The sequence below is a fragment of the Streptomyces sp. AC555_RSS877 genome (assembly GCF_019049245.1).
In the GTDB taxonomy this organism is placed as follows: domain Bacteria; phylum Actinomycetota; class Actinomycetes; order Streptomycetales; family Streptomycetaceae; genus Streptomyces.
Map to the genome: position 1 here is coordinate 57063 of NZ_JAGMUK010000074.1, position 56512 is coordinate 113574.

At 70.5% G+C, this 56512-nt stretch carries 47 protein-coding genes and 7 pseudogenes (2 of these 54 only partly in view); 23 read left to right on the forward strand and 31 right to left on the reverse strand.

The window, feature by feature from the left end; genetic code table 11:
- Positions 1 to 829 carry the beginning of a PQQ-binding-like beta-propeller repeat protein gene (locus KUM49_RS30360; RefSeq protein WP_217240167.1) on the reverse strand. 1559 nt of this gene lie to the left of the window's left edge, so the window shows 829 of its 2388 coding nt (coding positions 1–829); it begins with the start codon at positions 827 to 829; its stop codon lies off the left edge, out of view.
- Positions 830 to 1497: 668 nt separating this feature from the next.
- On the reverse strand, positions 1498 to 1905 hold the full coding sequence (locus KUM49_RS30365; protein WP_217240168.1) for a hypothetical protein: 408 nt from the start codon (positions 1903 to 1905) through the stop codon (positions 1498 to 1500).
- A 242-nt stretch (positions 1906 to 2147) separates the two neighbouring features.
- On the opposite strand from KUM49_RS30365, the gene KUM49_RS30370 reads away from it, so the two are divergent.
- Positions 2148 to 3299 carry a sensor histidine kinase gene (locus KUM49_RS30370; protein ID WP_217240169.1) on the forward strand — a complete coding sequence of 384 codons (1152 nt, stop codon included), beginning with the start codon at positions 2148 to 2150 and terminating at the stop codon, positions 3297 to 3299.
- On the forward strand, positions 3296 to 3952 hold the full coding sequence (locus KUM49_RS30375; RefSeq protein ID WP_217240170.1) for a response regulator transcription factor: 657 nt from the start codon (positions 3296 to 3298) through the stop codon (positions 3950 to 3952). Before KUM49_RS30370 ends, KUM49_RS30375 begins: the two co-directional genes overlap by 4 nt.
- A 68-nt stretch (positions 3953 to 4020) precedes the next feature.
- Here KUM49_RS30375 and KUM49_RS30380 read toward each other — a convergent pair whose 3' ends face one another.
- The gene (locus KUM49_RS30380) at positions 4021 to 5562 is read right to left on the reverse strand and encodes a TIGR03086 family metal-binding protein (protein ID WP_308406804.1); all 1542 of its coding nucleotides are present in this window, start codon (positions 5560 to 5562) and stop codon (positions 4021 to 4023) included.
- 185 nt (positions 5563 to 5747) lie between these two features.
- On the opposite strand from KUM49_RS30380, the gene KUM49_RS30385 reads away from it, so the two are divergent.
- On the forward strand, positions 5748 to 6155 hold the full coding sequence (locus KUM49_RS30385) for a HEAT repeat domain-containing protein (protein WP_254402024.1): 408 nt from the start codon (positions 5748 to 5750) through the stop codon (positions 6153 to 6155).
- Positions 6156 to 6194: 39 nt separating this feature from the next.
- On the opposite strand, the pseudogene KUM49_RS50810 reads toward KUM49_RS30385, so the two are convergent.
- Positions 6195 to 6328 (reverse strand): annotated as a pseudogene (locus tag KUM49_RS50810) (IS110 family transposase); the annotation flags it as partial.
- A gap of 81 nt (positions 6329 to 6409) precedes the next feature.
- Positions 6410 to 7207: an SDR family NAD(P)-dependent oxidoreductase gene (locus KUM49_RS30390; RefSeq protein ID WP_217240172.1), complete on the reverse strand. Its 798-nt coding sequence runs from the start codon at positions 7205 to 7207 to the stop codon at positions 6410 to 6412.
- A 59-nt stretch (positions 7208 to 7266) separates the two neighbouring features.
- On the opposite strand from KUM49_RS30390, the gene KUM49_RS30395 reads away from it, so the two are divergent.
- Positions 7267 to 7647 (forward strand): MerR family transcriptional regulator, encoded by a 381-nt coding sequence (locus KUM49_RS30395; RefSeq protein ID WP_217240173.1) that lies wholly within the window; start codon positions 7267 to 7269, stop codon positions 7645 to 7647.
- A 102-nt stretch (positions 7648 to 7749) separates the two neighbouring features.
- Here KUM49_RS30395 and KUM49_RS30400 read toward each other — a convergent pair whose 3' ends face one another.
- A complete protein-coding gene (locus KUM49_RS30400) occupies positions 7750 to 8448 on the reverse strand; it encodes a restriction endonuclease (RefSeq protein WP_217240174.1) in 699 nt (232 codons plus the stop codon).
- Between the two features lie 570 nt (positions 8449 to 9018).
- Between KUM49_RS30400 and KUM49_RS48745 the strand changes: the two are divergent.
- Together KUM49_RS48745 and KUM49_RS30405 are read left to right on the forward strand one after the other, a co-directional pair.
- A pseudogene (locus KUM49_RS48745) lies at positions 9019 to 9134 on the forward strand (PadR family transcriptional regulator); the annotation flags it as partial.
- 14 nt (positions 9135 to 9148) lie between these two features.
- Complete coding sequence (locus KUM49_RS30405) at positions 9149 to 9967, forward strand: SGNH/GDSL hydrolase family protein (protein ID WP_217240175.1); 819 nt, start codon at positions 9149 to 9151, stop codon at positions 9965 to 9967.
- A gap of 109 nt (positions 9968 to 10076) precedes the next feature.
- On the opposite strand, the gene KUM49_RS30410 is transcribed toward KUM49_RS30405, so the two are convergent.
- Complete coding sequence (locus tag KUM49_RS30410; protein WP_217240176.1) at positions 10077 to 11390, reverse strand: helix-turn-helix transcriptional regulator; 1314 nt, start codon at positions 11388 to 11390, stop codon at positions 10077 to 10079.
- A 443-nt stretch (positions 11391 to 11833) separates the two neighbouring features.
- Here KUM49_RS30410 and KUM49_RS30415 point away from each other — a divergent pair, with 443 nt between their 5' ends.
- Both KUM49_RS30415 and KUM49_RS50815 read left to right on the forward strand, forming a co-directional pair.
- Positions 11834 to 12358 (forward strand): hypothetical protein, encoded by a 525-nt coding sequence (locus tag KUM49_RS30415; protein ID WP_217240177.1) that lies wholly within the window; start codon positions 11834 to 11836, stop codon positions 12356 to 12358.
- Between the two features lie 182 nt (positions 12359 to 12540).
- Positions 12541 to 12753: pseudogene (locus tag KUM49_RS50815) on the forward strand (aldo/keto reductase); the annotation flags it as partial.
- 177 nt (positions 12754 to 12930) lie between these two features.
- On the opposite strand, the pseudogene KUM49_RS30420 reads toward KUM49_RS50815, so the two are convergent.
- The 6 genes and pseudogenes from KUM49_RS30420 to KUM49_RS30445 all read right to left on the reverse strand — a co-directional run.
- A pseudogene (locus KUM49_RS30420) lies at positions 12931 to 13446 on the reverse strand (enoyl-CoA hydratase/isomerase family protein); the annotation flags it as partial.
- A 37-nt stretch (positions 13447 to 13483) separates the two neighbouring features.
- Positions 13484 to 14353 (reverse strand): dioxygenase, encoded by an 870-nt coding sequence (locus KUM49_RS30425; protein ID WP_217240178.1) that lies wholly within the window; start codon positions 14351 to 14353, stop codon positions 13484 to 13486.
- Complete coding sequence (locus KUM49_RS30430; RefSeq protein ID WP_217240179.1) at positions 14350 to 15465, reverse strand: maleylacetate reductase; 1116 nt, start codon at positions 15463 to 15465, stop codon at positions 14350 to 14352. The genes KUM49_RS30425 and KUM49_RS30430 overlap by 4 nt, the downstream gene beginning before the upstream one ends.
- Entirely contained in the window at positions 15462 to 16754 is a 1293-nt protein-coding gene (locus KUM49_RS30435) for an MFS transporter (protein WP_217240180.1), read from the reverse strand. Before KUM49_RS30435 ends, KUM49_RS30430 begins: the two co-directional genes overlap by 4 nt.
- A complete protein-coding gene (locus tag KUM49_RS30440; protein ID WP_217240181.1) occupies positions 16751 to 18301 on the reverse strand; it encodes a bifunctional 3-(3-hydroxy-phenyl)propionate/3-hydroxycinnamic acid hydroxylase in 1551 nt (516 codons plus the stop codon). The genes KUM49_RS30435 and KUM49_RS30440 overlap by 4 nt, the downstream gene beginning before the upstream one ends.
- A gap of 16 nt (positions 18302 to 18317) precedes the next feature.
- Positions 18318 to 19304: an amidohydrolase family protein gene (locus tag KUM49_RS30445; protein ID WP_217240182.1), complete on the reverse strand. Its 987-nt coding sequence runs from the start codon at positions 19302 to 19304 to the stop codon at positions 18318 to 18320.
- A 338-nt stretch (positions 19305 to 19642) separates the two neighbouring features.
- Here KUM49_RS30445 and KUM49_RS30450 point away from each other — a divergent pair, with 338 nt between their 5' ends.
- Positions 19643 to 20425: an IclR family transcriptional regulator gene (locus KUM49_RS30450; RefSeq protein ID WP_217240183.1), complete on the forward strand. Its 783-nt coding sequence runs from the start codon at positions 19643 to 19645 to the stop codon at positions 20423 to 20425.
- An 8-nt stretch (positions 20426 to 20433) separates the two neighbouring features.
- Here the strand turns inward: KUM49_RS30450 and KUM49_RS50340 are convergent, their stop codons facing one another.
- Positions 20434 to 21243 (reverse strand): PaaX family transcriptional regulator C-terminal domain-containing protein, encoded by an 810-nt coding sequence (locus KUM49_RS50340; protein ID WP_217240184.1) that lies wholly within the window; start codon positions 21241 to 21243, stop codon positions 20434 to 20436.
- Between the two features lie 183 nt (positions 21244 to 21426).
- On the opposite strand from KUM49_RS50340, the gene KUM49_RS30460 reads away from it, so the two are divergent.
- The 7 genes from KUM49_RS30460 to KUM49_RS30490 all read left to right on the forward strand — a co-directional run bounded on the left by KUM49_RS30460 (position 21427) and on the right by KUM49_RS30490 (position 30109).
- Complete coding sequence (locus KUM49_RS30460) at positions 21427 to 22944, forward strand: FAD-dependent monooxygenase (RefSeq protein ID WP_217240185.1); 1518 nt, start codon at positions 21427 to 21429, stop codon at positions 22942 to 22944.
- Positions 22941 to 25004 carry an acetate--CoA ligase family protein gene (locus tag KUM49_RS30465; RefSeq protein ID WP_217240186.1) on the forward strand — a complete coding sequence of 688 codons (2064 nt, stop codon included), beginning with the start codon at positions 22941 to 22943 and terminating at the stop codon, positions 25002 to 25004. The genes KUM49_RS30460 and KUM49_RS30465 overlap by 4 nt, the downstream gene beginning before the upstream one ends.
- An 11-nt stretch (positions 25005 to 25015) precedes the next feature.
- Entirely contained in the window at positions 25016 to 26689 is a 1674-nt protein-coding gene (locus KUM49_RS30470; protein ID WP_217240187.1) for a (2,3-dihydroxybenzoyl)adenylate synthase, read from the forward strand.
- The gene (locus tag KUM49_RS30475) at positions 26679 to 27767 is read left to right on the forward strand and encodes a cupin domain-containing protein (RefSeq protein ID WP_217240188.1); all 1089 of its coding nucleotides are present in this window, start codon (positions 26679 to 26681) and stop codon (positions 27765 to 27767) included. The genes KUM49_RS30470 and KUM49_RS30475 overlap by 11 nt, the downstream gene beginning before the upstream one ends.
- Complete coding sequence (locus KUM49_RS30480; protein ID WP_217240189.1) at positions 27764 to 28597, forward strand: fumarylacetoacetate hydrolase family protein; 834 nt, start codon at positions 27764 to 27766, stop codon at positions 28595 to 28597. Before KUM49_RS30475 ends, KUM49_RS30480 begins: the two co-directional genes overlap by 4 nt.
- Before the next feature lie 2 nt (positions 28598 to 28599).
- Positions 28600 to 29313: a maleylpyruvate isomerase family mycothiol-dependent enzyme gene (locus KUM49_RS30485; protein ID WP_217240190.1), complete on the forward strand. Its 714-nt coding sequence runs from the start codon at positions 28600 to 28602 to the stop codon at positions 29311 to 29313.
- Positions 29314 to 29380: 67 nt separating this feature from the next.
- Complete coding sequence (locus KUM49_RS30490; protein ID WP_217240191.1) at positions 29381 to 30109, forward strand: alpha/beta fold hydrolase; 729 nt, start codon at positions 29381 to 29383, stop codon at positions 30107 to 30109.
- A 94-nt stretch (positions 30110 to 30203) separates the two neighbouring features.
- Here KUM49_RS30490 and KUM49_RS30495 read toward each other — a convergent pair.
- Positions 30204 to 30299 (reverse strand): annotated as a pseudogene (locus tag KUM49_RS30495) (IS5/IS1182 family transposase); the annotation flags it as partial.
- Between the two features lie 239 nt (positions 30300 to 30538).
- On the opposite strand from KUM49_RS30495, the gene KUM49_RS30500 reads away from it, so the two are divergent.
- The 4 genes from KUM49_RS30500 to KUM49_RS30515 all read left to right on the forward strand — a co-directional run bounded on the left by KUM49_RS30500 (position 30539) and on the right by KUM49_RS30515 (position 33670).
- The gene (locus KUM49_RS30500) at positions 30539 to 30796 is read left to right on the forward strand and encodes a hypothetical protein (protein ID WP_217240192.1); all 258 of its coding nucleotides are present in this window, start codon (positions 30539 to 30541) and stop codon (positions 30794 to 30796) included.
- Complete coding sequence (locus tag KUM49_RS30505; RefSeq protein ID WP_217240193.1) at positions 30793 to 31767, forward strand: RimK family alpha-L-glutamate ligase; 975 nt, start codon at positions 30793 to 30795, stop codon at positions 31765 to 31767. The genes KUM49_RS30500 and KUM49_RS30505 overlap by 4 nt, the downstream gene beginning before the upstream one ends.
- A 188-nt stretch (positions 31768 to 31955) precedes the next feature.
- Positions 31956 to 32582, forward strand: coding sequence for a bifunctional 2-polyprenyl-6-hydroxyphenol methylase/3-demethylubiquinol 3-O-methyltransferase UbiG (locus tag KUM49_RS30510; RefSeq protein WP_217240194.1), 627 nt, complete (start codon positions 31956 to 31958; stop codon positions 32580 to 32582).
- Positions 32583 to 32905: 323 nt separating this feature from the next.
- Positions 32906 to 33670 carry an alpha/beta fold hydrolase gene (locus KUM49_RS30515; protein ID WP_217240195.1) on the forward strand — a complete coding sequence of 255 codons (765 nt, stop codon included), beginning with the start codon at positions 32906 to 32908 and terminating at the stop codon, positions 33668 to 33670.
- Positions 33671 to 34874: 1204 nt separating this feature from the next.
- Here KUM49_RS30515 and KUM49_RS30520 read toward each other — a convergent pair.
- The 8 genes from KUM49_RS30520 to KUM49_RS30555 all read right to left on the reverse strand — a co-directional run bounded on the left by KUM49_RS30520 (position 34875) and on the right by KUM49_RS30555 (position 44463).
- On the reverse strand, positions 34875 to 35882 hold the full coding sequence (locus KUM49_RS30520) for a cytochrome c oxidase assembly protein (RefSeq protein WP_217240196.1): 1008 nt from the start codon (positions 35880 to 35882) through the stop codon (positions 34875 to 34877).
- Positions 35883 to 36127: 245 nt separating this feature from the next.
- Positions 36128 to 36775 (reverse strand): sigma-70 family RNA polymerase sigma factor, encoded by a 648-nt coding sequence (locus tag KUM49_RS30525; protein ID WP_217240197.1) that lies wholly within the window; start codon positions 36773 to 36775, stop codon positions 36128 to 36130.
- Positions 36776 to 36877: 102 nt separating this feature from the next.
- On the reverse strand, positions 36878 to 38458 hold the full coding sequence (locus tag KUM49_RS30530; RefSeq protein WP_217240198.1) for an ATP-binding cassette domain-containing protein: 1581 nt from the start codon (positions 38456 to 38458) through the stop codon (positions 36878 to 36880).
- Complete coding sequence (locus KUM49_RS30535) at positions 38455 to 40167, reverse strand: ABC transporter ATP-binding protein/permease (RefSeq protein ID WP_217240199.1); 1713 nt, start codon at positions 40165 to 40167, stop codon at positions 38455 to 38457. Before KUM49_RS30535 ends, KUM49_RS30530 begins: the two co-directional genes overlap by 4 nt.
- A 10-nt stretch (positions 40168 to 40177) precedes the next feature.
- Entirely contained in the window at positions 40178 to 40423 is a 246-nt protein-coding gene (locus tag KUM49_RS30540) for a hypothetical protein (RefSeq protein ID WP_217240200.1), read from the reverse strand.
- Positions 40420 to 41469 carry a cytochrome d ubiquinol oxidase subunit II gene (locus KUM49_RS30545; RefSeq protein WP_217240201.1) on the reverse strand — a complete coding sequence of 350 codons (1050 nt, stop codon included), beginning with the start codon at positions 41467 to 41469 and terminating at the stop codon, positions 40420 to 40422. The genes KUM49_RS30540 and KUM49_RS30545 overlap by 4 nt, the downstream gene beginning before the upstream one ends.
- Positions 41469 to 42884 carry a cytochrome ubiquinol oxidase subunit I gene (locus tag KUM49_RS30550; protein ID WP_217240202.1) on the reverse strand — a complete coding sequence of 472 codons (1416 nt, stop codon included), beginning with the start codon at positions 42882 to 42884 and terminating at the stop codon, positions 41469 to 41471. Before KUM49_RS30550 ends, KUM49_RS30545 begins: the two co-directional genes overlap by 1 nt.
- A gap of 100 nt (positions 42885 to 42984) precedes the next feature.
- Positions 42985 to 44463: an MFS transporter gene (locus KUM49_RS30555; RefSeq protein ID WP_217240203.1), complete on the reverse strand. Its 1479-nt coding sequence runs from the start codon at positions 44461 to 44463 to the stop codon at positions 42985 to 42987.
- 138 nt (positions 44464 to 44601) lie between these two features.
- Between KUM49_RS30555 and KUM49_RS30560 the strand changes: the two genes are divergently transcribed.
- Both KUM49_RS30560 and KUM49_RS30565 read left to right on the forward strand, forming a co-directional pair.
- The gene (locus KUM49_RS30560) at positions 44602 to 44868 is read left to right on the forward strand and encodes an RHS repeat-associated core domain-containing protein (RefSeq protein WP_217240204.1); all 267 of its coding nucleotides are present in this window, start codon (positions 44602 to 44604) and stop codon (positions 44866 to 44868) included.
- A gap of 191 nt (positions 44869 to 45059) precedes the next feature.
- A complete protein-coding gene (locus KUM49_RS30565; protein WP_217240205.1) occupies positions 45060 to 45590 on the forward strand; it encodes a hypothetical protein in 531 nt (176 codons plus the stop codon).
- An 876-nt stretch (positions 45591 to 46466) separates the two neighbouring features.
- Here the strand turns inward: KUM49_RS30565 and KUM49_RS30570 are convergent.
- The 3 genes and pseudogenes from KUM49_RS30570 to KUM49_RS30580 all read right to left on the reverse strand — a co-directional run bounded on the left by KUM49_RS30570 (position 46467) and on the right by KUM49_RS30580 (position 48752).
- Positions 46467 to 47474, reverse strand: coding sequence for a transporter (locus KUM49_RS30570; protein WP_217240206.1), 1008 nt, complete (start codon positions 47472 to 47474; stop codon positions 46467 to 46469).
- A complete protein-coding gene (locus tag KUM49_RS30575) occupies positions 47471 to 48367 on the reverse strand; it encodes an ABC transporter ATP-binding protein (RefSeq protein WP_217240207.1) in 897 nt (298 codons plus the stop codon). The genes KUM49_RS30570 and KUM49_RS30575 overlap by 4 nt, the downstream gene beginning before the upstream one ends.
- Positions 48364 to 48752, reverse strand: a pseudogene (locus KUM49_RS30580) (GntR family transcriptional regulator). The gene KUM49_RS30575 and the pseudogene KUM49_RS30580 overlap by 4 nt, the downstream one beginning before the upstream one ends.
- A gap of 691 nt (positions 48753 to 49443) precedes the next feature.
- On the opposite strand from KUM49_RS30580, the gene KUM49_RS30585 reads away from it, so the two are divergent.
- Positions 49444 to 50061, forward strand: a complete 618-nt coding sequence (locus KUM49_RS30585; protein ID WP_217240208.1) for a lamin tail domain-containing protein — start codon at positions 49444 to 49446, stop codon at positions 50059 to 50061.
- 280 nt (positions 50062 to 50341) lie between these two features.
- On the opposite strand, the pseudogene KUM49_RS48750 reads toward KUM49_RS30585, so the two are convergent.
- From KUM49_RS48750 to KUM49_RS30605, 5 genes and pseudogenes are all read right to left on the reverse strand, one after another.
- A pseudogene (locus KUM49_RS48750) lies at positions 50342 to 50440 on the reverse strand (IS5/IS1182 family transposase); the annotation flags it as partial.
- Positions 50439 to 51491, reverse strand: a complete 1053-nt coding sequence (locus tag KUM49_RS30590) for a HupE/UreJ family protein (RefSeq protein ID WP_217240209.1) — start codon at positions 51489 to 51491, stop codon at positions 50439 to 50441. The pseudogene KUM49_RS48750 and the gene KUM49_RS30590, both read right to left, overlap by 2 nt.
- A 514-nt stretch (positions 51492 to 52005) precedes the next feature.
- The gene (locus tag KUM49_RS30595) at positions 52006 to 52746 is read right to left on the reverse strand and encodes a DUF1775 domain-containing protein (protein WP_217240210.1); all 741 of its coding nucleotides are present in this window, start codon (positions 52744 to 52746) and stop codon (positions 52006 to 52008) included.
- Between the two features lie 72 nt (positions 52747 to 52818).
- Positions 52819 to 53403, reverse strand: a complete 585-nt coding sequence (locus KUM49_RS30600; protein ID WP_217240211.1) for a hypothetical protein — start codon at positions 53401 to 53403, stop codon at positions 52819 to 52821.
- 212 nt (positions 53404 to 53615) lie between these two features.
- On the reverse strand, positions 53616 to 56512 hold the 3' portion of the coding sequence (locus KUM49_RS30605; RefSeq protein ID WP_308406806.1) for a helix-turn-helix domain-containing protein. The gene runs 859 nt beyond the window's last position; 2897 of the gene's 3756 nt are visible here — the last part of the coding sequence; its start codon lies off the right edge, out of view; it ends in the stop codon at positions 53616 to 53618.

The following is a 56512-nucleotide window of genomic DNA, read 5'->3' on the forward strand; positions in this document are numbered from 1 at the left end:
GCCAGCCCTCCGTCAGCACCTGTTCGGCACCGCCGGGCGCGCAGGCCGCAGAGAGTCGGTCGGGGTCGATACGAAGGGACGGATCCTTGGCGTGACAGAGGCTGATGATCTTGTCCAGTGGCTCGGGCACCAGGGTCAGATCGGCCGAACCGTGGACCACCTGGTAGAGCAGGGTGGCCGCGGCGGCCCCGTTGAACGGCGCGTGTCCCGACGCCGCGAACGCCAGCACCGAGCCGAGACAGAAGACGTCTCCCTCCGGTCCCACCGGATGGCCGGTGGCCTGTTCGGGACAGACGTAGTCGAGCGAGCCGAACAGGCCGCTGGAGCCGGTGAGCTGGTAGCCGTCCCGGGCCCGGACGATGCCGAAGTCGATGACGCGCGGACCGTCCTCGGCGAGCAGTACGTTGGACGGCTTGAGGTCGCGGTGCACCAGCCCCTCGGCGTGCACCGCGATCAGCGCCTCGGCGATGCCCGCGCCCAGCGCGAGGACCGTCTCCACCGGCAGCGGCCCGTGTGCGGCGACCGCCTCGGCCAGGGTGGGGCCGGGTACGTAGGCGGTGGCGAGCCATGGCGTCTCGTCGTCCGGCGCGGCGTCCACCACGGACGCCGTGTACATGCCGCCTACCGCCGCTGCGGCCGCCACCTCGCGCCGAAAGCGGATCCGGAAGTTCTTGTCCTCGGCCATCTCAGGACGGATGACCTTGACCGCGACGGCGCGGCCGGCTGACGAGGTGGCCAGATAGACGCGGCCCATCCCGCCTGCTCCAAGACGGGCCACCGGACGGTAGGGCCCTAGCTGCTCGGGATCTTCTGGGTGCAGTGGTTGCATACCCTCGGCCGCCTGTTCTCGGTGGTACGGGCGGGAGTCCCGCCCACGCCGCGGGGGAAGGCCCTGTGGGGGGCTGGCAGCAGACTAGAGGTTTGAACGGCACATGGAAGTGCTTGTCGGCAACCGTCGCCGCCCCCTCGGACGAAGAGGTTCCGCCCTACTCGTGTGCGACGACGCCGATATGACGCCGTGTCAGAGATCGGGTGACACGTGCACGTCCTGCGGGAACAGTGCGCCAGGAGCAACACGCGGGAAACAATTGCAGGATGCAACCACCGACCTGGCGGAAGACCTCCGATGTGCCGAAGGTCACCCCGCGTTCTCCCTGTTCTCGCTCACGCTTCCGCCCGCGCTCACTCGCCCGTTTCGGCGACGTCATCGTGGAAAGCATCGGGAGCTGAGGTGCTGCCCCCGTTCCGGGGCCCGTCACAAAACGGCCGGCTTGAGATCCAGTGGCGATCTGGACGAAGACCGCCGAGGAGCCCTCCGCCGCCGCGTCAGCGGTGGCGGAGGGCGGTCTGTCAGCGAGGTTGCTGGATCCTGGTCTCTACTCCGGGCGATCCGCGCGTCGGAGGTCGGACTCGGTCTGAGCACGACCAGTCACGACACACGACACACGAGTCGCCGGAGCGGACGGACAACACCTCGCCGCACCTCCGGCGGAGCGCTCAGCACTGGTAGAAGGTGATCTGTCCGTCACCGTTCTCGTCCACCGAGGTGCCCTGCAGATTGGCGTCCGAGGTCCAGCCGTCGAGCTGGGATCCAGCGAGCCGGACATGCCACCACACGTTGCCGTACGCGTTTTTTGTCCAGCAGTGGAGGTAGACCGTGCTGCCTGCCGAAACCCATCCCCAGGTGCCGCACCCGGACTCGTAGGGTCCGTCCGTGAGGTTGACTCCCCACTTCATCGTCGCGCGTCCCTCGCCGTTGGCGGTGGGCCTCCAGCCGCATTCCCCCTGGGCGGCGGCGTGCGCGGCCGGCGCGATCGCGGCGCTGGCACCGAACAGCATGACGGCCGCGAGAAGCGCGTTGGTGAGGGATCGAATCGGGCCACGTTCCAGGACAGCTCTCGGCATGGTACAGCTCCTTCTCTCAAGGCATGCGGGGGTCCGGGAGACCTCGACAGCGGGTCGATCGCCGATGGTCGGTGGACGCCGGACTTTGTGATCCAGAACGTACGGTCCGCGGTGAACGACCCGCGTCCCACGGAGGGTTGAACCCTCGCGCAGACTGGTGCGGTAGCCGCCCGGTTCCTGCAACTTCCGCGGTACCGCGCAAGGTTGACGCCCATCAGGCAGGCAGGCCTTACGCTGCTGCGATGCGGATCCGCCCCCTCGCCGTCGACACGATGATCGTGGCGGCGCTGACCGGCGTGGCCTTACTGCTGGGGCCGGAGGCCGCGCGCCAGGGGCAGAATCCGCTCGACGCGACCGCCTACGCGCTGGTCGTCCTGGTCCACCTGCCGCTCGTCCTCCGGGGCCGGGCTCCCGTCGTGGTCTGCTGTCTCGTGCACGCGACGTGGCTGGTGTACATCACCGCCGGCTACTGGCCCGTGGTGTGCAGCTTCGGCCCCATGCTCGCCGTCTACACCGTCGCCTCCCTGCTGGTGCCGCGCGTCTCCGTCCCCTGCGCCGCGCTGATGGGCGGGGTCTGGATCTACGCGGGTGCGGTGAACCACACCGACTCCTGGGCTTCCGTCGCCGGACAAGCCGTGGTCTACCCGGCGATGCTGTGGCGGTTCGGCGTCCTTGCCCGCCGCTCGACCGAGCTGGCCCGGCAGTTGCACCGGGAACAGGCCGAGCGGGCCCGGCGTGAGGTGGCCGAGGAACGTGGCCGGATCGCCCGCGAACTGCACGACGTCGTCGCCCATCACATGTCCGTGATCTCCGTGCAGACCGGTCTTGCCCGGTTCGTCTTCGACACCGACCGCCAGACCACGCGTACCGCGCTCGACACCATAGAAGCCACCGGCAAGGAGGCCCTCGAAGAGCTGCGCCGCATGCTCATGCTGCTGCGCGCGTCCGACGACGGTGCCCCCGCCGGCCCGATGCCGAGCCTGGCCCGCCTCAGCGAGATGACCGACCGCGTCCGCGCCGGCGGGACCCGGGTCGCCCTGGCTGTCGAGGGCATCGAGCGCCCACTGGCCCCCGGCGTGGAACTGTGCGCCTACCGGGTGGTGCAGGAGGCCCTCACCAACGTCCTCAAGCACGCGCCGGGAGCGAGTGCGCAGGTACGGCTGAGGTATGAACCGCACCAGGTGACGGTTTCGGTCACGGACGACGGAGAGGGGGTGATTCCAGACAGAGTACGAACCGGCGGCGGACACGGCTTGCCTGGCATGCGGGAGCGGGCCAAGCTCTACGGCGGGCAGATCAACATCGGTCCGCAGGACCAAGGTGGCTTCGCCGTGCGGCTGATCCTGCCGACCTCCGCGCGGGCCGCACAGCAGGGGGACGACGCCACCACATGACCAGAGTGCTCGTCGTGGACGACCAGTTCCTCATCCGGGCGGGCCTGGTGGGGCTGCTGCGTGCCGCACCCGGCATCGAGGTGGTCGGCGAGGCGAGCGACGGCGCGGAGGGCGTGCTCCTGGCCGCCCGGACCGCCCCCGAGGTGATCCTGATGGATGTCCGGATGCCCGGCATGAACGGCATCGAGGCCACCGAACGCATCCTCGCCCGCGCCGACGACCCCCCGCCCCGGATCCTGATGCTGACCACCTTCGACCTCGACGAGTACGTGTACGGGGCGCTGCGCGCCGGAGCCTGCGGGTTCCTCCTCAAGGACTCCGGGCCGGAACGGCTGCTCGCCGCCGTGGCCGCGATCGCCGGTGGGGACGCACTCTTCGCGCCCAGCGTCACCCGCCGCCTGGTGGAGGCGTACGCCCGACAGACCGCGTGCGAACAGCCCTCCAACCTGGACGCGTTGACATCCCGCGAACGGGAGGTCCTGGAACTGATCGCACGCGGGCTGTCCAATCTGGAGATCGCTGAGCGCCTCTACATCAGCGAGGCGACCGTCAAGACCCACCTCAACCGCACGATGACCAAACTGGACCTGGACAGCAGGGCACAGGCCGTGGTGGTGGCTTACGAATCGGGGTTGGTGATCCCAGGACACTGAAGGCGGGTCTCCCACAGGTGAAACCCTCACAGCCTGTCACCGACACCAACTGACAACTCCGTTGTCCATCAACAGTGCGGGATGCGACGACCGAGGAATGCAGCCACGTGGTCGAGGGCCGGGGCGTGTTCGGGTGAGGGCTGCGCTGAGGCGATGGATCCGCCGGCGGTGCGGGGCAGGTCGCCGTAGATCTCCCGGACGACTGGTAGAGCGGCGCGCGCGATGTCGGGTTCCAGGTCGCGGTCGTGGCCGAGCGCGGTCGCGAGGTCCCAGCCGTGCACGAGCAGCTCGACGAGGAGCTGCTCGACCACGCGACGGCCGGGTGCCGGGCCGAAAGAGCGGTTCAGCAGGTCCGGTTGCCGGAAGGCGTCGCGAGCTCTGGCGGCGGCGGTCTCGAAGGCGGCGACGTGGTTGTCGCCGAGGTGGTCCTCGGTGTGGCCGTCGGTGGGGGGCGTGCCCTGGGCCAGGCCGCCCCAGATGATGTTCTCCCACACCAGATGGTTGAGCAGATCCCGTACCGTCCAGTCTTCGCAGGGGGTCGGCAGGCCGAACCGGTCCGGCGCCGTTGCGCGCACAAGTGTGCCGACGGTGTCCTGGACGCGGGTGAAAGCGTCCAGGACACCGCCCGGCCAGGGGTCGGTGTCGTCCGTGTAGAGGATTTCGAGCCGGGCGTTGCGCGCGCCGGGCGCGGGGTTGGCACGCAGCGCGGTGGTCAGCCACTGTCCTTCCTCGGCGATCCCGGCGGGTGCGGGGCGGCCGCCGAGAACGCACAGCAGTTGCCAGAAGCGCTCGACGGCGGGCTCGGCGGCCGCGGTGAGCTGGGCGTGCAGGAGGGTGCGTGCCGCGGCGCCGTCGGAGGTCACGGCGGGGGCGGCGGTGTTCGCGCGGCTGAGCAGCCAGGCGGCGACGATGTCCGCGACGACTTGGTCGGCAGCCGGGGAGTCCGCTGCCGTGCCGGCCTGCATCGCCGTGCGGACGCGTGCGGTCCAGGTGTCGGTGAGGGCGCGCATTTCCTCCGCCACGGCGGAGTCCTGCGCTCCCTGGCCATGACGGGCGGCGTACTCCGCGATACGACGCATGGCGGGACGCAGCTCCCCGCCGGCGACCAGCTCGCCCAGCTCCAGCCACGCTTCAACCTGCTCATCGGTGGGATCTTCCGGAAGGTCGGAGCCGGCCGTGAGGAGCCCTTCGCGGAAGTGGGGCACATCCAGATCGCCAAGCGTGTCGGTGAGGAAATCGTGGACCTGCTTGCGACGTTCATCGGGGGACATGTGGGCGGTACGGGTCATGAGAGCGAGTCCTTCATGGGTGGTGCGACGTGTGACGGTGCGCAGGACGGCCTGGTGGGTCCGCAGGCGGCGGATCTGTGCCTCCAGCGCCTCGACGTGCGCGGCCGCGACCTCCGAGAGCCCGTCCTCGCGGTCCAGGGCGGCCCGGATTTCACCGAGCCCAAGCCCCAGGTCCCGCAGAGTTCGGGCCAGGTGCAGCCGGGCCACGCCGGCGGTGTCGTAGCGGCGGTAGCCGCCGGCGGTCCGGCCGACCGGCGCCACGACGCCCACATCCGACCAGTGCCTGACCACTTTCACCGGCAGACCAACCTGCCGGGCCACGGCCCCGATGCTCCACGTAGGCCGCGACGTGTCGTCCATGCGCATGTGCTCCACCTTCGACTCTCCCTTCGTAGGAGAGTCAAGCAGCCCCCCAACCCTGTCGGAGTAGGTGTTAGGGCGCGTGGGCGGCTTCGGTCCCGGCTCGGTCTATGTCGATGGCATGAGACTGTCTTGTCGTGTCGGAGATGATGAGTGGGTTGGAGGCGGCCTTGGCCGGGGCCTCGTCTCCCTCGTGGTCGCACCGTGTTCGTGCAGGGCATGACCTTGCTTCCTTCGCTGATGTTCCCGAGGCTGCGGAAGCGTTGGTGGGGCTGCTGCTGGACGGTGAGGACACGGCGGTGACCCGGCAGACGGCAGAGGCTCTGGCCCGGGTGGGGACGGTGGCCTCAGTAAGGCTCATCGCTCTCGTGGTTGCCGACGCTGACGACGGCCAGGCCGACTGGATGCAGACCGGGGTGCAGGACGCGCTCGCGAGAAAGGACGGTGTGCTGGAGGTCGCGGCGGTCTGCGGGCAGCTCGTCCGGGACCCCGAGGAAGCGGTCCGCCGGGGTGCCGCGGAGATCTCGGCGTGGACAGACGACACAGGATGTTGATGTGGGTCGAGCTGTCCGTGGGCATGGTTCATGCGGCTGTCACCGGGGGACGCGGGGTTCGCAGAAGGCGCCGTCGCGGAGCATGGCGAACAGCACGCTGCTGCGGTGGCGGCCAGACGGAGAAGAGCTCGCGTGTGGGTATTCATGTCCTCCTGCGACCGGCTGAGCGGATCACAGGAGGACCGGCTGCGGTCTGCACACGTTCGCTTCGGCGCAGCGGAGTCAGTCCGAGGCCGCCTACCGGGTGGGGTCGGTCATTCGCCGAGGCCCTGCCCGAAACCGCCGTCCACGGGCAGTTCCAGGCCGGTGGTGAAGGTGGCCTCGACGGCCAGGTACAGCGCGGCTGCTGCGACCTCCTCCACGGTGCCTCCTCGGCCCATCGGTGTGGAGGCGTTGCCCTGTTCGATGAACTCGGTCCGCTGCTCGTCGGTCAGTTCGGCGACGCCCATGGTGGGGGTGAGGATGAAGCCGGGGGCGATCGCGTTGACGCGGATCTTCCGGGGGAGCAGCTCGGCGGCGAGCACCTTGGTGAAGGCGGCGACGGCCTCCTTCGCCCCGGAGTAGGCGCTGAGACCGGGGAAGATGCGGTCGTTGGAGACCGGGGTGAACACGATCGAGCCGCCCTCGGACACCAGCGGCGCCAGCCGCTGCACGGTGAAGAAGGCACCCTTTGCGTTGACGTTGAAGATGCGGTCCCACGATTCCTCAGTGACCTCTTCGAGCGTCTGGAACTCGGCGATGCCCTGATTGACGAACAGGTAGTCGATGTGGCCCAAGCGTTCGGCGACCTGATCGCCGAGGGCGGCGATGGCGACGGCGTCAGTGACATCAGAGCGCACCGGGTGGGCCAGCGGAGTGTCGAGCGCCGCCTGGGCCTCGGCGAGTCGATGGTCGCTGCGCCCGGTGTACATCACTTCGGCGCCGCGGTCGGTCAAGGCCTGGACGATGGCCCGGCCCATGCCCAGGGTGCCGCCGGTAACGACAGCTTTCTTACCCGCCAGGGACTTCGGATCGATGGTCGGTGACTGCTGGGTGCTGAGGTTCGTTGCCATGGCGGCTACGCTAAACCTTGACGTTGATGTCAGAGTCAAACCTCTGTGCCGGGAGTCACATGTTCATCGGCGAGCTGTCGAAGCGCACGAGCGTCAGCACCAGGAGCCTTCGGTACTACGAGCAGCAAGGGTTGCTGCGACCGCAGCGGCGAGTCAGCGGCTATCGAGAGTTCGACGAACCCGATGTGGCCACCGTGCGCCGGATCCGGATCCTGCTCGAGGCCGGGCTGAACACCGACCTGATCCGTGAGGTGCTGCCCTGCATGGCCGACGAGGGAGCCATCCTGGCGCCAACCTGCGAGGAAATGGCCCAGGACCTCAAGCACGAACGCGAGCGCCTGAGCCGCTCCATCGAACAACTCCAGGCCGCCCACACCATGCTCAGCTCGATCATCCACGCAGGCGATGCGATCACCGCCCGGGTCGGCCGCAACGGATAGGGACGCGAACTCCGCAGCGGACGCGTCCACAACCGCCGCGTCACCATCTGAACCGACTGTGCTGCCCCCGGCGTTGCCCCGACAGGCCCGCTTGCCTCCTCTTCAGCTCAGCGGAGTTGGCCGTCGGGGTGGCGGGAGTGCCCGCAAGAGCTCCCACAGGGGGCGTGAGCCCGATGCCCACACAGCCAACGTCTGGCGGTCCACCACATGCAGCCGCTGCTGTGCGGCGAAGGCGACAGCCGGCGCGGTCACCCGCCCATTGGTCACGATGACGGCGACGTCCGCACCGTGGACTTGCCTGGCCGTGCCGTTGAGGACCTGTAGATCCGGCGTACCCACAGCTGAACCGCGGGCACCGTTGCGGCGGTGTTTGCACTGGATCACCCAACGCCGCCCGAACGGGTCCGTTGCCTTCACATCCGCCCCCAGGTCCCCGCGACCACCGACGCGTTCAGCGTCCCGACAGCCGTCCCGGCGCATCAGGTCCCGTACCGCATTCTCGAACCGAGAATGGTGCAGGGCGTCCAGCTGCTGCAGACCGTAGCGCAGGGCCTGCGCACGAACGGCTTCCCACCGGGCCTGCTGCCGCCGGCTGTAGAACCAGCCGATGCCCGCCAGCAGGGCGAGCACCCCGGCGATGACGAGCAGCCACCAGTGCGCCAGCAGCCAGTTCACCACCCCCACGATCAGGCTGGTCAGCACGACCGCCCCGACCGCCAGGCCGGTCAGTTGCGCCTGTGCCTGTTGCTGCCGCCTGCTCCGCCGGCCAGGGCGCCGCCGGGTCGAGTGCCGTCGCGTCACAGGGCACCGTCCTCACGCACCCACGGAATCGGATACGACACCCCGGGCCGCGGTCGCGGCACCTTGCCGGCCCGTGTGTCGAACGTGACCGGATACTGCATCGTCGACGGCGTCCGCGGGCTGGTCCCTGCCCCCGAGGCCACACCACCGCTGCCCACGACCACGACTGCCAACCCGCCCCCGGCTAAGATCCCCGTCTCCCGGCGCGCACTCGGAGCCCACCGTGGGTACCCCCGTACCAGCGTGGCGTCCGCGCGCACGTAACCCCTGACCCAAGGCAACGTCTGCCTCCCCCTCGGCGATGTGATCCCCGCACAACCGTCCATCGTTGCAGCAGACACTGACAACGGGTCAGCACATCACCGCGCACTGTAATCACGCCAGAGGGGAACAGGCCAGTGCAACGACCTCGCCGAGCTGCTGAAGCGCCTCACGCAGCGCGGCGCCGCATGCGGGAGCAGCCGGCGCAGCGGAACGGGAAGGTACACGAAACGCGTACTCAAGGATATGATTAGTCACTTTCTTGGGTATGATGCAGGGGCGGTCGAGGAGAGGGAGGGGGCTGCTTCGATGGCCTTGCGACATGCCGTGCCGGCGGCGCTGTTGGACGGCGAGTACAGCGGATATCACTGGCGAAGGCGTTCGACATCGGCGTCGCGAGCTTCTGGCACGCCCTGCCCCAGCAGTAGGCGGACGACTCATGCCGAACGGTGAATACTCGCGCTACGTCGCGCTGGGCGACAGCCAGACCGAAGGGCTGGGCGACGGAGACGACACCGTCGGCCTACGCGGCTTCGCCGACCGGTTCGCCGAGCACCTCGCAGCCGTCAACCCCGGTCTCAGGTATGCCAATCTGGCCGTACGAGGACATACAGCGGGCCAGGTCCGCGCGGAACAGTTGGGGCCTGCCCTGGCCCTTCGCCCCGACCTGGCCACCGTCGTCGCCGGGGTCAACGACCTGCTCCGGCCCCGGTTCAACGCCGCAGAGGTGGCCGGCGACCTGGAAGAGATGTTCGCCGCGCTCACGGGTGCCGGGACCCATGTGGTGACACTGACCTTCCCCGACATCGGGAAGATCGCGCCCATCGCCCGGCCCATCAGGTCCCGCGTGTTCGACCTCAACAGCTGCATCCGCGCTGCGGCCGCCCGACACGGAGTCGCGGTTGCCGAAACCAGCCGACCGTCCGTCACCACCGACCCACGGCTGTGGACCGCAGACCGACTCCACGCCAGCCCACTCGGCCACGAACGCATCGCCGCAGCCCTCGCACACGCCATCCACCTGCCCGGCAGCGACGACCAGTGGACGCTCCCCCTCCCGCCACAGAGGGTTCCCACGGGCTGGCAAGCCGCAGGAGCCGAACTGCGCTGGGCGGCCGCATACCTCGGTCCCTGGCTCGGACGCCGTCTGCGCGGTCAGTCCTCCGGCGACGGACGCACCGCGAAACGCCTCCAACTCCTGCCGGTGAGTGCCACGCCCGACTCCGCGGCGGACAAAGGTCAACCAGAACCTGCGTAGCGACAGGGTCGGCCCCGGGCGGTCTCCTCTCGAACCGCCGGCGCTGTGCAGTCGTTCACGAACGCAGGCGCCGCGGATGTCCTGCCACTTGATCCGCCGGGCAGGCTTCCTAGCTGTCGTACGGGACCCAGGCACGCCCGCCTGCGTCGTTCGTGCCGTACCAGTAGTGCGGCATTCCCTTGACGCTGGTGGTGCGGAACGGGCGGCCGTCGTCGTCGATGCGGATCGTGCCGGTCCGGCCCTGGGAGGACCAGTCGAGTTCGAGGTACCAGCGGGCGTCGTAGGTCTGTGTCGTCGCGGCGACCAGTAGCACTTCCGGGTCCTGGGCGGAGACGAGGTAAGGGAAGTGCACGGCCGGGATGGTGTGTCCGCTGTCGGCGCCGTCCTTCGGGCGGGCGATGGGGCGGTCGGCGTCGAGGTTCACGGTGAAACGGCGGGGCGTGAGGTCGCTGCCGCAGCCCTGGTCCATGGCGTACGCGCTCCCGGCGGCCGGGTTGCCGCGGCTGACGATGCGGACGCGGAGCGCCTTCAAGACCACGGCCGTGGACGACCGTCCCTGTACCGAGATCTGCACTCTCGTCTGCCGCCCGTGCAGCGCGCCCTGCGTCGCCGCCCACGCCCCGGCGTCCTGCTCCACCGGCGGCGAAGGCACCTGCGTGGGCGGCTTGTCGATGACGTAGTCGTGGTCGCAGCCCTTGTCCCAGACCAGGGAGTCGGTGCTCCAGGTGAAGGGCAGACCGGTGGTCGGCTTCGCAGCCGAGGTGGCCGAGGTGGGAGCGCCGGCGGTGGCAGGCAGGGCGGGAGCCTGCGGTCGGGGGCTGGACGACATGGCGCTGCCGGAAGGGGAAGGGGAACCGGTGGCCGACGGCTTCGCCGATCGGTGGAGTGCGCCGGCGTCCGCCTCGGAGGAGTGGTCGTCCGACAGGGCGGCCGTGCTGCCGAGAGTGGCGAGCAGCGCACAGGCGATGGCGGTGGATACCAGAACACGTCGGCGGCGGTACCAGGGGCGGGGAGCGAGGGAGGGAGCAGGCCCGTCCGGGCCGGGATCGTCTCCGTGCTGCTCCGCGGAGCCGGCTTCCTCTATGCGTTCCGCGTCTCCGTCCCCGTTCCCGTTCGTATCTCCGTCTCCGTCCGGCGCCGCAACCGTCGCCTCCGGCGAACCGGCCGTACGCGTCCGCTGACGAGCCGCCGCCGCCGACAACCACAGTCGGTGCAGCTCGAGCCGTTCCTGCGGTGTCGCCTCGCAGAAGGCCGCGAGCCGCTCAACGGGGGCGAAGTCCTGAGGCACCGCCTCGCCCGCGCAGTACCGGTACAGCGTGGAGGTGTTCATGTTGAGGCGGCGGGCCAGGGAGCCGTAGCTCCGGTCCGTGCGGTCCTTCAGCTCGCGCAGCAGGGCCGCGAACTCCTCTACATCGTCCCGCATCGCACCGTTCCTCCGCCGTCCGCCTGCGATCCCGTATTCCAGGCACTCATGTTCCTGCACGTCAGATGGGCTGGAATGGTTCCACCGTCGCCAAAGGGCCAGCGGTCGTTGTGCTGGACTCCGGTGACCGCCGATGCTCTTGGTGTCGCACCGACCACGGCGGCAGGGGCCAACCGGCGTTGGGCGACGTTCGACACGCGTCCACTGACGGTTGCTCCCATGGCCACCGCGTTTGATACGTCGTCACACACACTCACGATGCCGGTGCCGTACTCGTCGTAGAGGGCGGCCGGACCAGAACGACCGCCGTAGCAACAGCGTGACAACGACACTCCCCTGCGCCTGCGCATCGTGGCACCCGTGCGTCCGAGGCAGGGGCCTTCGGCACGGAAGCCGGAACCTGCCTGGCCCAACCATTTACGGATCAGAAAAGGAAGACACACATGAACAGGAACTCCTCCGCACACCGTCGTCCGGGCCGCCGCGCGGCTGTCGCTGCCGGCCTCCTCCTTGCTGTCGGGCTCGGTGTGTCGACACAGGTGTCGGCACAGGCGTCCGTCCCTGCCCCCGCGAAGGCGTCCACCGCCGCACCGCAGTCGGTCAGCGGCACGTCCGGGCATGTGGTGACCCGGGTCGCCGACTTCTACGGCGCGTACGTCGACGCGAAGGGCGATTACACGGACCCGGACGTCTCGCTGGCCACGGCGCTCCGCAAGCACTACCTGACGCCCGACTTCGCCAAGCGGCTGGCGGCCTGGGAGGAAAAGAACGGAGTGGACGGCGTCCTGCGTGCCCAGAACGTACCGGCGCGGTGGACGGTGACCGACAACGGCACCGTGGGTAACGGCCATGAAGTCATCGTCACCCTGGTCTTCGGCAGCGGGGAGACGACGCAGAAGACCAAGCTCTTCGTGCTGGTGGAGCGGTACAACCACATCGTCGACATCAACACCACGAGCGCCCGCTAACGGCGGAGCCGCGGAGCCACTCAGCCTGCCCTGTCCCTGGCTGCCGGGACAGGGCACTGGGTTGAAGACGCCCCCAGTGAGATCAGTTACCTCGCTGGAGGCGGTCGGCAGGGGCTGCACCGCCCTGGGAGGCGGACGGCGTCCTCGAGGCCGCCAGCGGGCCACGCACCCGGAGCGCCTCGATGCGGCAGCGCATCGCAGCACACCGCGACCAGCTCGAAGCGTATGAAGGGCTGTGCCGGGAGTTGGGCGCGAAGCCTGCGCACGCGCTGGCCTGGGCGCTGCACAACCCTGTCGTCTCCACCACGGTCACCGGAGCGACGACGAGCGAGCAACGGCGGACCAAACTCGGTGCACTGTCCGTGCAACTCGACGACGAGGTCATGGAACGCCTCGACCACATCTGGCCGGGCCGGGGGAAGCCCCGCAGGCGTATGCCTGGTGAAGCCGCCCCCGGGCCGACCGGCATCCCAGACCGCCCCGCTGTCGCTTCGCCGAGCTCTATGCGGTTGGGCAGCTGGGACGGCCCCGGCCCCGGTGGCGAGGCGGGGGGGCGGTCGGTGGGGCGCTGGTCAGCCGAGCGGGTTGGTGGTGTCGCGCAGGGTGGCCAGGGCCGGGGCGTACATGCGGGCCTTGATGGTGCCGAGGGTGTCGCCGGCCTTGTTCACCTGTGCCTGGGCGATCTCGATGGCGGTGGAGCGCACGGCCTCCTCGGTGACCGCATGGTCGATGATGCCGGCGGCCGCGGCGTCGGAGCCGCCGTAACGGCGGGCGGTGACCATGGCCACGTGTGCGGTCGGCGGGGTGAGCCGGGACTGGATGAGGGCGGCCATGCCCGGGGTGAAGGGGATGTTGATGTCTGCTTCGGGCAGACACCAGTAGCCGCGGTCGGCGCGCATCACGCGGAAGTCGTGGGCGAGGGAGAACATCGCGCCGGCGGCGAAGGTGTGCCCCTGCAGCGCGGCCACCGTGATGACGGGCAGCGCCAGCATCCGCGCGAACAGTTCGTGGACGGAGACGACGTAGGCGTGGTGCTGGTCGGCGTGGGCGAACAGCCAGTCCAGGTCGAGGCCGTTGGAGTGATCTTTGGTTGGAGAGCTGCCCCTGCTGGGTCTCTGGCCGGCCCTACTTCTTCCTGAGGACGATGTCGAAGCTTGCCGACGTCCACGACCCTTCCAGCTGACGGTTGTCGGGAGTCGGCGTACCCATCCGGTGGCGGTCGAAGGGGCGGATGAGGGACTCCTTCACGCCGAACACCGAGTCGCTGTCCAGACCGGGATCGCCCGCGACGAAGATGTGTGTGATGAGCGGGTGGAAGCCGGGTGCCGTCACCTTGAAGTGGAGGTGCGAGGCCCGCATCGGTGAGCGGCCGGCGTGCTGGAGGAGCAGGCCGACGGGGCCGTCGTCGGGGATCGGGTACGGCGTGGGCGTGAGCGCCCAGAACCGGTAGCCGCCCTCGGAGTCGGCGAACAGGTGCGCGCGTCCGGCGAGGGCAACGTCGTCGTACTGGACGTCGTACATGCCGTCGTCGTCGGCCTCCCACACCTCGATGCGGGCCCCGGGGACCGGGTTGCCGTCCGTGTCCGTGACCGTGCCGTCGACCCACGACGGCTCGCCCTTCGCGCCGCCCGCGATGTCCCCGCCGAGTTCGATCCCGGGGGAGTCCTGGACGAAGAAGGGGCCGAGGACCGTGGACTCCGTCGATTCCCCGAGGCCCGGTTCGTTCACCGCGACGGTGAGCATGGAAATGCCGAGGACATCAGAGAGAAGGACGAACTCCTGGCGGGTGTCGGTCGTGATGTGACCGGAAGCGGTCAGGAACTCGATCGCCGCGCCCCATTCGGCTTCGGTGAGCCGGGTCTCGCGCACGAAGGCGTGGGCGTGCCGCACGAGCGCCTGCATGACCTCGCGGAACCGTTCGTCCTTCGCGGTGTCGAAGCTCGCGACGACCTCGTCGGTGAGTTTCTGCTCAGTCGTCTCAGGCATCTCAGTCATCGGGGTTGCTCTTTCGTACTAGGGGCGGTGAGCGGGAGCGGTACCGGGGTGTCGCCCCGGTACGCGCGGCCCAGCAGCGCGCGCATCGCATCACGGGTGACCGGGCGCGGGTTGGAGTCCGGCACGTGGGCCATGACCAGGTCGGTGGCCCGGTCGAGTTCCTCCTCGACGAGTCCCAACTCACGTAGTGAGGACGGGGGTTGAAGCTGCGCGTAGAGGTCGAGCAACGCGCCGAAGGGGTCGGTGCGTTCGTCGAGCGCGGCTCCGAGGTGCCTGGCCGCCTCGGGCGCCGCTGCCAGGTTCAGGCCGACCACGTGCGGCAGGACCACCGAATGGAGGGCTGCGTGTTCGAGGTCGTACGCGCCCCCGAGGACGTGACACACCTTGTGGTGCAGCCCGGAACCGGCTCCCGCGAAAGCCACCGCGCCGAGGTAGGTGCCGAAGAGGATCTCGCGACGGGCCGCGACGTCCTGGCCGTCGGCGACGATGCGGGGGAGGGAGGACGCCAACGAGCGGACACCCTCCACGGCCAGCGCGGAGCTGATCGGATTGTGCCGGGGCGCCCACCACGCGTCGACGCAGTGGGCGAGGGCGTTGAGGCCCGACGTCACCGACAGCCTCGTCGGCAGCGACAGCATCAGTGTGGCGTCGTACACGACGACCCTGGGGAGCACCTTCGGGTCGACGCCGGTGCGCTTGTTGCCGTCCTCGGTGAGGCCCCAGACGGGGGTGGCCTCGGAACCGGCGTATGTCGTGGGGACGGCGAGGATCGGCAGCCCGGAGGTGAGCGCCGCCGCTTTGGCGGTGCCCGTCGTCGACCCTCCGCCGACGCTCAGCAGCAGGTCGGCCGCGTGCTCTTCGGCGGCGGCCCGCACGGCCCGCGCCACCTCGGCCGGCACGTGCGGCCGGACGCCGCCGAAGACCGCCACGACCGGGATCTCCTTGCAGATGTCCTCGGCCAGGGCCCGCTCCCCGTCGGCCGCGATCACCAGGACCCGGCTCGCGCCGAGTCCCGCGACCGCGGCCGCCACGTCCTTTCGAACCGTGCCCGAGCCGAAGACGACCCGCTGGCCCCAGGACTCGTAGACGACCGGCGAAGGGACGAAGGTCATGCCTTCACCGCTCGCGCCCGGGGTACGGCGCCCGCCGCGAACGCCCCGACGAGCGCGGGGACGGCGAAGGCGTAGAAGGCCCACTTGACGTCGGCGCCCGAGGTGAGGACGAACGCGCCCAGGGACGGGCCGGCGATCGCGCCGAAGCGGCCGATGGACAGGGCCCAGGCGAGGCCGTTGCCGCGCACGGCGTCCGGGTACCTGGTCACGATGAACGCGTTCCCGAGGATCTGGGAACCGATGAACCCGAACCCGCTGATGAACATGAGCACGAACATGACGGGTGTCGGCGGGCGGGTGCTCATCGCGATCAGGCTCACCGTGCCGACCAGGAACGCGACGACCACGACCCGCTTGGCGCCGAGCGCGTCCGCGACCCGGCCGCCGACGATGGCCCCGACACCGACGCCCAGCCACATCGCCGCCGTCTGCAGCAGCGCCGAGCCGAGGGAGAAGCCGGCGGCCTGCATGATGCTGGGCAGCCAGGTGCTGATGCCGAAGACGAGCAGGAGTCCGCAGAACGACATGGCCCAGAAGAGCAGGGTCGAGACCGCGAGGCCGCCCGTGAGCAGCGATCCGAGGCCGAGCATGCGGCCCGGGTCCGACGTCGGCGCGGCGTCCGACGGGGCGAGGCCGAGCTGCTCCTCCACCGCTCTCGCCTCGGCGGTGCGACCCGTGCGGTTGAGGTGGAACGGGCTCTCCGGGAGCCGGAGCACGAGCGGTATGGCCAGGAACACGGGGACCACGCCGATGACGTACAGCCAGCGGTACGAGACGTCGGGGAGCAGGGCGGTGCCGAGCAGGGGGGAGAGCAGGGCGCCGGCCGCGTAGCCGCTCATGACCAGGGTGACGTTGCGGCTGCGGCGGCCCGGCTTGCTGAGGTCGGCGACGTAGGCGTTGATCGTCGGCAGTACGACGCCGAGGCCGAGGCCGACGACGAGGCGTCCGGCGCCGAACGACGGGACGCCCCCGGCGAACGTGCAGACCGCCATCCCGAGTGAGAACACGGTGGTGCCGACGAGCAGGAGCCGGCGCGGGCCGGTGCGGTGGAGCAGGGCACCGGCGAGGGCGGCGCCCACCAGCATCCCGATGCCGACGAGGGAGCCGATGGTGCCGGCCTCGGCCTTGTCGATGCCGAGCGAGGGGTCGCCGAGGATCGCGGGGACGCTGACGCCGTACACGGCGAGGTCGTATCCCTCGAGGGACGCGACGACCCAGGCGGCGATCAGCATGAACGTGCTCGCGGACACTCTGCGGACCTGCGGACGGACGGCGGACTGTGTGGTCATGGCCGGATCCCTTCTCCAGCTGTGGCAGGAGCCTGTGCCGGCTCGACTGCTGTGGCGAGTGTGGTGAGAAGCGCCGGGACGTCCGAGAGGACGCCCGTGGTGCCGAAGATGTAGAAGTCGGGCCGCCACAGCACGGCTGCGCGGCCGGTCCCGTCGAACCAGCGTCCGTAGACGCCGCCGACATCGGTGATCCCCTCCGTGGTGAGGCGGCGGTCGGTGAGGTGGTGGACGGCCACGCCGAGGCGGGCGGCCGCTTCCGTGGTCGAGGCGTCGAGCGAGGCGCCGGCCCGGCCGTCGACGAGGAGCACGAATCCGCGCCCGAGGACCTCGTCGAAGAGCCCTTCGGTGCCGTGCGACTCCACCCGGCCCTGCGGCATCAGGTGCCCGGCCTGCGGGGACTCGTCGCGCAGGCCGGGGCCGAGGCCCGGGAAGCGCATCTTCTCGGGGCGCCCGTCCGCCTCGCGCAGTGCGATCAGCCGGGCGTCCCGCTCGGCGGCGGCCACCGGATCGCGCATGGTCTGCACCCGGCCCAGCTCGATGCCCTTGGCGATGATGGCCCGCACATGCGGCTCGCGTTCGCTCTGGTAGGTGTCGAGGAGTGCGTCGTCGGCGCCGCGCAGTACGGCGTCGAGTTTGAAGGCGATGTTCTGGGCGTCGCGGATGCCCGAGCACATGCCCTGTCCGAGGAACGGCGGCATCTGATGGGCCGCGTCACCGGCGAGCAGGACCCGGCCGCTGCGCCAGTGCTCCGCGACGAGCGAGCGGAACGTGTACGTGGCGACGCGGACGAGTTCGGCCTGCGAGCGGCCGATGTGGTCGGCGACCCGTGCCCACACCCGGTCGGGCTCCCGCTCGACGGGGAAGGAGTCCGCGGAGTCGAGCATGAAGCTGAACCGGTGGTGCCGGGGGCCGAGCGAGATGATCGACACGGGCTGCTTCGGGTCGCACACCTGACGGGCCTTGGGAATGTCGGTGGGGCCGGTCAGGCGGAAGTCGCAGACCATCCACGGCTCGGAGAACCCGTAGTCGTCCTGCCCTACGCCCAGCCAGGTGCGGGTGAAGCTGTTGCCGCCGTCGCAGGCGACGACGTACCGGGCCGAGACGGCCGTGTCGCTTCCCTCGACCTGGATGTCCACGCCGTGGTGCGTGTTCCGCAGGCCGTTGACCCGGGCGTCCATGCGGATCTCGACGTTCTCGAGGCCGCGGACCAGGCTGTCGAGGGTGTCCTCCAGGTAGGGCTGGTACATCATGTACCACTCCGCCCAGCCCTGGCCGCCGACGGCGGCGAAGTCGTGCTCGATGAGGAGCTCGCCCGCGCCGTTGCGCCACTCGTAGTTCCGCTGGACGTGCAGGGTGGGCAGCAGCTCGCGGGAGATGCCGAGGCGGTCGAAGGTCCGCATCGTCTCGTCGTCGAAGATGGCGGCGCGCGGAAGGTTGTACAGGGTGGGGTAGCGCTCCAGCACGACCACGTCGTGGCCTGCCTGACCGAGCAGCGCCGCGGTGGCCATGCCGACGGGCCCGTACCCGATGACGGCGACGTCGTACACGTGCGTTGCCCTCCGCTCAGACACCCGCGAGTGCGGGCGTGGTGGTGAGGCCGAGGAGCTTCTCGGCGTTCTGGTGGCCGATCTTGAGCCGGTCGGCGTCGCTGATCGGGGCGTTCTGCAGGAACGTCGTGGCCGTCTCGATGTCCTCGAAGGGGTAGTCGGTGCCGAAGAGTATGTGGTCGGCGCCCATCGAGAGCAGGGCGGTGAGCAGCGGGGCGGGGGAGCAGACGCCGCTGGTCGTGATGTAGAGGTTGTGCCGGATGTACTCCGAGGGGCGCCCGCGCTTGAGCTCGATGCCGTGGTGCGCGTGGAACTCCCAGCGGGAGTCCATGCGCCACATCACATAGGGCAGTCCCTCTCCCATGTGGCCGAGGAGCAGCTTGGCGTTCGGGAAGTCGTCGAAGACCCCGCCGAAGATGAGGCGCAGGGCGTGGGTGGCGGTGTCGATGCCCCAGCTCCACATCGGTCCGACGAGTTCGGGGTGTCCGGAGAGCACGTGCGCGGTGTCGACGCCGTTGGCCGGGTGCAGATACAGCGGTACGTCGAAGTGCTCGGCGCGCTCCCAGACGACGCGCAGGGCGGGGTCGTCCAGGTACCGGCCGTGGGTGTGCGCGTTGACGAGGGCGCCGCGCAGGCCGAGCTGGGTGACCGCGCGTTCCAGTTCGTCGGCGGCGGCCTGGGGGTCCTGGAGGGGCAGGGCGGCGAAGCCGGAGAAGCGGTCGGGGTGCTCGGCGATGACGCCGGTGAGGAAGTCGTTGACGGTGATCGCCTGGCGTACGGCGGCCTGCGGGTCCTTCTCCGCCTGGAGGCCGGGGGAGTTGAGTGAGAGCACCTGCATGTCCAGGCCGGCGGCGTCCATGCCGTCGAGGCGTTCCTCGGTGAGGTCGAGGAGCCGCCGGGAGGCCTCGGCCCACGCGTGGGGCTGGGCGATGGAGGCGGTGGAGGTGCCGTGGCCCACCAGGTCAGGGGTCACGAAGTGTTCTTCGAGGCCGATCAGCTTCATTGCGGAGTTCTCCTCGGGGAATGTCGTACGCGGGATCTCGTGGGCGGGCTTCGTTCTGTGTTCGAGGTCCCGTAGGCAGACGGGGTGTGGCGGCGCCCGGCTCGGTGTGAGTGGCCGGGGCGGATGAGATGCGCGGGTGTGTGCGCCGAAGGACGAGCGGCTCGGGCGGCTGCGGAACGGGCCGCCGGTGTGGCGGGGGCAGTCGGGGGAGGACCGCCACCGCTCCCGCAGTTCACCAGAACGTAATGCGTTCCGCAATAGTGAATGTAAGATCTGTTGTAGCGGCCGCCTCGATAGGCTGACCGCGTTCATGCACCCGCAGGGGAGAAGGCTGCGCTGTGACCACGACTGACCCCAGGGAGAACGGGGAGCGGCAGGGCATCCAGTCCGTCGAGATGGCGATGCGAGTCCTGCTGGCGCTGGAGAGCGGCGGCGGTGCGCTGAGCCTGTCGGCGATCGCGCAGGCGAGCGGTATGCAGCCCAGCAAGGTGCACCGCTACCTCGTCAGCCTCGGCCGCATCGGCCTGACCTCACAGGATCCCGCCTCGGGCCTCTACGACTTCGGGGCCGCGATGCGCCGCATGGGCGCCGAGTCGCTGCGCCGCACCAACGAGGTGGCGGTGGCGAGCGGCCATGCGACGCAGCTCCGCGACCGCACCGGTCACTCCGTGAACCTCGCGGTCTGGGGCGACCGCGGCCCCATCGTGGTGAGCTGGGCGTACGGCACCCGACCGCTGCCCCTGACGGTGCGCGTCGGCGCCACGCTTCCGCTGCTCACGTCGTCCGTGGGCCAGGTCTTCCTGGCCCACCTGCCCGAGAGCCTCACCGAGGAGGTGTTGGGCGAAGAGCTCCGCGGCAAGGAGGGGGAGTGGACGGCCGAGCGCCTCGCCGCCACCCGGGCGCAGATCCGCGACGACGGACACGTCGTGACGCACAGCGGCGTCATCCCGGGCATCATCTCGGTCGCCGCGCCCGTCTTCGCGGCAGGCGACCCACTGCCGCTCGCCGTCTCCGTCGTCCTGCCCGAGAGCCTCGGCACACCGGACCACATGGCCGAGGTGACCCAGGAGTTGCGCGACACCGTGGCCGCGGCCTCGCACGAGCTGGGACACCTGGCGTAGAGCCAGTCCTACGCGACAGGGCGCGGGCCGGCCACCTCGTCGTAGTAGGACTCGGCGGAGGGGCCGAGGACCTCGTGGGCCTCCAGGAACATCTCGTGCGCCTCGTGGCCCACCCAGCCCGCGGGAAGGAGATCCGTCGGCAGGTCCGGGTCGCGGAAGGGGAACTTGCGGTAGTCGTAGGTCAGCCGCATGCGCTCGACCATCGCCTCCTCGGGGCTGAGGTGACCGGCCCGGTACGACGGCATCCGGCTGCGGTAGGTGCGCAGCAGCTCCCGGTAGTCCTCGTTGAGGGCGGCGAGGTCCCAGCCGCGCGCCGCCATCTCGCGATCGACGGTCAGACCCCCGGACTGGCAGCGCAGGGTGTCCAGGCGTACCGCCGGCTCGTCCGCGAACTTCTCCCGGACCTGCTGGAGCCGGTCGTGCGGGGAGACGTAGGTGGACGGGGCCAGGGGGCCGAAGCCCAGCCAGGCCAGCTCCTTGCGGATGCGGTCGCGTACACCGCGCTCCGTCTCGGGGACCGAGTAGATGACCATGTGCCAGTGCCGGTCCCAGTCGGACGGGGCCCGGTCGAAGATGCGTGCGCGGCCCTCGTCGAGGAGCCGGAGACTGCGCTTGTTGAGCGTGTAGACCGTCTCCCTGCCCTCGCGCCGGACGTCGAACCAGTCCTCCTTGCGCAGCCGCGCGAGGACCACCCGCACGGTGCTCTCGCCGACGCCGAAGCAGCCCATCAGCGCGCTGAGGGTACGTAGCCGGGCGGCGCCGCCGCGATAGCGGACGTAGTCGCCGAACAGGTCGAAGACGATCGATCGAGGCTTCACGAAACTGACTATGCCACAGGGACGGCCGTCGCAAGGACGAACCGTCTGACCGGCAAAATGCTTGTTTTCGTTGGAGAAGCGGCGTCGACGAAGCGCGACAAATTATTCACGCCCGTGTATCCATTGACACGAGATGTGTCCGGGCCTGAGTCTGGGCCTGTACTCGACGTGGAGGCAGGAGCCATGGTTACTCGGATCGCTTGCGTGGGAGGCGGCCCCGGTGGGCTGTTCTTCGCAGCGCTCATCAAGCAGGCCGATCCGTCGGTCGAGGTGACGGTCTTCGAACGCAACCGCGCGGAAGACACCTTCGGCTTCGGCGTGGTGTTCTCGGATGCGACTCTGGCCGCCATCCACGCGGCGGACCCCGTGCTGCGCACAGCGCTCGCGGACCACGGCCGGCACTGGGACGACATCGAGGTGCGGCTGAAGGGGCAGCGGATCCGGTGCGGTGGCAACGGCATGGCGGCCATCACCCGCAGGACCCTGCTCCAGCTGCTGCACCAAAGGGCCGAGGAGGTCGGGGTCGAGCTCCGGTTCAGCCACGAGGTTCCCGCTGATCCGGCCGAGCTGGCCGACTACGACGTGATCGTGGCCGCCGACGGGGCGAACTCCCGGCTGCGCGACCGGCTCGCCGACGTACTGGTGCCGGAGGCGGAGGTCGCGACCGCCAAGTTCATCTGGTTCGGCACGGACTATCTCTTCGACGGCCTGACCTTCGTGCACGAGCACGGCCCGCACGGCACGTTCGCCGTGCACGGCTACCCGATCAGCGACAGCGTGAGCACCTTCATCGTCGAGACGGACGAGGAGTCCTGGCGCAAGGCGGGCCTCGACGAGTTCGACACCGCGCAGCCGCCCGGACCGAGCGACGAGAAGAGCAAGGCGTACCTGGAGAAGCTCTTCGCCGAGCAGATCGACGGGCACGAACTGCTGGTCAACAACTCCCGCTGGGGCAACTTCCGCACCCGGCGCACCCGGCGCTGGCACAGCGGCAACGTCGTCCTGCTCGGCGACGCCGCGCACACCGCGCACTTCTCCGTCGGCTCCGGTACCAAGATGGCCCTGGAGGACGCCGTCGCCCTCGCCGACAGCCTCCTCACCCACCGCGACGACCTGCCGAGCGCCCTGGAGGCGTACGAGGCGGCCCGGCGCCCCTCGGTGGAGAAGATCCAGGGCTCCGCCCGGCCGAGCCTGTCCTGGTGGGAGCACTTCGGGCGCTACCACGAGGCGTTCGAACCGACGCAGTTCACCTTCCACTTCATCTCCCGCAGCATCGGCAAGGAACGGATCGCGCGCCGCGACCCCGAGTTCGTCGACCAGGTCGTACGGGACTGGCGTGCGGCGCACGACGGACGCGATCCCCTGGACACGCCCTTCCGGGAGTTCGGCGGCCGGCGGCTGACCTCCCAGGAGCTGACGGCGCTGCGTGCCGAGGGATGCCGGTGGCTCACCGCACCCGAGGGTGAGGCTCAACTGCCGCAGGTCTACGACGAGTTGGCCGACGCCCTGAGTGGTGACACGCCCCCGGAGCTGGTCGCCGTACAAGGGGGGACCCCGTTCACCCGGTCGCTGCTCGCCGAACAGGCCCGGCTGGTGCACGGCATCCCCGTACTGATCGTGGAGGACACGATGGACGACGACCGGGCTGAAACGTTGCTGCTGTCCGGGCGCGCCGACCTGGTGGCGGGGGAGCAGGCATGAGCACCGACCTGACGCCGCTCTTCGCGCCCGAGGGCGTGGCCGTGATCGGCGCCTCCCGGCAGAGCGGCAAGCTGGGCGCCGCCATGGCCCGCTCACTGGCCCCCTTCCCCGGCGCCCGCGCCCTGGTCAACGCACGGAGACCGGAGCCCGCCGAGGGCGTCTACGCCTCGGTCGCCGAAGCAGCCGCCCACACCGCCGGACGGCTCGACCTGGCCGTCCTGTGCGTACCCGCGGCCGGCTGCGCCGACGCCCTGGCCGACGCGGCCGCCGCCGGCTGCCGTGCCGCGCTGGTCTGTGCCGGCGGTTTCGGTGAGGCGGGCCCGGAGGGCGAGGCCCACGCGGACGCACTGCGCCTCGTCGCCCAGGAGACCGGGATCCGACTGCTCGGACCGAACACCTCCGGATTCTTCGCTCCCCACATGGGCCTGACGGCCAGCTTCGTGCCCGCGGCAGGACAGCTCCCGGCCGGGGACATCGCGGTGGTCGCGGCCAGCGGCGGCGTCAACCACGCGCTCTCCTTCGACCTGGTCGCCGCTGGCAACGGCATCAGCCTCGGCGTCGGCATCGGGGCGGGCCTCGGCGTGACCGCCGCGGACGTCCTGGAACACCTCGCGGGGGACAGTCGTACGACGGCCGTGGCGCTGCACCTGGAGACGGTGCCGGACGGGCCGCGGCTGGTGGAGGCCGTACGGCTGGTGACCGGCGTCAAGCCGGTCGTGGCCCTGGTCGTCGGCCGCAGCGACGTCGGTGACTTCGCCCGGTCGCACACCGGAGCGCTCGCCACCTCCTGGCGTACGACGCGGGCCGCGCTGCGGCAGGCCGGGGCCGTGGTCGTGGACGACGAACGGGAGCTGGTGGACGCGCTCACCGCCCTGTCCCGCATCCAGCTGCGTCCCCACCCGGACCCCGGGCTCGCCATCGTGACCGCCCAAGCGGGGCCGGGGCTGCTGCTGGCGGACCGGGCGGGCGCCGACAGCATCCGGATGCCGGAGCTGGCTGAGAGCACCCAGCGGGCGCTCGGCGAACTGCTGCCCCCGCTCACCTACCAGCGCAACCCGGTCGACACGGGTCGGCCCGCCGAAACCTTCGCGCGCGTGCTGGACACCACGGCCACGGATCCGGCGGTGGACCTGCTCGCCGTCTACGCACTCACCGAGCCCGACAGCGTCGACCTCGCCTCCGCCGTCCAGGACGCCGGCCTCGGCACGCAATCCCCGGCCGTCGTGGTCGTCGGCGGCCTCCCCGAGGATGTCGCCGAACAGCGTGCGCGCCTGCACAAGGCGGGGATTCCGGCGCTGACCGGACCCGCTTCCGCCGCGAATGCCGTACGGGCTCTGGTGACGCATGCCCGACAGCGGGCTGTGCGCACCGAAGGGTCAGCCGACGGGTCGCGGCAGGAGACGGCCGCCGCCGTGCCGCCCGGTCCGCTGGACGAGGACGCCGCCAAGACGTTCCTCGCCTCGCTCGGCATCCGTACCCCGAACCGCCGCGCCTGCGACACACGAGCCGACGCCCACCACGCCCTGCGCCTGCTGGGCGGGCCCGTCGCGGTCAAGGTGCTCGATGCCGCGATCCTCCACAAGACGGAGATCGGCGGAGTCCACCTGGGCGTGCGCACCCCCGACGAACTCGACGCGGCCCTGGACGCCATCGGCGCCGACCGCCGCTACCTGGTCGAGGCCATGGCCCCGGCCGGTGTCGACCTCGTGCTCGGCGCGCGCCGCGACCCCGTCTTCGGGCCGGTCGTCCTCGCCGGGCTGGGCGGCACCGCCGCCGAGGCGCTCGCCGACGTGGCGATCCGGCTCGCCCCGCTCTCCGTCGCCGAGGCCGCCGGCATGCCCGACGACCTGGCTGCCCGCGCCCTGCTCGACGGCTGGCGCGGCGGGCCGGTGCTGGACCGCGCCGAGTTCGGGCGGGTCGTCGCGGCACTCGGCGCCTGCCTCGCCGCGAGCCCCGACACCGCCGAGATCGAGATCAACCCGCTGCGGCTCACGGCCGAGGGACTGATCGCACTGGACGCCGTGATCGTCCCCACCGCACCACCCGCACAGGACCGCTAAGGAGAACGACCATGCCCAGGCCGAGCAGCAAAGGCGCTGTGCCCTGGCCCGAGGAGTACGCCAGGCGCTACGCCGACAAGGGCTACTGGGAGGGCCATGCGATCGGCGACCGGCTCCACGCCGTCGCCGACGCCACTCCCGACACGGTCGCGCTCGTCGACGGCGACCGGCGGCTGACGTACCGGCAACTCGCCGAGCGCGCGGACGCCGTGGCGCTCCGGCTGGCCGCGCTCGGGCTCCGCCCGGACGACCGGCTCGTGGTGCAGCTGCCCAACACCGCCGAGTTCGTGATCCTCGCCTACGCCTGTCTCCGTCTCGGCGTGATCCCGGTGATGGCACTGCCGGGACACCGCAGACACGAGATCGGCTACCTGGTCGAGCACAGCGAGGCCGTGGCCATCGCCGTACCGGGCTTCCTCAAGGACCACGACCACCAGGCGATGGCCTTCGAGGTCGCCGGCGGCTCACCGACCCTTCGGCACGTCCTCGTACTCGGCGACAAGGTCGGCGACGACGCCGTGGACCTGCGGGAGTTGTGCGCCGCGCCCGGCACGCCGGCGGACCGGGCCGCCGTGGACGCGTACCGGCCGGACAGCCGCTCGATCGCCGTCTTCCTGCTCTCCGGCGGCACCACCGGGCTGCCCAAGCTGATCACCCGCACGCACGACGACTACCTCTACAACGCCCGCCGCAGCGCCGAGGTCTGTGAGTTCGGCGCCGACACGGTCTACTTCGCCGCGCTGCCCCTCGGGCACAACTTCCCGCTCGCCTGCCCCGGCCTGCTGGGCGTACTGCTGAACGGCGGCCGGGTGGTGCTGGGGTCCCCCAACCCGGAAAAGGCGTTCCCGATCGTCGAACGAGAGCGCGTCACCGCTTCTGCTCTGGTTCCGGCCATCGCCCAGCGTTGGCTGGACCACCACCGGGAACACCCGGGGACCGACCTGAGCTCACTGCGGATCCTCCAGGTCGGCGGCTCCCGGCTCGCCGACCACGTCGCCCGCCGTGTCCGCCCCGAACTCGGCTGCACGCTCCAGCAGGTGTTCGGGATGGCCGAAGGCCTGCTCAACTACACGCGCCCGGACGACCCGGAAGACATCATCTGTACGACGCAGGGGCGCCCCATGTGCGAGGACGACGAACTCCTCGTCGTCGACGAACTGGGCAACCCGGTCCCCGACGGGGCCCCGGGGGTGCTGCTCACCCGCGGCCCCTACACCCCGCGCGGCTACTACCGCGCCGACGAGCAGAACGCCCGCGCCTTCACCGAGGACGGCTGGTACCGCACGGGCGACATCGTGCGGCTGCTGCCCGACGGCAACCTGGTGGTCGAGGGCCGCGACAAGGACATGATCATCCGGGGCGGGGAGAACATCTCCGCCGAGGAGATCGAGAACTTCGCCTACCAGACCCCCGGCGTCGCCCGCGCCGCCGCCGTGGCGATGCCCGACGCACAACTCGGCGAGCGCGTCTGCCTCTACGTCGTACCGGAACCGGGACACACGGTGGCCCTCGACGACATCCACCACGTCATGGAGAACGCGGGTACCGCCCGCTTCAAGTTCCCTGACCGGTTGGTGACGGTCCCCGAACTCGCCGCCACCAAGGTCGGAAAGATCGACAAGAAGGCCCTGCGCGCCGACATCACGCGCCGCCTCGACGCCGAAGGAACCCCCGATGACCAGTGACTCCGTCATAGCCCCGGAGGAGACGGACCCCGAACTCCGCAAGCTGTACGACGGCTTCGCAACCGCCGGGCTCATCCCCCTGTGGACCGAGATCGGCAACCTCATGCCGCTCACCCCCCAGCCCGAGGCCGTCCCGCACGTCTGGCCATGGGACACACTCCTCCCGCTCGCCCGCAGGGCCGGCGACCTCGTGCCGGTCGGGCGCGGCGGTGAGCGCCGCGCGATAGCGCTCGCCAACCCGGGCCTGCCCGGGCGTCCGTACGCGACTCCCAACCTCTGGGCGGCCGTTCAGTACCTCGGCCCGCGCGAGGTCGCCCCCGCGCACCGGCACTCGCAGGGCGCCTTCCGTTTCATCCTGGAGGGCGAGGGCGTGTGGACGGTCGTCAACGGCGACGCGGTCGAGATGCGCCCCGGCGACCTGCTCCTCACCCCGTCGATGCACTGGCACGGCCACCACCATGTCGGTGACGCGCCGATGGTCTGGCTGGACGGCCTCGACATCCCGCTCGTGCACCGCCTGGACGCCGGGTTCTTCGAGTTCGGCGAGGACGGGGTGTCGGACCGCTCGACCCCGTCCCGCTCACGCAACGAACGCCTCTGGGGCCACCCGGGACTGCGCCCGATCGCAGTCCCCAGCACCCCCGACTCCCCGCTCATGGCCTACCGCTGGGCCGACACCGACGACGCCCTCACCGCCCAGCTGGAACTGGAGGACGAGGGGTACACCGGCGTCATCGAGCCCGGCCATGCCGGCATCCGCTTCACCAACCCCGCTTCCGGCCGCGACGCCCTCGCCAGCCTGCGCACCGAGATGCACCGCCTGCGCGCGGGCACCACCACCGCGACCCGCCGCACCGTCGGCTCGTCCGTCTGGCAGGTCTTCCGCGGCAGTGGCACCGTCACCCTCGACGACCGCGAGATCGAGGTGTCCGACGGTGACCTGATCGCCGTGCCCTCCTGGTGCGCCCTGACCATCGCCGCCGACACCCAACTCGACCTGTTCACCTTCAACGACGCGCCGCTCTACGAGGCGCTGAACCTCGCCCGCACCGAAACGACCGGGAGCACGTCCGCATGAAGCTCGCCACCATCCGCACCGCCGACGGCACGGTCGCCGTCCGTCTCGACGGCGACCGTGCCGTGGAGACCGGCACCCCCGACGTCGCCGCCCTGTTGCGCCGCCCCGACTGGCGTTCCTACGCGGCCGCCGCCGATGGGCCGACGCACGACGTGGCGGCCCTCGACTTCGCCCCGGTGGTCACGACCCCCGCCAAGATCTTCTGCGTGGGCCACAACTACCGCGCTCACATCGCGGAGATGGGCCGCGACATGCCGTCGTACCCCGCCCTCTTCGGCAAGTTCGCCAACGTCCTGCTCGGCGCCCGCGACGACATCGTCCACCCGGGCGAGACGGAGGAGCTGGACTGGGAGGCCGAACTCGGGTTCGTCATCGGTTCGCAGCTGCGCCGCCGGGCCACCAAGGAGGAGGCGGCAGCCGCGATCGCCGGCTACACCGTCGTCAACGACATCTCCATGCGGGACTGGCAGTGGCGTACCCCGCAGTGGCTGCAGGGCAAGGCGTGGGAGGCCAGCACGCCGGCCGGGCCCTGGCTGGTGACCGGCGACGAGATCGACGACGCTGCCGACCTGGAGATCCGCCTGGAGGTGGACGGGCAGGTCATGCAGCGCTCGCGCACGTCCGACCTGCTGTTCACCCCCGCGGACATCGCCGCGTACCTCAGCACGTTCACGACGCTGGAGCCGGGCGACCTCGTCCTCACCGGTACCCCGGGCGGGGTTGGTGCGGCTCGCGACCCGAAGGTGTTCCTGAAGCCCGGCCAGGTCGTACGGACCGTGGTCGAGGGCATCGGGGAGTGCGTGAACACGGTCGTCGAGGACAAGCCGTGAGCATGCCGGAACAGGTTCTCGGATGGGTCGAGGACGGCCAGCGCCGACTGCAGCAGGCGGTCGACGCGTTGTCGCAGGACGCGATGACGGAACCGTCCGCGCTGCCCCGCTGGACCCGTGGCCACCTGCTCAGCCACCTCTCCCGCAACGCCGACGCCCTGGTCAACCTGCTGACCTGGGCCCGGACGGGGATGCCGACTCCCATGTACACCTCGCCGGACCAGCGCGTCACGGACATCGAGACGGGCGCCGGACGTCCTCTCGCCGAACAGCAGGCGGACGTACGGGAGTCCGCCGCCCACTTCCGGAAGGCCGCCGACGCACTCTCGGCCGACGCCTGGTCGGCCACCGTCGTCAGCGGGCAGGGCCGTGAGATCCCGGCGTCGGAGGTGCCGTGGCTGCGGGCCCGCGAGGTGTGGATCCACCTGGTCGACCTGCGGGTCGGGGTCGGCGTGGACGCGTTGCCGCCCGACTTCGCCTGGGCCCTCGTACGCGATGTGGCCGGGTGGATGTCGGCGCGTGTCGAGCCGGGAATCGGCGCCGAGTTGGTGGTGGAGGGTCACGGCACCGTCGTACTCGGCACCCCCGTCCCGGGCCTCACGGTCACCGGACCGCCGTACGCCCTCGCCGCCTGGCTCACCGGCCGAGGCGGCACCCAAGAACTGCGTGAACTGCGTGTCACGGGTGAACTCCCGGACATCCCACGCTGGTTGTGACCCCAGTTTTCACCACTCGACCACTCGACCACTCGACCACTCGACCACTCGATCAAAGGAGACCGACATGAGCGAGACCTTCGTCCTGGTGACCGGAGCCTGTCACGGCGGATGGGCCTGGCGCCCGGTCGCGACAGAGCTGAGAGCCGCCGGTCACGTGGTGCACACCCCCACCCTGGCCGGGTTGGGCGCCGACGACGACCCGCGCGGCGTCACCCTCACCGACTGCGTGAACAGCCTCGTGGACTACGTCGAACGCGCCGGGCTGACCGACATCACCCTGCTCGGCCACAGCTGGGGCGGCTACGTCCTCACCGGCGCGGCGCCGAAGCTCGCAGCTCGGATACGGCGCCTGGTCTTCTGGAACGCGTTCGTCCCGGACGACGGCGAGTCCCTGATCGACGCGTGCCCGCCCCACTACGGCGAGATGTTCCACGCCGTGGCAGCCGCCTCCGGCAACGACACAGTGACGTTTCCCTTCGAGGTCTTCCAGCAGGCGTTCATGCAGGACGCCAGCGAGGAGACGCAGCGCCTGATCCACTCCCTGCTCGTCCCGCAACCGCTGGGCACCTTCACCGAGAAGCCGGACACGACGGCGTTCGCCGCACTCGACATCCCCACCGCCTACATCCTGGCCACCGAAGACCTCGCCCTTCCCGGCGAATGGGCCTGGGCCGACCGCTTCCTGCCACGGCTCAAGAACCCCCTGGTCATCGAGACCCCCGGCAGCCACGAGGCCCTCTTCACCCGCCCCGCCGAACTGGCCGACGCGTTCGTCCGGGCCTGCGCGGCATAGGCGGCCACCTCGCGGCGGGGAGCCTGTTGAGGCGTCGGCCGGGCTCGCCCCGGCGCGGCGCTCACTGGTGGAGCGGCATGCCGGCGCTGCGCCACCGGGACGCTTTGGCGTTCGCAGATCTGGATGATCGGATGATCCGGTGAGTGCGGGCCGCCGTCAGGTTGTGGGCTTGGCCGGGCAATGCGGGGCCGACCAGCGCACGCCGGTGCGGCGGGAGTTTGCGGCGGCCATCACCCTCGCACCACCGTGTGTGGGTCAGTAGGTCAACGAGGTGCGTCCGGCGAGGACGGACTCCTCGTCCGGTTCCTCCAAGACCTCGGCCGCCGAGAGCACATCAGCCGAGATCACGACGGGCCCAACGAGCACGGACGGCCCATCGGTGGTTTCGTAGAAGTAGGCGAAGTCGACTACCGATCCGAGGTGGGCACGATGCCTGACTTCAAACTCGGCGATCCTCTGGATGACTACGCGGAGGACGTCATCAAGATGCCGCCCCCGGTCGTCTTCCGTTCACAGCCCGACAGCTATGTGCTTCTGAAGACCCCTGAGCAACTGCGAGCCTGGGAACAAGCGGTTCGGCAGACCACAGGGCTTGAGATCGTCGCCGACAACCTTGCGGGCGTGGCCTCCGAAACCGGGTGCTCGTATGGCGAGGCGAGCCACAGCGACGACTGCGGACTGGCGTGATACTGGCCGTCTCGGTCCGCGACGACCTCCACGCCCTCGCTGTGCAGCACGCTGTGCGCCGCCGGGGGAAGCACGACTTCCACATTGTGGAGAGCGACACCATCGCCGGCAAGCCCTCGCTGTCCTGGTACTCGCACAGCGACGAAGGTGTTAACGGCCATGAGACCGCGACCCTCCTGACCTCCGAGGGCGTCGCTGTCGAGCCCGAGGAGGCTGCTGTCCTGTGGTGGCGGCGCCCCAGGGCCGATCAGGAGATGGCCGCGCATGCGGCCAGCAACCACGAGCGCAGCCTCGTGAACAACGACTGCCGCGGTGCTCTCGGCGGTATCCTCGCCGCCGCTTTCGACGGCCAGTGGATCTCGCCGCCAGAGGCGACCGATCGAGCTGCCGACAAGGTGTACCAACTCGCGGTGGCGCGGGAGGTCGGCTTCCGAGTGCCACGCACCCTGATCTCCCAGTCTCGAGCGGACGTCATAGCCTTCACACGGCAGGTCGGGCGCACCATCGTCAAACCGGTTGTCGGGGCCCGCGGACCGTCCCTCTGGACGCGGTGGGTCGACGACCCCGAATCGATCCCGGAGCCGTCGTTCGAGGTGTGTCCCGCCACCTACCAGGAGTACATCGAAGGCTGTCGGCACGTCAGGCTCAACTGCTTCGGCGAGCGAATGTATGCCGCGCTCATCGAAACGGAAGAACTCGACTGGCGACCCGACCTCCAAGTACCCATATCTCCCTGGCCCGTGCCCGAGGACCTCCGACATCAGGTGGCCTCTGTCCTACGGCGGCTGGGCCTACGCATGGGCGTCGTCGATCTCAAGCTCACGCCGGACGGGCAGCCGGTATGGCTCGAGGTGAACCCACAGGGTCAGTTCCTGTTCCTGGAGCCACTCACGGACGAGCCGCTCACCGAGCACTTCGCAGACTTCCTGCTCTCTGCTGCTGGCGAATCGCGAAGCGCGGAGAATCATTGAGGGCGCCACGCACGACCAACAGACCTCCAGCCCCGGCAACAGGGGAGCGGGCGGTCAGGTAAGCGGGTGGTCAGGTACGGGTGCTGAAGTAGGGCACGGCCGGACTGCCGTCCGCGCCCCACTCTGTGTACCTTCGTAGCAGGCCGCGAGGTCTACACCTACGAGGCTGACCGGAAGGCACACTGAACATGACCGGGCCCCGCGACCGTTGGTCGGAACTGACAGGCGGACATGCTGGAGAGGAATACTCCCAGCGCTTCGCGCGGCTCGCCGCGTCGGGCCACGACATCCACGGCGAGGCCACCTTCTGCGCCGCGCTGCTGAAGCCCGCCGCCCGGATACTCGACGCCGGCTGCGGCACCGGCCGGATCGCGATCCGGCTCGCCGAGCTGGGCCACCACTGCACCGGCGTGGACGTCGACCCCTCGATGCTCGCCGTCGCCCGCCGCGACGCCCCCGATCAGGAGTGGCTCCTCGGCGACCTGGCCCGGCTGGATACCCTCGGCCTGAATCCGGGCTTCGACCTGGCACTCGCCGCCGGGAACGTCATCCCCCTGCTGGCCGACGGCACCGAAGCAGCCGTCGTCCGGCAGCTGGCCGCCGTACTGCGCCCTGCCGGACTGCTGGTCACGGGCATGGGCCTGGACGCGGCACACCTGCCGTTGCCGGAACCGACGGTGACCCTCACGGAGTTCGACCACTGGTGCGCCCAGGCCGGACTGACCCTGCGGCAGCGCTACGCCACCTGGAGCGGCGATCCCTACTACGAAGGCTGCGGCTATGCCGTCAGTGTGCACTCCCGCCTCACCATGTGAGTGCGCCAGGTCCGCGACCGTCCTGCTCACGGCGATGACCAGCGCGTGGGCCATGGCGAGTTGAGGGCTTGGACGGGGTGGTGACCGTTCACACGCCTCTGCACACATCATCGGCGACGCAATCGCGGTGACCTGCGCTTGGCTGGTGGCGGTGGTTCTCCGCCGGAGGCGCCGTTGTTCGATCGGGCGCCGGCTTGCCAGCACCTGGTCCGGCGTTGGGGTTCCTAGTGCTGTGATCGGCATGGTTCGCCGGGCTGATGAGAGGGGTAGTGACGGTGCCAATCGAGAGGCGTTTTGAGCAGCCGCTGAGTAGCGTCTGCCGGATGACGCTCTCTCATGATGTGGCCGGAGACGGTCCTGTGCTGGTGCTGTTGCATTCCGGGGTGTGTGACCGGCGGATGTGGGATGCCCAGTGGCCGGCCTTGATCGACGCCGGTTACCGGCTGATGCGCTGTGATTTCCGAGGCTTCGGTGAGACTCCAGCGCCAGACCGGCCTCACAGCGACGCCGAGGACGTGTTGGCCCTCCTGAACAGTCTGGGCATCGCGCAGGCGACACTGGTGGGCTCCTCGTACGGCGGGCACGTCGCTTTGCAGATCGCCGCGCAGTGGCCAGACCGGGTGAACGCCCTTGCCTTGCTCTGCTCAGCCCTTCCCGGGCATGAACCTTCTGCCGAACTGAACGCACTCGGCGAGCGCGAGGAAGCGCTGCTTGAGGCGGGCGACATCGCTGCCGCGACGGAGCTGATGGTCGACACCTGGCTGGGCCCGGACGCCGACGAGACCGCCCGCGAGGCGGTTCGCCGGATGCAACGGCACGCCTTCGAGCTGCAGATGTCCGCTGCTGAGGAGTTCGAGCCGATAGAAGCCGAGATTGATCTGGCAGCCATTCAGGCTCCCTGCCTCGCCGTGTCGGGGGCGCATGACTTGGTGGACTTCCGACAGATCGCAGCCCGGCTGCCGGATTTGCTCCCGAATGCCGAGCATGTCGAACTGTCTTGGGCAGGTCATCTACCCAGCCTGGAGCGGCCAACGGCTGTCACCGATCTGCTGATCGGATTCCTCAGGGAGAGAGTCCCTGTCGGTTGATCCTGCTCCCGTCCCGTCCCGTCCCGTCCCGTCCTGTCACGCGGCGTCGGCATCGAGCTCATAGGTGCGGGATCGGCTGTCACGGGGCGCCTGTTCGAGACTCAAGCTCATGAGGCTCTTCGGCATCACCGAGGGAACCCGATGCGCTACGTCGGCACTGCCTACCCGGAGCGCACCGCGCAATTGCCCAGGTAGCGGGGCCGCTCTGAGCCCAATGCCGCTGCTAAAGCCTGTGGCGCTGGGGAAAGGGATCCGGCATCATCCTCGTGTGATGGTGATTCCGGCACACGCCGCTGCCGTCACCGCCGCCCTGGCCCGAGCCTTGGACCTGGAGCTCACACAGTGCCCAGCTTCCTGACCCACCGGGCTCGTGTCCACGACGCCCGGCTCCCCCTCCACCAGCGGCACGGCGCGCTGCGCACCTGCCTCACCCTTTTTGCGCCCTACGGTCTGCGGGCGACGTACCACCACCTCACGCTCAGTGCCGCGATCCCCCGGCGCCTGGAGGCGGATCCGGACGCGCTGGTGCGAGCGGTGGAGGAACTGCACGAGGCGCGCGTGCTGTGGCTCGCGCGGGCGGAGGAGTACGCCGCGCAACGCCGGGCGGAGAAGCGGGCCGGGCGGCGGGCCGTACCGAACCCGCGGCCGTGGTGGCTGCGGAGCAGGTGGGACGGACCGGACCGCGTCTGGCACCAAGACCCGTTTCGCCACCCGTCGATGCGACTGTTCGAGTATGTCCGGCGGCAGAACGCGATTCTGGACGGTGCCGAGCCGCCTGGCTGCCCGGCTTGCGGGGATGAAGGACCGCGGGTGCTGAGCTCGACCGGGCACGGGTGGATCGAGCTGTGCCGTGGGTGCCGGTGGGTGCTGGCGCCATGTCCGTGCGGGCAGCGGCACCGGTTCGTGACGGAGATCCCGTTCAGCTGGAACGGGATCTGGCAGCGGGCGCACATGAGCGATGACGGCATGCCGAACCCACATTGGCCTGCGGGCCAGCAAGTTGGATGCGGCACGGCGAACGCTCGGAAAATTAGATCCCGTCAGCCAGAAGCGGGCGGGCCTCATCCTCAGCAGTCGCCGGCCCGCGGCTACGGCGACCGCACCGAGGCACGCCGGGCGGTGTGGCCCCGGACGCATCCTTGTGTGCGGCATACGCTCCGTTCGTAAGGGTCAGCGCCGGTTCCCGGGCGGCCCTCGACGCCGCTCAGCCCGGCCGCCGCTGTCGGATGCGCTCGGCCACTTCACCGTTCTCCGTCTCCCACCACGGGCGGACGAGTTCCGCACCGCGTCCGTCGCCGCCGGTCACCGCACCCTGCCCCTGCGCGGCCCCCGTCGCCGACACCGCGGGGGCCAGTTCCGCGTCCAGGCGGCGGTCCAGGGCCCTCGTCTGGGCGCGTTCGGTGTGCGCCCACTGCACGAGGACGGCCAGCAGGAAGGGCAACGCCACCAGTTCCGCGATGCTGATCATGGCGCCGCCGCCGAGCTGCTGGTCGTACCGCGTGTCCGGAGCCCAGGAAGGCGCATGGCGCAGGTACCAGGCCCCGGCGATCAGCGTGCCGTGGGTCATGACCACGATGCCCGGCACTGCGTCGAGGACGCCGTCGAGGAACACCAGCGCCGCCCGGACCGGATGGGTGCACCACGTCGGCAGTGCCTCCTCGCGGGTGAGTACCGGCACCACGAACAGGCATCCGGCGAGCAGCAGGTGCAGGTACATCAGCTCGTGCAGCCAGCTGTCACGCAGGGCGGTCGCGAAGTAGGGGGTGAAGTACACCGTCAGCTCGGTCCCGAGGACCAGGGCCGTGCTGACCAGCGGGAAGGTGAGCAGCCGCACCGTTCGCCCGGCCATCGCCCGCCGCACTGGGCCGACGGCCGGCCCGGGCAGGGCGCTCAGAGCCAGGCGCAGCGGATCGCCCAGGGCCAGCCCGAGCGGAGCGATCAGGTCGAGGAGGACGTTCTGGACGGCGGCCGGCCAGAACAGCACCCCGTCGTACACGGCCAGCGCGGACATCGTGGCCACGACGAGCGTGCCGAGCCCGAGCAGCGCGAAGGCCACGACGCGGGGCACGGGCCAGTGTTCGCCCCGCCGCCTCACCCGCAGCACCCCCCAGCCGTACAGCGCGCCGAGCAGGGCGACCAGCAGCAGCGCCGGCACATCCAGGTGCCACGATGACAGCAACCGTCCCGTGGTCAGCTCGGGCAGACTGCCCATCGCGACCTCCCTTCCTCGCCGAGACCTACTGCCATGTACTCCCGGGCAGGTCCCCCGCGCACCTGACGCGCCGTCGTCATACCGGGTTCATACCGAACCCATGTGTCCGGCTCCGGCTCCTGCCGAGCGGACGCGAGCGGACACCTCGCACCGCCCGGCCCTCAAAGGCGGGGACGGGGACAGGACAGGGCCTTCCGGCGGAGGTGGCCGTGGTCGGATGGCTCGTGGCTGGGAGAGGGAGCGCTTTACGGCTTGTCATGCGCGGCCTCATCGCTTCTGCTCACTGTCCCGTCCCATCCCGCCGCGACGAGCCCGTGCTCGCGGGCGTAACCCTCCAGCAGTGAGCGCAACCGGACGCGCCCGCGGTGCAGTCGGGACAGCACGGTGCCGACGGGGGTCCGCATGATGTCGGCGATCTCCCGGACGGTGAAGCCCTCCACGTCGAAGAGGTACACGACGACCCGGAAGTCCTCGGAGATGGCCCGCAGGGCCGCTTTGACGTCCGCGTCGGGCAGGTGGTCGAACGCCTCCGCTTCGGCCGAGCGCAGCCCTGTCGACGTGTGCGACGCGGCGCGGGCCAGCTGCCAGTCCGCCAGATCCACCGTGCCGCCGTACTGTGGCCGCCTTCGCTGTGTGCGGCGGGAGTTGAGGAAGGTGGTCGTGAGGATGCGGTACAGCCATGCCTTGAGGTTCGTGTCTTCCTGGAACTGGTGGAACGAGGTGTAGGCCCTGGCGTAGGTCTCCTGGACGAGGTCCTCGGCGTCGGCCGGATGGCCGGTCATGCCCAGGGCGGCCGAGTAGAGACGGTCCATATGAGCCAGGGCCGCGGTGAACCGGGCGGGATCGGACGCCGTGCCCGGTGCGCCCGCGGGGCGGGGTGAGGTCTGGGTCATGGTGCCTCCTGAAGATGGGGCGACGGTCTGTCTGCGGCGGCCGTCGGTCAGGGCAGCTCTCAGCCGCAGGTCCTCGCCGGCGGCCGTCTTCGGGCGGAGGAGCTACGGTTCGATGTGGTCGAGCGGCAGCCGTGTCAGGTGCGGGGCCGGCCTGAGCCACGTCGGCAGCTCGTGCAGGGCGATGACGACGGTGGTGTCCGGCAGGTTCCGGAGGATGCCGAGTACGTGCCGGGCGGTGCGGTCGTCCAGGCCGGTGGTCGGTTCGTCGACGATCAGTACGTGCGGGTGCCGGGCCAGGGCCCGGCCGAGGTAGACCCGGCGGAGCTCACCGCCGGAGAGCTGTCTGCCCACCGGGCCGACGGCGGTCCGGGCGGTCAACCCGCTCTCGTGCAGGCGCAGTTCGGCCAGGCGTTGATCGACGTCGTCCTCGGTCAGGGCGGGGCCCGCCAGGCGCCAGTTGGAACCGAGGGTGCCGGTGAAGAGGTAGTCGTCGGCGGCCACGGCCACCACGGCGGGCCGGCCGTCGCGACCGTCGGTCGATGTCCGCAGTGACGAGGCGAGGGCTTGGAGCAGGGTGCTCTTGCCGCTGCCCGAGCGGCCGGTGACGACGAGCATCGCGCCCCGGGCGACGGTGGCACCGACGACGCGCCCCGGCCGGAGGGCCGTCGGCGGGAGGCGGTGGCCGGTGAAGGCCACGCCCTGCTCGGTGGACCAGGACCGTATGTCCGTGAGGGCGGTGTCACGTGCGGTGGGCGGCATGCTCGTCGTCAGCCTGAACCGTGCGGCCTTCGCGGTGGCCCGGGCCCCGGCGGCGTTCGCCAGTTGCTCCGCCTGGGCGAGCACGCCGAGGGACAGCAGCGCGACGAACACGAAGGCGGGGGCGTCCGGCGCGCTCCCGGTGGCGACCGTGGCGGTCAGCGTGGCCACACCTACCAGGCCGGTGGTCAGCGTGGTCCGGTGCCTGCGCCGGCCGATTGCCGCCCGCGCGCTGTCGAGCCGGGTGAACCTGCTCGTCGTACGCGCCGCGAGCTGCTCGGCGGCGCCGAGCGATGCCATCTCCGTCCATGCGTCGACGGCGGTGACGAGTTCGGCGCGCAGGGCCTTGCGGGTGTGCTGCTCGGTCTCGCGGGCGGTGCCGGGCGCACGGTGGGAGATCAAAGCCATGACGACGACGCCGGCCGCGAGTACGGCTGCCGAACCGAAGGACGTGGACACGGCCACGGCGAGCACCGCGCCGACGGTCAGCGCCGCGGTGACCACGACGGGGGTGGTGCACTCGATCAGCGCCATCCCGGCGCTGTCGGCATCGGCCATGCTGCGGTCGAGCAGTTCACCCGACCACAGTCCGTCCGTCTGTGCCCGTTCGGCCGCCGCTGCACGGTCGAAGAGGCCGGCCCGGGCGCTGGCGACCCTGCGCAGGGCGGCCGCGTGCAACACCAGACGCTTGCCGTAGTTGCCGGCGACGCGGGCCAGGGCGAAGGCACGCACTCCGCCGCTGGGGGCCACGTAGGAGAAGGAACCGAAGGTGGCCGCCCCGGCGACGGCGCAGGCGCTGATGAACCAGGCCGACAGACCGAGCAGTCCGGCGGAGGACAGTTCGGCGACGACCGCGAGCACCAGCCCGCCCGCCGCGAGAAAATCCGCCCGTCGGCCGGGGGCGCGGCGGCCCGGACCGCCGCTCATCGCGCGGTCACCGCCCTCAGGCCGCGCAGACGACCGCCGTCGATCGCGAGCACGGTGTCGGACGCGGAGGCCAGGGTGAAGGAGTGGGTGGCGATGACGACCGTGCAGCCGTCGGTGGCGCGCCGGAGGGCCTCGACGACCGCGCGTTCGCTGTCCGCGTCGAGATGGGCGGTCGGCTCGTCGAGCAGCCAGAGCCGGGCTCCGCTCAGGAAGGCGCGGGCGATGGCGATCCGGCGGGCCTCGCCGGTCGACACTCCCCAACCGCCCTCTCCCAGGCGGGTGTTCAGTCCGGCAGGGAGTCCGTCGATCACGGTGCTCAGGCCGGCGGCGTCGACGGCCCGCCGGATCTGCCGCTCGGTCGCGTCCGGGCGGCCGAGGCGGATGTTGTCGCGGACGGTCGCGTCGAGCAGCACGGTCTGCTGTCCGACCCAGGCGGATCCGCCGAGGACCGGCGCCTGCCCTGCTGACGAGGTCCGCCACTGGACCGCTCCTGCCGACGGCCGGCGCAGACCGGCGATCAACGACAGCAGTGTGCTCTTCCCGGAACCGGAGGCCCCGGTGATCGCGGTCCAGCTGCCCGGCGGGAACTCGGCGTCGGCGTCGACGGTGTCGTGGTCGGCGCCTCGGTGGCGGAACCGGACCGCGTCCAGCGACACACCGACCGGCTCGGTCAGCTGCGGACGCGCCGCCGGGGGCACCGGGGCCGGGGTGTCCTCGACGATGTCGCGGAGGACGCCGGCCGCGACGCCGGCGCGTTCTCGCTGATGGAAGGCGGCGGCCCGGGCACGCATGGGCGCGAAGTACATCGGACACGCGAGGAGCACCAGCAGCCCGGTGAACAGGTCGAGCCGTGGCGCGTGCGGCACATGGACGTAGCCGAGCAGTGACAGGCCGATGTAGGTGGCGTTCACCGCGATGGAGAACGTGATCACCACATCCATGATCATCCCGGACAGGAAGGCGCGCCGCAGGACGCTCATCGTCGTCTTGGTCAGCCGTTCGGCGGCCGTGGTCAGCGTGCGGCCGCGCCGGCCGGCGGCGCCGAGCTCGCGCAGTGTCCGCATGCCGCGGAAGCTGTCGAGGACGACGGCGTTCAGGTTGCGGGTCGCGGCCGACTGCCGATCCGCGCCCTGCTGGGCGAAGAGTCCCGCCAGGCGCATGTTGAGGGGCAGCAGGGCGGTGGTCAGGAGGAGCACGATCGCGGCAGGCCAGTGCGCCGCGGCCGTGGCCACCAGCACGGCGGCCATGGACAGCGGTGCCGAGCGGCTCAGTGGAGCGGCCTGCGCATGGTAGTCGGCGACGTCGTCGGCCAGGTCGACCATCGCCCACGCGGCCTCGGCCGGACCGGTCTCGCTGATCCGGCCGGTGGCCGGGAGCAGAGCGCCCGTCAGCCGCTGTCGCAGGCCGGTCGCCACGGCACGCGCGCCCCGTTCGGCGAGCGTGCCGGCCGTCCAGCCGGCGCCCACCACCAGCGCGCTCGTGACGGCGAAGGCCACCAGGCCCCGTGTCTCGTGTGCGGTGGGCCGGTCCATCACCGCCTGGGCCGTCCATGCCAGGGCGCCCCAGCGGGTGATCGTGAACAGCGTCTCCAGTGTCCGGAAGGTGCCCGACAGGACGAACCAGCGACGCCCCGGCGCGGCGCATGCGGTGAGCCACGTGTCGTCGTCCTGCCGCTGTCCCGCGGCGCCCGGCTCACCCCTGTCGTTCATCTCGTCCCTCTCATTCGTCGTCATGAGGGCGCCGTTCGTCGACGATCCACGCGATGCCCCCGGTCGCGGCGATGGCGATCATGCCCAGGGTGGTCAGCAGCTGCGAGTGGATCTGCCGGTAGCCGCCGAACATCCCCTGGCTGACGCAGTAGGCGAGCAGGCCCAGCGCGGTCCAGGAGACCGCGGCGACAAGCCGCAGCACGACACGCATCGGCAGCGGCAGCGACGCCGCGCGGCCGGAGTTTCGGGTGGTCATGAGCGTGCTCCTGTGACAAGGGGGCCCGGGGCTGCTGCCGGGGGTTCCCGGCCCGGGACTTCGGTGGGGAACTTGCCGGCGAAGGCGCGGTGCGCGAACACGTTGTAGGCCAGCACCAGCGGCATGTTCAGGCCGATGCCGACGAGGATGAAGACCATCGTGGAGTGCGGGCCGGCCGCGGCGTCGACGGTGAGACCCGGCGGCAGGAGCACCGGGTAGCGGGCCACGCCGAGCGCGAGGAACACGGACACCGTCGCGACCACGAGTCCGCCGAGCGGCAGTGTGTCCGCCGCTCCGGACCGACGCTTCCAGCGGAAGGTGACGAGGGCGGTGGCCGCACCGCCGGAGGCGAACAGCAGCAGGACGACGAACGCCGTGGCGCGTCCCGGGCTGTGGAGGTTCAGCGGTGCCGCGGTGGTGTCGACGGTGACGAGGACGAGGATCAGCAGCACTCCGGCGACCGCCGTGGCGACAGCGCCCCGGCGTCCCGCCGACTCTCGCAGCCGCCCGGACGACTTGTGCTTGGTGTACGCGTATCCGAGCGCGGTGTACGCGACGGTGACCGTGAGCCCGCACAGCACGCAGAACCAGCTGAAGGCTCCGAAGGCGGACCCGGTGTACACGTCACCCCGCATGCGCACGGCCGAGGTCAGCGTTCCCAGGACGAAGCCCTGGGCGAAGGCGGCCAGCAGCGACGCCACGCCGAACGCGGTCGTCCAGCGGGGAGCCGGCGGCGCCTGGGACGCCATCTCGACACTCACGCCGCGCACGATGAGGGAGAACAGCACGACGGTCATCGGCAGGTAGGCGTGCGGCAGGATCGTGCCGAAGGCGGGCGGGAAGCCCGCCCAGAGCGCGACGCCGAGCAGGATGAGCCAGGTCTCGTTGCCGTCCCAGCCCACCGCGACCGACTCCAGCAGGTGCCGCCGGTGCGCGGGATCGCGTTCGAAGAGGGTGGCCACTCCGATGCCGAGGTCGTAGCCGTCGAGGACGACGTACATGAGGAGACAGACGAGTACGGTCACCGACCAGAGGGTGGTGGTCATCACGCCGTCACCTCCCGGGAGGCGAGGGGCACGGCAGGCTCCAGAGGTACGCGGTTCTCGGCGAGGCCGCTGTCCGGCAGGTCCTCGGGTGGAGGTGCGTGTCGGGGGTCGTCGCGTTCCGGGCCGGTGCGCATGGTGCGGACGATGTAGACGACGTAGGCCACCAGCATGACCAGGTAGAGCGCGGAGAAGCCGATCACGGAGAACAGGACTTCGCCGGGGGCCAGCCGGGACGCCGCGGCCGAAGTGCGCAGCTGCCCGAACACGATCCACGGTTGCCGTCCCGCCTCGGCGGTGACCCAGCCCCCGAGGATGGCCAGGATGCCCACCGGTGTCGTCCACAGGACGAACCTGTGGAAGCGGCGCGCGGTCCACAGGCGGTCGCGCAGGCGCAGGACGGTGGCGGCGAACACGGTGCCGAACATCAGCACGGCCGCAAGGAACATGACGCGGAAGCCCCAGAAGGTCGCGGCCATGCCCGGCCGGTCGGCCGCCGGGGTGAGCTTCAGGCCGGGCATGGCCGTCTTGCAGGTGAGGTCCTTGGCGATGTAGCTGCCGAGGCAGGGGATGTCGAGTTCGGCGATGTTCCGCGCGGCTTGCTGGTCCGGGACGGCGAACAGGACGAAGCCGGTGTCACCGTTGTCCCAGTTGCCTTCGATCGCCTCCAGCTTCGAGAGCTGGTACGGCAGTTCGTGTCCGGCCACGTTGTCGCCGAGGTAGAGCTGGACCGGCATCAGCAGCGCGGCGATCCCGAGCGCGATCGACATCGAGCGGCGGGCGAAGCCCTTGGCGCGCCCCTTGACCAGGTACCAGGCGGAGATCCCGGCGACGAAGAAGCTCGCCGAGATCAGGACGGCGGCCAGCATGTGAGGCCAGCGCCAGATGAACGACGGGTTGAAGATGACGTGCATCCAGTCCGTGGGCTCGAACTGCCCGTGGACGACCTTGAATCCGGCGGGTGTCTGCATCCAGGAGTTCGCCGCGATGATCCACGTGGACGACAGGACGGTCCCCACCGCCACCATCACGGTGGAGACGAACATCGTGCCCTTGCGGACGCGGCCGTCCCCGTAGAGCAGGACCCCGATGAAGCCGGCCTCGACGAAGAAGGCCGTCACGACCTCCATGCCGATGATCGGTCCGATGATCGGGCCCGTCCTGGCGCCGTAGACACCCCAGTTGAGCCCCATCTGGAAGGTGATGACCGCTCCGGCAACCACGCCGATGGCGAAGCCGACGGCGAAGATGCGCCGCCAGAAACGGAACATCTGCAGGTAGACCGTCCTGCCGGTACGCCAGTACATGCCGTAGACGACCGCCAGGAAGATCGAGAGTCCGACGGTGATCGCCGGGAAGGTCATGTGGAACATGACGGTGATGGCGAACTGCCATCGGGATAGGTCCAGGAGACTCATCAGTGCTCCCTTTCGCGCGGTCCTCGGGGCGGCCGCGGTCTCGCTCATGCGCGGTGGTGGCCATGAGTGCTTCCGCGTCCACATGCGCGGGGCGGCGGGTTCAGGCGTCGACGACCGGCGTGGCGGCCGACGCGGCCGGGTTGAAGCGCGGCAGGGCGAGAGCGCCGACCGCGAGCAGGGCGACGATGCCCATCTGCACGTACTCGACTCCGGCGAACGCGTGGGAGACGTCGTGCGGCGCGAGGGCCAGATAGAGCGTGCCGAGGGTGGCCACGCCGAGGGCGAGTCCGCTCTGCTGCAAGGTGATCAGCACGCCGCTGCCGATACCGGCCAGGTGGGTGGGAACGTCGGCGAGCACGCTGCGGAACAGGCCGGCGAACAGCATCGACTGTCCGGCACCGACCAGGGCGAGCGGTACGGCCATCGACCACAGGCTGACGTGCGGCCAGCCTTTGAGCACGATCGTCACCAGTGCGGCCAGGCCCACGAGTTGGACGACGGCGCCGACGGACAGCGCCCCGCGGCCGAACCGGGTGATCAGGCGGGGCGCGATGAGCGAACCGGCGAAGAAGAACAGGGCCATCGGCAGGATGGCCAGGCCGCTGTGGAGCGCGTCGGCGTGCAGGCCGTCCTGGACGGTGAGGGCGAAGACGAACATGAAGGCGCCGAAGCCGATGCTGAAGGCGAACACCATGGCCAGGCCGCGTGACATCGAGGGCAGGCGCAGCAGGGACGGCGGCAGCAGCGGTACGTCGCCGCGCCGTTCGGTGCGCTTCTCCACGACGTAGGTGCAGGCGCCCAGGACGATCGCGAGGGCGAGCAGCACCCAGGTCCACCAGGGCCAGCCCAGCGAGTGCCCCTCGGTGAGCGGCACCAGCAGCGCGGTCAGGGTGGCGGCGAACAGGACGGTGCCGGGCAGGTCGATGCCGACGGGGTGCTGCGAGCGCGTGTCGGGCACCATCCTGGCGGCCAGCAGGAGCACCACCGCGCCGATGGGCACGTTCACCAGGAAGATCGGGCGCCAGGAGGTGCCGGCGATGTCGGCGCTGACCAGCAGGCCGCCCACCAGCTGTCCGACGACGGCCGCGATGCCGGAGGTCGCCCCGTACAGGGCCACCGCGCGAGCCTTGCGCTCACCTTCGAGGACGTGGTGGAAGGTCGCCAGCACCTGGGGGATGAGCAGGGCGGCGGTGGCGCCCTGGACGATGCGGGCTCCGATGAGCGCGCCCACGTTCGGGGCGACTCCGCAGGCCAGGGAGGCGAGCACAAAGCCGACGAGCGCCCCGAGGAAGATCCGGCGGCGGCCGTAGCGGTCGCCCAGCCGGCCGCCGAGGACCAGCAGGGTCGCGTACGCGACGCCGTATCCCGCGATCACCAACTCCAGGGAGGACGCGGAGGCGTGCAGCGAGGCGTCGATGCTGGGCAGGGCCACGTTGGTGATGAAGAAGTCCATGATCGGCAGGAACGCGCCGGCCAGCAGGATGAGCACGCCCATCGGATGCAGGCCGCCTGCGCGGGCCGTGGCATGGGGCGAGAGCGCGCTCGCTCCGGTTTGCCGGGAGGAGGTGGTGGTCGTCATGACAGCTCCCAGGAAGGGGATGTTATGGCTTCATAACTATGAGGCCATAAGAAGTATGCGCTCATAACTACTTGCTGGCAAATCCGTGCGCGGGAGCGGACAGGGGCTACACCGACGAGCGGCGAGAAGCAGCGCTCGATGGAGACGCTCACCGGCCTCATGCTGATGGACGTACGCCTCTACGACCCGGCCAGGGGCCGCTTCCTGCGGCCCGACCCCGTGCCGGGCGGGTCTGCCAACGCCTACGACTACGCCAACGCGGACCCCTGCGACGCCACGGACACCGATGACAGAAGCCCGAAGTGCGGCAAGCGCCGGGTCAAGAGCGGCTACGACATGTGCATCGTCGTCAGTCGACGAGGCGGAGGTATCGCCAAGAACGGCTACCGGTACATGGGCTGCTAAGCGCGGAAGGATGCGCAAGCTGCAGGCCAAGGGAAGCTGGAAGAATCCGGGCAAGCTCGGTTGGGCCGTCCAACACGGTGAAGTCCCAGGCACGAGGAATCAGGCAGACCATGCGATCGTCAATGGCCGATATCGCCACAACCGCCCTCCGACGGGGGCGCCCCTCCTCAGCCGAGCCGAGGGGGGACCAGGTGCTCAGCAGCGCCGACGACCCTGCTGTCGCCGACGTCTGGACCAGCAGCGATGTCGGATTCGTCCTCCTGGTGCATCGCAGGGACGACGGCCTCTTGGGCGAGGAACTGTACTACTCCGTACGACGCGAGAGCGGTGACTGGGACAGCCCGGACCATCTCAGCGGGGGGATCCTCGGCACGGACGTGGCCAATCCTTCGGCGGTCGAGAACGCGCTTGCGGGCGCACCGATGGCAGTTGCTGCCGAGTCCGAATCCCTGATCCTCACAGGGCGCGGTCCGAGCGGCGACGAAGGTGAGCTTGTCCATGTGTGGGAGCTCCTGGTGAGCAGCCAGGTGGACGTCCTCGACATCGAACTCCTCTCCGCGAACTCGGGGCAGACTCCGACCTCGCGCAGACGCCAGGTGACAGGTCCTTTCATGCTGCTTGTCTTGCAGCCCGGTGAACACGTGCGCGTTTCCGCGATGCGAGGACAGAACACATCACTCACTCCCCTCGGTGACGCACTCGACTTCCACCATCCCGGGTAGGAGGGTCCGCGACATCCGGAAGCTCCGATAGATCGCCAAGTGCGGGCCATCTCCCACCTGCCAACTGTCCAGGTGAATACGGTCAGCCCGGAGCGGTGGCCCGTCAGGTCGCGGACAAGTGGTGCCTGTGGTGCCTCTTCACGCTGCCTGCGGCCCGGACTCCTTCCTTGCGCGGGCCGGTCCTGTCACCGATCCGGCCGTACGGCCGGACAATCCCGAGGACGCGATGACCGCTGCGCCCCTCCCGCTCGACCTCGCCGACCGGATCGGACGGCGCTGCGACGCGGGCCCCGCAGCCAGCCAGCCATGCTCCCAGCCCCGAGCCGCCGTCTGGTGGTTGTTGCTGATCAGACCCCGATCGACCCGTCCCGGCCGGTTGCAACTCCGCTTCTCCCAGCACTGATGTGCCTGGAGAAGCGTCCCGGGCCCGCACACACGCCGCGACGAAGGCCAGCGCGGAGCTTCGGGGTGAAGTCCTCCTGGCGTTCGCCCAACTGCGCCTGGCCGCACCCGCCAGCTCAGGACGCTGCTGCTGCCCCGCCAGCAGGTCACCGAGCACGTCCGTCGCGAGCCGCGGAACGTGCGCGGTGAATCCCGGCCCTGGTCGGCCGGACCAACCGCGCCCAGCAGAGCTACTGGTACTGCACCCCGGCGATCCCGCCGAGGCCGCCGCCTCGGGCGAACTCGCGCCAACGGCCGGACCACCGGGAAGCGCGTTGCCGCCAGCAAGACGACCTGCGGGAGCACGGCCTCGCCCTGGTCGAACTTTGATGACACGCGACGCTGTGAAACACCGCGAGGGGCAGCCGGATGGTCCCGGCTGCCCCTCGCACTTGATTCTGCGGTCCGGCGTCACGCTCCGGACCTGCTGTCTGGTCAGGTCAGTCGGCGGCGGATCCACCAGATGCAGAACCCGGTCAGGGCCAGGGCGAGGCCGAGGTAGAGCCCGGTCTCGGCCCATTGCAGGGCCCAGAAGTTGCCGGGGGGCTGGTACGTCACCTGCTGCTTGTAACCCTGGGCGCCGAGGTCGGGGAGGCAGCCGTCGAATTGCTGCGCGGTGGGCGGGCCCGACTCGGTGCGCAGGCAGTCGGCGAAGGACGACGGCACGGGGACCGGCTGACCAGCGGCGTCCAGCGTCTGTTGGGAGGTTTCCCAGGCGCCGGGCACTTCTGGATGCGCAACGATCTCCTTGGCCCCCTCCTGGATGCTGATGGGGGCGCCGCCGGGCTCGATCGGCACGGTGATCCGGTCCGTGGCAGCCAGATAAGGCCGGAGCCACAACGGCACGGAGATTTGGACGGTGACGTAGACGACGAGCGTGGTGGCCATCGCGGGCAGGGTGCGGCGGATGACCAGGCCGAGGGCGACGCCCAGGACGAAGGCGAAGGCGGCATGGGCCATGGGGACGACACCCCGTGCGGCGAAGGCCACGGGGTCGAGCCGCGGGAAGTACGTGTCCGTCGCGCCACCTCCGTTGACAGCCCGGTCGATGGGGCTGCTCCACCAGCTCACGGCCAACGCGGCCAGTCCGGCAGCGGTCATGGCGGCCGTCGCACCAAGGCCCAGCTTGGTCGCCAGCCAGCGGGTGCGGGTGACGCCCTGGTTCCACGCGAGGTAGTGGGTGCCTGTCTCCAGTTCACGGGAGATCAGCGGCGCGCCCCAGAACATTCCGATGACCGCCGGCACGGCGAGCACGACCAGCAGTCCGGTGTAGTAGAGGGTCTGGTCCGAACTGGAGAGCCGGTCCACCAGGCTGCTGCCGGCAGCTCGGTAGAGGTCGGCCAGTTGCGGGCCGGTGACTGCGAGGGTGACGGCAAGGGCAGCTACCGCGGCAGACATCAGGGCGGCCTGGGTACGGAACTGACGCCAGGTCAGCCAGATCATCGGAGTACCTCCAGTGCGGGCCGGGTGTCACGTACCGCATCGGCGGGCCGGGTCATGTAGGCCAGGACGATGTCTTCCAGACCGAGCGGGCTGACGGTCCAGGACGGATCGTGGACCGCGGTGTCGGTTCGCACCAGGAGGGTGGTCTGCCGTTCGGTGTGGCTGGCGGTGATGACGTGCTGTCCGGCCGGGAGCGTGGCTGGGTCCCGCCGCGGGCCGGTGAGCCGGTGGTGGCAGGCGACCAGGTCGTCGATGTCGCCGGCCACCTGTACCCGGGAGTCGACCAGGACGATGACGTAGTCGCAGGCCCGCTCCACGTCGGAGACCAGGTGGGAGGAGAGCATGACGCTCAGCTCGTGTTCGGCGACGGCCTCCATCAGGTCCTGCATGAACTCCCGTCGGGCGAGGGGGTCGAGGGCGGCGACCGGCTCGTCGAGGATGAGCAGTTCGGGGCGTTTGGCGATGCCCAGGGTGGGGGCGAGCTGCGCGCGCTGGCCGCCGGACAGCCTCCCGGCCTTCTGGTTGAGGTCCAGGTCGAGCCGACGGATCCGGTCACGGGCCAGGATGTCGTCCCAGCCGGGGTTGAGGCGGGCACCCAGCCGCAGGTGGTCGGCGATGCTCAAGGCGGCATAGGTCGGGGTGTCCTGGGCGACGAAGCCGACCTTGGCCAACTGGTCCGGGCCGGTGGCGGGAGGGCCGCCGCACACTTCGATGGTGCCCGCGGTCGGCGTCAGCATGCCGGAGGCCAGGTTCAACAGCGTGGATTTACCCGCCCCGTTGGGCCCGACCAGCCCGACGACCCGCCCGGCGGGCACGGCCAGGTCGCAGTTCTGCAGCGCCCAGCGCTGCTTGTATCTCTTGCCCAGGGCCTGGGCCCGTAAGACGGCACTCACGCTACGTCCTCTCCAGCGGTGGTCCGGCAGGTGTTCATGAACAGGGCCTCGATGGACTCCTCGTCGAGCCCGGCCAGGCGGGCCTTGGCCAGCCAGCGCCGCAGGTCCTTCTGGAGCGGGCCGTGCGCGGCGAGCGAGGCGTCGGCCAGCGTCCGGGTCACGAACGTCCCGACCCCGGCCGGGCGGCCACCAGTCCCTCGTGCTCCAACTCCCGGTACGCCTTGAGCACGGTGTTCGGATTGACGGCCACCTGCCTGGCCACCTCCTTGACCGTGGGGAGCCGGTCCCCCTCCTTCAGCAGGCCCAACCGCAGCGCGTGGCGCACCTGCTGGACCAGTTGCTGGTACGGAGACAGACCAGACCGGCCGTACCGAGGCGGGCGCAGGCCGCTTGTGCGTTCGGAGTCCACGGCGCGCCTTGTGGGGCAGGGCGGCTCGAGCGACCGGTCAGGCGTCGGGTCATGAGGGTGGTGGCGGCCCATGCGATCAGCGGTTCGCTCACTCGGGGAGGCGGTTCGTTGTCGCGGCAGTGCGGGCGGGCACGCGTGATCCACTGGACGCCGCCCTTGCCCTGCTCACCGCCGTGGGAACGGGCCGACCGGGACCCGACGCCTGGGCCGCCCCGCATGCCCGGCACCACCGCCCTGACCCTGCCGCCACGGCCACGGCCACGGCCACGGCCACGGCCACGTGCACCCGCGCTTGCCTCCTACGCGACCCTGCCGAGTCTTCTGCAACACGCGTACCAGGCGGTCGTTTCGAGCGTTCTGCGAGATATGTGGCTGTTACTCACTTTTGGGTGATGGAGCGGTGTTCTGGCGGGTGACGGGTGTGGCGGGCGGGAGTCCGCTTGCCGTAACCCGCACGTCTTCCCGCGCCGACGGGCCGTCAGTCTGCCGTGTTCATCAGGTAGATGGATATGGCAATCGAGAGTCACAGCAATATGGGCAATATGTAACACGACGCGCAAATCGTCTGCCCATCCTGCGCCAGAGACCAGGGTGTGGGTGTGCGGCCGACCGGCCGCCACCCGTACTCGCACTGTCCTCGTGCGCGGCTCCTGCCTGAGGCTGCCGAATGAGGTTGTGCCCGCACCAGCAAGGGGCCCTTGTGTCTGTTTCGACTGTTTCTGCCCGTCGTCTGGCTGCCGCCGCGCTTGCGGCCGCTGCCGTGATCGGGGCGGTGGCGCTGCCGGCGTCCGCTGCCGACCACCCGCGTCCCGAGCGCACCCGGGTGGAGATCAGCAGCGTGCAGTACGACCCTCCGGGCCGCGACGACCGCTCCAACCGTTCCCTGAACAAGGAGTGGGTGGAGCTCACCAACACCACCCGCCACAGCGTGAACCTGGACGGGTGGACACTCACGGACGAGCACGGACGCACCTACACCTTCGACCACTACCGCCTGGACGGCCGCTCCAGTGTCCGCATCCACACCGGTGAAGGCCGCGACACCCGTACGGACCTCTTCCAGGACCGCCGCAACTACGTGTGGGACAACCACTCCGGCACCGCCACCCTGCGCAACGACCGCGGCCGCTTCATCGACGACCAGTCCTGGGGCAGCGACCGCTACCACCGCGGTGACCGTAGCGACCACCGCCGCCATGATGGTGACCGTAGCGACCACCGCCGCCATGATGGTGACCGTAGCGACCACGGCCGTCACCACCATGGCGGCCGCTTCCATAACTGACCCTCACCCGCGTGTGCCCGTGACGATTCAACGCGGCACCGGCACGCCCGTGTAAGACGGTGTCGCGTCGGCCTTCTACGGCCGGCGCGACACCGGCGTGCGCGTCACGCGGCCTACTCGATCGGTGACCTGGCGCGACCCTTGGCCCAGGCCGGTCACCACGCGGCAACAGTGGAGCGGCGACCGCCACGTCGCAGTCGGCCCGTTGCCCCGGGGTGATGAGCAAGGACCGCGGGTTGCAGGTCAGTTCTCCTAATTACCCCGGCCGTGCGGACGGCGCCGCCCTGGGCGCCCCAGCGGCGTGCTGGTGGGCACGGACAGAGGTGAAGTCGACGTGGATGTCCCCATCGATGACACCCTCGGCGTCGGCCTGGGCTTTACCCGACTTGGCGCATGCGGGGGTCGGCTCGCCATGCGCCAGTGAATTCGCGCAGGGCTTCGAGGTCGAACTCGGTGCAGGTCAGTGTGAGGTAGGCGTGGACGGCCTTGAGGACCGGCTTCTGGTCCGGAGCCGGACCACCGACCACGCGACCCGATTTCGGGTCGGTGACGTGGTCGCGCAGAGCGTCCATATCGGCGGCGGGAAGCTGGGGCCGGTACTGGACGATGACGTACCCGTCGCCGATGACATTGCCGAACCCGGACTCCGGAGCGGGCTCGCCGGGTTCGGTGAAGTCCTTCGGGTGTCCGGAGTCGCCCGTGAACGATTCGGTGCGGTCGCGGACCTGGCAGCTGCCCTGAGCCTGCGCCGTTCCGGATGTGTCGCCGAGGACGACCAGCGTTGCGGCGGCCGCCACGCCGCATGCCACCAGAGCGGCCTGCGCGACGCGGATCCCGCGCCCTTCAGGACGCAGTTGCGGCGGGAGCCTGCGGGCCCCGGCGGCGAGGGCGACGAACACGGCGATGGCGGCCATCTGCCCGATCTCCACGCCGACGTTGAACGCCAGCACCCGTGCGACCTTCCCGTCGTCGGGCAGGTCGAGGTCCTGCAGGCGGGTGGCCAGACCCAGGCCGTGGACCAGGCCGAAGCAGGCGACGGCAGGAGCGAACCAGCGGCGCTCGCCCGCACCGAGCAGCCCGACGACGCCGGCGAAGACAAGACTCAGCGCGACGATGACATCCACGGCCACCGGGTTCACACGCCAGCCCGCGAGGGTGGCGATCAACAACGTGGTGCTGTGGCCCAGGGCGAAGAGGCTGATCAGCGCAGCAGCACGGCGGGCGGAGCCCGCCAGGAGGAGGACGGCGGCGACGAAGAGCAGGTGGTCCCAGCCCAGGAGCATGTGCTCGGTGCCGAGCCAGAGGAACTCCGGTGCGCTCTTGTCGGCCGCGGGGCCGATGCCGTGCGCGGACGCCGACGTCGCACCCGCGGCCACAAGCAACGCGGTCAGGGATATGAGCGCGGAACCATGGCGCCGTGGGGCGAGCATGAGTAGCCCTTTCGAACAGGACGGGACGCGGCCGCAGCACCCGCCGCAGCCTGCTTCGCGTGCAGCTACGGCGAACGGACACGTAGCGCTGAGAAACTACCTGGGACTGCGGTCCCGCTGCTGAAGACACCTGCTGGGCCAGCACGGAGACACCCGGCAGCAGCACCCGGTGCCGGCGCAGCGTTGTTGGCGGTTTGGTGACCGGTGGTTGACGAGTGGGGATGTGGCCCTGCCCGCGCGTGTCGTAGGGGCTGGTTCGCCTGCACCCGCTTTCCCGATGTGGGAACGGGGAAGATCGGGGATGTACGAGGTGGGCGAGGCGTCGCTCCGGCGTCTCGCCATGCGAAGGGTGGCCGTTATGAATCCCTGGGCTCGTCGTGCCGTGTATGCGGTGGCGTTGGTGGTGGCGGTGGCCGTTGTGTTGACGGTCGCCACCTGGCTCGTCACCCAGTTGTGAGGTCGGCCGCCCGTGGCTCCCGGCGGCTTGGCCGACGGGAGCCACGGAACGGCGCGGTCAGGCGCTGGGGGAGTTGCGGCGCCGGAACCACCAGACGCCGCCGCCCGCGAGTGCGAGGGCGGCCACGCCGAGGCCGATGGGCAGCGCCAGTGACATGCCGTCGTCGTCCGTGTCCTCAGCGGCCGTGCCCGCACCGGACTGCGATGGGGTCGGGTCGGCGGGCTGGCTGGGGGCGGAGGAGGTGGGGGCGGAGGCGGAGGCGGTGGGTTGGGTGGTCGGGCTGGGGCTGACGGTTTCGGCTCCGGGCGCGGCTGCCGCCAGCTCCAGGATCGGCGCGGCGGAGTCGCTGTGCCCGCCGTCGTCGGACTGTTCCAGCTCGATCCACCGGTCGACGCGGCCGTCGCTGTAGGACTGCAGGGTTTTGAAGGCGAGCGACTTCGTGTTGGGCAGCTGTCGCACGGTCACGGCGTATTCGGCATCCTGCCCGGCCGTGATCGCCGGGCCCGAGACCGCGTAGCCGCGGTCGGTGGTGGCGAACTCCCACCCCTTGGGGCCTTCGTCGTAGGTGACGTCGGCCGGGGTGATGCCGTTGGGAAGGATCGCTTCCAGCTTGGTGATGCCGGCCGTGGCGGACTCCGACTCCGCGACGAAGGTGAGGGTGACGTTCTGGTCGAGGGCGCGGGCGCCCTCCGCCTCGACCTCCACATGAGCCGACGCGGGGCCGGCGGCCGTGACAACTGCTGTTATCAGGGCAGCGGCGATGACGGCGGTGCGGGCATGGACACGGGTAAGGGGCACAGGAGCTCCTGGCTGTCGTGCGGGGGCGCGGACACGTCATTTCTGACGCGTCCTGAGGTCAGGTGGCGAGGGTCAGATCGTGGCCGGGGGACCCCGGCGCACCACCGAGTGCGCCAGCAGTATCGAGGTGGCCAGGTGGGAAGGCCGTGGGGTGGGGGCGGCGGGAGGCGTCCGGTCGCTGTCCGGCCGACGGCCGGGCGGCACGAGCCTCAGCAGCAGGTGCGTCAGCAGATGCCCGAGCCGGTATCCCACGGCCAGGCAGGCGGTGTCCGCCCGCTGCATGCACCAGGCGGCCAGCAGCGCGGCGGCGATGTGTACGGCCGTCATCGCCGCCCCGTTGTGAGGCTGGGCGTGCCACGCCTCATGGGCGCCGGTGGTGTGGTGCGCGGCGTGCTGATCGGGGGAGGCGTGCAGGTGCCCTCCGGTCCGTACGAACCACAGATGCAGGGCGCCCTGGACGGCCCCGGTCGCCGCCACCACCACCGGCAGCGACCGCACCCGGCGCGCGGCCGGAACCGTCAGCAGGTACAGCAGCGTGGCGGCGAGCAGCACGGCCCGCCACGGCACCGAGTGCCCGGAGACCAGGTGGTGTCCGGTGACCGCGAGTCCGGTGCCGACCGCGGTGAACACCGCCGCGCGGACAGCCGCCGCCGGCACGCCGTCCTTGGGCTCCGAACCGGTTGGGCGCGCTGCGCGGGTATCCGGGACGGTCCACGACATGGCGAATCCCATCATGTAGCCCGGCGGCGGCACCGCGGGGCCCGTTCGGGTGATTCACCTGCGGGAGGCAGCACCTGTGACCTGCGGACATTCCCGGCAGACGTAGACGTAGAGGTAGGAGGCAATTTCATTCCAGCGATCGGCACACGTCACCGTGGCGACGGGCGTCCTGACCGGCAGCCGGTATCAGGGGACTGGTCGTGCAGGTAGCGGGACTGTTCCAGAGGGGTGAGAGCGGTGTCGACGGCCTCGCAGATGGTGCGGATTGCGCGGGCCGGGTCGGGCAGGTCGACGTTCCACAGTCCGACGGAGCTGCCCGTGCCGATGGCCAGGGTCCGTCCGTCCGGGCTGAACGCCACTGCTGCGTGCGAGCGGGCCGGCAGGGTGATTCTGGACTGGCTGGTGGCGAGGTCCCACAGTTGGACTCCTCTTACGCTGCTTGCGGCCAGGGTGCGTCCATCGGAGCTGAAAGCCAGCGACGTCACCGCACCGCTGACACCGAAGCTGTCTTGGAGCCGGCCGGTGCGCGCATCCCACATCTTCACGGCTCCGTTGCTGCCGCCGGCGGTGGCCATGGTGTGCCCGTCCGGGCTGAAAACGAGGGAGAGCGGGTTCCGGGTGCCCGGATTGATGGTGCGCTGGGTGCGGCCGGTTGCGGTGTCGATCAGCGTGACCTGTTCGCCCCTGGCCCTGATGTCCGCGACGGCGAGTGTGCGGCCGTCCGGAGTGAACGTCACTGCCCTGACGGATTGGCCGTGGCTGGTGTGGGCGGTGTGCAGTGCGCCGGTTGGAAGGTGCCAGATCCGCACCGATCCGTCCATGCCGACGACGACGAGCCGTGTCCCGTCGGGGCTGAAGACCGCCGTGTCGATGGCGCCCAGGGCACGGCTTCGTTGAAGGCGGCCCGTGGCAAGATCTCGTACCTCGATCACCCCGTTCTTGCCGGCCCGGGCAGCCAGGGCGCGCCCGGTCGCACTGAACCCCACGGCGGCGAGGTGGGAAACCGGGACGGGCAGCTGCTTTCCCCTGGGTGTCAGATGGGTGCCGAGCGGCAGCGTGGCTTCGTGGTCGCCGGTCCTGGCGTCCCAGAGTTGTACCGACCCGCGGCCGGGCGGCCCTTGGGAAACCGTGGTCGCCGTGCGTCCGTCCGGACTGAATGCCATGTCGGCGACGTATGCGTCGGGATGGCCTGACAGGGTGGTCTGCGGGTACTCGGCACGCGGGCGGTGGATGCGAATGGCGGGGTCCAGGTTGCTGCTGGTTACCAGGGTGCGGCCGTCCGCGCTGAGGGCCACCTGCATTTCCCCCCGTCCGTGATGACCAGCGGTCACGGTGGCCCGTGCTGCGCCGGAGGCGGTGTCCCACAGTCGCACCGTGTCCCCAGGGCCCGGGACGGCGAGCGTTTGCCCGCCCAGGGCGAAGGCCACGGCGAAGGCCACCTCGCTCACTCCGATGGGGCCGTCGCTGATGGTGCGCCGGACGATGCCGGTGGCCGTCTCCCGCAGTTGCACCGATCCGTCGGCGCGGACCACCGCGTATGTCCGGCCGTCCGGGCTGAAAGCCACCGCACCGCCCTCGACAAGCCTGTCGTGGGTTGTCCGGGGGTGGCCGGTGGCCACGTCCCACACCCGCACCACTCCGCGGCGGACCACCGCGGCGACGGTGCGTCCGTCCGGGCCGAAGGCGACCGCCTGCGGGTCGGACTGGCCGGTGAAGCTGCGCTGCTTGCGGCCGGTGGCGACATCCCACACCCGCACAGCCGCCGGGGAGGAGGCGGCCAGGGTACGACCGTCAGGGCTGAAGGCCATCCCGCGTACCGAACCGTCGGGGACCGTGATGGTTCTGATTTTCCTGCCGGTGACCGGATCCATCAGCCCTATCATCCCGCCGGCGCCACGGACGGCAGCGACAGCGAGGGTGCGTCCGTCGGGGCTGAACGCCGCGATTTCGCCGCTGTCGTAGCCGGCGATCGTGTGTCGGAGCTGACCTCCGGGCAGATTCCAGATACGCACCTTGCCGTCTCGGCTGTTGGCGGCGAGGGTGCGTCCGTCCCGGCTGAGGGCGATGGAATCCACGGGTTCGGTGCCGCCGATGAGGCGCTTGCGCAGGGGTAGCGCCGCGGCGGCATACAGGGCGGCGGTGGCTTCGCGGGTCGGGCTGGTGCGGTAGGCGTGGACAGCGAGCAGTGATGCGAGGTCGGGCTCGGAGTCCAGCAGTGCACTGGACTGGGCGGCCAGTTGCCGGGACTGGGCCAGGTGCTGGGCGGTGACCGCGCTCTGCCACTGCCCAACAGCCAGGCCGGCGGCGACGAGGGCGAGGCACAGGGCGGCGGTGACCGCGGTGAGCACCAGCCGGTACCGGCGGCGGCCTTTGTGCTCGTGGTCGCGGCTGGCGTCGAGGAAGGCCTGTTCCAAGTCGTTCAGGTCTCCGTCGTTCAAGTCTTCCCGCGGTTCGCCGCCGAAGTGTTCCTGGGCGGCGGCGAGCCGGCTTCCTCGGCACAAAGCGCCCTTTTCGCGCCCCAGTTCCTGCCAGGCATGGGCCGCTTCGGTCAGATTCCGGTGCACACGCAGGCGTTCGCGGTCTTCCTCGATCCACCCGCGCAGCCGGGGCCAGGCCGTGATCAGGGCCTCGTGGGCTATCTCGACCGTGTCACCGTCCAGGCTGAGCAGGCGCGCCCCGACGAGTGCCTCCACCACCTGGGCGGTGTCGTCCCGGCCGGTGCCGGGCAGTTCCGCGCGCTCGATGGGGCGGCGGGTGTCAGGGGTGCCGTCACCGGGGGCGACGAGGCGCAGCAACACCCGGCGAGCGGCAGCCGCCTGGGCTTCGGTGAACCGCTGGTAGACCGTCTCGGCGGTCTTGGCGATCGCGCCGTCCAGACATCCGGCCGCCTCGTACCCGACCACGGTCAGTGTCTTGCCGCGGCGGCGGCCCCAGGTCTCCAGCAACGCGTGCGACAGCAGTGGCAGCCCGCCCGGCGCGTCGGCGACCTCCTCGACCAGCCGGGCGGTCAGGGCGCGTTCCACGGTCAGTCCGGCGGCCGTGGCGG

Excerpts from the sequence above, each read along its gene's own strand:
- KUM49_RS30550 (WP_217240202.1), bottom strand. The coding sequence starts at position 42,884 with ATGAGTCTCCTGGACCTATCCCGATGGCAGTTCGCCATCACCGTCATG.
- KUM49_RS30535 (WP_217240199.1), bottom strand. The coding sequence starts at position 40,167 with ATGAACGACAGGGGTGAGCCGGGCGCCGCGGGACAGCGGCAGGACGAC.
- KUM49_RS30555 (WP_217240203.1), bottom strand. The coding sequence starts at position 44,463 with ATGACGACCACCACCTCCTCCCGGCAAACCGGAGCGAGCGCGCTCTCG.
- KUM49_RS30395 (WP_217240173.1), top strand. The coding sequence starts at position 7,267 with ATGTTCATCGGCGAGCTGTCGAAGCGCACGAGCGTCAGCACCAGGAGC.
- KUM49_RS30485 (WP_217240190.1), top strand. The coding sequence starts at position 28,600 with ATGCCGGAACAGGTTCTCGGATGGGTCGAGGACGGCCAGCGCCGACTG.
- KUM49_RS30415 (WP_217240177.1), top strand. The coding sequence starts at position 11,834 with ATGAACAGGAACTCCTCCGCACACCGTCGTCCGGGCCGCCGCGCGGCT.
- KUM49_RS30370 (WP_217240169.1), top strand. The coding sequence starts at position 2,148 with ATGCGGATCCGCCCCCTCGCCGTCGACACGATGATCGTGGCGGCGCTG.
- KUM49_RS30525 (WP_217240197.1), bottom strand. The coding sequence starts at position 36,775 with ATGACCCAGACCTCACCCCGCCCCGCGGGCGCACCGGGCACGGCGTCC.
- KUM49_RS30475 (WP_217240188.1), top strand. The coding sequence starts at position 26,679 with ATGACCAGTGACTCCGTCATAGCCCCGGAGGAGACGGACCCCGAACTC.
- KUM49_RS30410 (WP_217240176.1), bottom strand. The coding sequence starts at position 11,390 with ATGCGGGACGATGTAGAGGAGTTCGCGGCCCTGCTGCGCGAGCTGAAG.
- KUM49_RS30385 (WP_254402024.1), top strand. The coding sequence starts at position 5,748 with ATGATGAGTGGGTTGGAGGCGGCCTTGGCCGGGGCCTCGTCTCCCTCG.
- KUM49_RS30470 (WP_217240187.1), top strand. The coding sequence starts at position 25,016 with ATGCCCAGGCCGAGCAGCAAAGGCGCTGTGCCCTGGCCCGAGGAGTAC.
- KUM49_RS30430 (WP_217240179.1), bottom strand. The coding sequence starts at position 15,465 with ATGACCTTCGTCCCTTCGCCGGTCGTCTACGAGTCCTGGGGCCAGCGG.
- KUM49_RS30530 (WP_217240198.1), bottom strand. The coding sequence starts at position 38,458 with ATGAGCGGCGGTCCGGGCCGCCGCGCCCCCGGCCGACGGGCGGATTTT.
- KUM49_RS30435 (WP_217240180.1), bottom strand. The coding sequence starts at position 16,754 with ATGACCACACAGTCCGCCGTCCGTCCGCAGGTCCGCAGAGTGTCCGCG.
- KUM49_RS30375 (WP_217240170.1), top strand. The coding sequence starts at position 3,296 with ATGACCAGAGTGCTCGTCGTGGACGACCAGTTCCTCATCCGGGCGGGC.
- KUM49_RS30570 (WP_217240206.1), bottom strand. The coding sequence starts at position 47,474 with ATGATCTGGCTGACCTGGCGTCAGTTCCGTACCCAGGCCGCCCTGATG.
- KUM49_RS30390 (WP_217240172.1), bottom strand. The coding sequence starts at position 7,207 with ATGGCAACGAACCTCAGCACCCAGCAGTCACCGACCATCGATCCGAAG.
- KUM49_RS30405 (WP_217240175.1), top strand. The coding sequence starts at position 9,149 with ATGCCGAACGGTGAATACTCGCGCTACGTCGCGCTGGGCGACAGCCAG.
- KUM49_RS30500 (WP_217240192.1), top strand. The coding sequence starts at position 30,539 with ATGCCTGACTTCAAACTCGGCGATCCTCTGGATGACTACGCGGAGGAC.
- KUM49_RS30425 (WP_217240178.1), bottom strand. The coding sequence starts at position 14,353 with ATGACTGAGATGCCTGAGACGACTGAGCAGAAACTCACCGACGAGGTC.
- KUM49_RS30365 (WP_217240168.1), bottom strand. The coding sequence starts at position 1,905 with ATGCCGAGAGCTGTCCTGGAACGTGGCCCGATTCGATCCCTCACCAAC.
- KUM49_RS30480 (WP_217240189.1), top strand. The coding sequence starts at position 27,764 with ATGAAGCTCGCCACCATCCGCACCGCCGACGGCACGGTCGCCGTCCGT.
- KUM49_RS30445 (WP_217240182.1), bottom strand. The coding sequence starts at position 19,304 with ATGAAGCTGATCGGCCTCGAAGAACACTTCGTGACCCCTGACCTGGTG.
- KUM49_RS30460 (WP_217240185.1), top strand. The coding sequence starts at position 21,427 with ATGGTTACTCGGATCGCTTGCGTGGGAGGCGGCCCCGGTGGGCTGTTC.
- KUM49_RS30590 (WP_217240209.1), bottom strand. The coding sequence starts at position 51,491 with ATGCTCGCCCCACGGCGCCATGGTTCCGCGCTCATATCCCTGACCGCG.
- KUM49_RS30540 (WP_217240200.1), bottom strand. The coding sequence starts at position 40,423 with ATGACCACCCGAAACTCCGGCCGCGCGGCGTCGCTGCCGCTGCCGATG.
- KUM49_RS30465 (WP_217240186.1), top strand. The coding sequence starts at position 22,941 with ATGAGCACCGACCTGACGCCGCTCTTCGCGCCCGAGGGCGTGGCCGTG.
- KUM49_RS30560 (WP_217240204.1), top strand. The coding sequence starts at position 44,602 with ATGGAGACGCTCACCGGCCTCATGCTGATGGACGTACGCCTCTACGAC.
- KUM49_RS30545 (WP_217240201.1), bottom strand. The coding sequence starts at position 41,469 with ATGACCACCACCCTCTGGTCGGTGACCGTACTCGTCTGTCTCCTCATG.
- KUM49_RS30490 (WP_217240191.1), top strand. The coding sequence starts at position 29,381 with ATGAGCGAGACCTTCGTCCTGGTGACCGGAGCCTGTCACGGCGGATGG.
- KUM49_RS30510 (WP_217240194.1), top strand. The coding sequence starts at position 31,956 with ATGACCGGGCCCCGCGACCGTTGGTCGGAACTGACAGGCGGACATGCT.
- KUM49_RS30585 (WP_217240208.1), top strand. The coding sequence starts at position 49,444 with ATGAGGTTGTGCCCGCACCAGCAAGGGGCCCTTGTGTCTGTTTCGACT.
- KUM49_RS30515 (WP_217240195.1), top strand. The coding sequence starts at position 32,906 with ATGACGCTCTCTCATGATGTGGCCGGAGACGGTCCTGTGCTGGTGCTG.
- KUM49_RS30520 (WP_217240196.1), bottom strand. The coding sequence starts at position 35,882 with ATGGGCAGTCTGCCCGAGCTGACCACGGGACGGTTGCTGTCATCGTGG.